Here is a 57,671-nt window from a genome sequence, read left to right on the forward strand (position 1 = left end):
ATCAGCGCGTTGACCCCGTCCAACGCCGACAATGGACCGTCGGAGTCGATGACAAGCGGCATGCTGACCGTGAGAGCGGGGTCTTGGCGCATGCGGTAGGCGTCGTCGAGCTTGGATTCCTGGTTGCTCAACGGTGTCTGCTCGTACCAGGAGTACGGCAGCACACGGTATCCCTGATAGATGAGTCCCTTGTCCCAGAGCCGCCTGAATGCCCACATCACCGACTCCATGAAGTCGATGTCGAGGGTCTTGTAGTCGTTGTCGAAGTCGACCCAGCGAGCCTGGCGGGTGACGTAGTCACGCCACTCTCCGGTGTAACGAAGCACAGAGTCGCGGCAGAAGTCGTTGAACTTCTCGACGCCCATCTTCTCGATCTCCGACTTGTCGGTGATTCCGAGTTGACGTTCGGCTTCGAGCTCTGCGGGCAGACCATGTGTGTCCCAGCCGAATCGACGCTCGACCTTCTTGCCGCGCATCGTCTGGTACCTCGGTACCAGATCCTTCACGTAACCGGTCAGCAGGTGACCGTAGTGGGGCAGGCCGTTGGCGAACGGCGGCCCGTCGTAGAAGACGAACTCGGGGGCGTCGGCTCTGTTGGCGATGGATGCGGCGAACGTGTCGTCGTTCTTCCAGTAGTCGAGCACGTTGAGCTCGACGTCGGGGAATGAAGGCGCACCACTACGTACGCCGCCGGTCATGTCGACGACCGGGTACACACGTGTTGCCGATTCTGACTGCTCGCTCACGCTGACTCCTCGTGCCTGGCTCGCACGTCCTCACCGGACGTGTGCATGTGCTCTTGGCACGGGGACGCACGACGTGTGCGCGGTACCACCCCGCTTGCACCGGATTACTCCGATGCCGCTCATGGCCATCTCGGATAGGCAGGCGAACAACGCCGGGATGTTCACACACCCAGAGTGCTCCAACACTGCCAACCGAATTGGCCTGCGGCTATGACGGGCCACTCCCGCCCGGTTCTACTGGGACGCTCACCGACTCACGCGATGCGTGACGAGAATCCGTTCTTCCGGGTGCTCCCCGGTGATGGCCGGATCAATGCGCTTTCAGTGTAGCGACCGAGGCAACCCGGCCACGAATCGACTGTTGACCGCCCGCAATCGACGCCGCAGGGGTCACTCGGGGTGGGTCGTTCCGGATCAGTCGAGCGGAGGACGCCAGTTGGGATCGAGCGGATCGAAACGCGCGGTTCCGCTCCCCTGCTCACGCTCGGGCTGTTCCCACGGCCGATCCGACGGCTTTCCGTCGTCGGACGGCGGTTGCTGTATCCCGCGCGGCTGCTCGCGATCTGACTGTCGAGGCGCCGTTCCGGAACGCTGGTCAGCGCCCGGCTGGCGCTGTGGTTCGTCGCCCTGCGGATACGGGCGCTGAGGATACGGACCCTGAGGATACGGGCGCTGCGAATACGGTTGCGGCGGGTAGCCCTGAGCGGATGGACCCTGAGGGGGCTGCTGCCTGTAGCCCTGCGCCGGCGGGCGCTGCTCCGAGCGAAACTGCGGCGGTCCTGCCTGCTCGCCGGACTGCGGCGGTGCCTGCTCGCCGGCCGCCGGTGGTCGGCGGAATCCGCCGGTTGCGGGATCGCCCCCGACGGCACGCAGATAGTCGTCGTAATTGCCCTCTCGCGAGGACGGCACAGACTTTGCCTCTGAGGGGGGTGCATCCGTGCCGCGCGTGTCTGCACTTGATGAACCGGCGCTTGGCGAATCAGCGCTGCGTGCATCGGCATCGGGGGCAACCGCACCAGATGCGTCGGGGCCTGATTCCGGATTCGATGTGACGTCGGAGCGTGGACCCGACCGCCCGCCGGGTTGAATCACGCCCTGCCACGACGACTGCGGAGGGGAATCGCGTCGGGCAGCGCCAGCGTCGAAGACGTCGCTTTCGGAGCGGTCGCTCTCAGCGACAGCGTCGCTGCGACGCCCCCGAGTGTCGGGTTCCTCGTCGACCTGATCATCGCCCGGGTCCCGATCATCTTTTCGGCCGGAGCCGATGATGTCGACGATCAGGAATCCCAGACCGATCAGACAGACAACGATGCATGCCACCGCGAGCCACACCGTTCCGGTGATCAACCCGACGATGAGCAGCACAAACCCCACCAGGGTGGCCGCGAGCGCCAGACTCAGCACGTCATCTGCCTAATGACTCCGCCGAAGGCCGATCAGCTCTGCGAGTAGCTGCTGAAGCCGCCGTTACCCGGGTCCGACGAGAAGGACTGATCGGGACGACCACTCTCGACCGGCGCCGCACTGCCGCGCTGCTGCAGCTCTTCGAGCTGGGATTCGAGGTAGGTCTTGAGGCGGGTCCGGTACTCGCGCTCGAACGTCTTGAGCTGTTCGATGCGACCCTCGAGAACGCCACGCTGCTGGTTGATGGTGCCCATGATTTCGCTGTGCTTGCGCTCGGCATCGCTCTGCAACGCCTCGGACCGCTCCTGTGCCTGGCGGAGCTGAGCTTCCGACCGGGTCTGCGAATCGGCGAGGATGGCCTCCGACCGCTGACGAGCGTCGGACAGCAGGGCGTCGGACTTCGTCTGGGCCTCGGAGACCATGGTGTCGGCACGCGAACGCGCATCCGCGAGAAGCGTATCGGCCTCTTGGCGTGCAGATCCGGTCAGACGGTCGGCGGTGTCCTGCGCGAGCGCGAGAACGCGAGCCGCGCGAACGTTGGAGTCGTCGTTGGCCAGCGGCGCAGGTGCGGCAGCAGCGACCGGCTGCTGCGGAGTCTGCACCTCGGTGGGCGCCGCGGCGAAAACCTGTGTGGAATCGTCGGCGGTCGACTGAGCGGTCGACGTGGAAGGCGTTGCGTCGCCGCTGCCTGCCTTTGCGTCGGCGAGCTCACCCTCGAGCTCTTCGACACGTTGTTTGAGGTCGCCGTTCTCCTCGATCAGACGAGCGAGCTCTGCTTCGACAAAGTCAAGGAACTGATCGACTTCGTCCTCGTTGTAGCCGCGCTTACCGATCGGCGGTTTGCTGAACGCGACGTTGTGCACATCAGCTGGTGTCAGCCGCATGTCGGTTCCCCTCATTGTCGTTAGAGCGTTGGGTCGTCTCGAGCTGGTGTCGTTCGAGCTTGGTCTTCAGTTGGGCGGGCAAGTCACAGCCTATGTGTACAGACTGTCACTCAATATTCATACCAGTCAAAATCCGTAACTGGCGTCTCATCCTGTCACATCTGAACCGCTTGTCGCATACGTTCGATGCCGTCCTGCAACTCAACAGTCACTCGATGATGACACTCAACGGTAGAACATTCGATCGTGTCGCGGCACCGAGACCACGCGCAACGGCCGATCAGACGACACGCCGGGAGCACCGTCACACCGGCCTGACGACGAGTGATCGCAGGTCACACGAGTGATCGGAAATCTCAGATGAGTCCGCTGGCGAGAGCATCCGATGCGGCACTGTTGGCGAGGCCTCGCATGACCGACATCAGGATGAGGACGACAATCATCACGATCATCAGCGACAGGTCGAGTCGGACGGGCCCGAGCGGGATCGGCGGCAGGACGCGTCGGAGCGCCTTGATCGGCGGGTCGGTGACCGTGAATACCGCCTCGATGATCACAACTGCGATACCCGTCGGCCGCCATTCACGCGCGAAGGTGCGCACCAATTCGATGACGAGGCGCGCAAGCAGCAGCAGCCAGTAGATGAACAGCACGTAGTAGAGGACTTCGAACAGAATCGCCACGAGTCAAGAGTGCCTGATATGTCGGGCACGCTGCACGCCAGGTACCGCTGACCTGGTGCGCGCGAGCAGAGGTGGAGGCCAACCGAGCTTCGGCGGGCGAACCGTGTTGCGATTCGCCCGCCGAATAAGCCGGTGTCAGCCGTGGTTGTAGAAGCCCGTCGCGGCGATCTTCTTGCGATCCTCCGCTGAGACGTCGATGTCAGCCGGTGAGAGGAGAAACACCTTCGTGGCGACTTTGTCGAACGAGCCACGCAGTGCGAACGCGAGGCCTGCTGCGAAGTCGACAAGGCGCTTCGCGTCGTCGTTGCTCATGTCGACGAGATCCATGATGACCGGATTTCCGTCACGGAACCGCTCGCCGATCGTGCGCGCTTCGCTGTAGTCGGCGGGGCGCAGCGTCGTGATCTTGTGGAGCGGACCGTCGGCGAATACCTGCTCGAGGTCAGGACTCGCAGAGGCCGCAACCGCGGCCGATCGGTGCGGTGCCGCACTCGACCGCTGGAGCGGCTCGAGGCGCGACACCGGGCGGGGCCGCTCGGCGGGCTCGGAGTGGCGCGGACCCGCGTAGGTGTAGTCGCCCTGGTACCCCTGCTCGTAGCCGGGTGCCGAATCGAAGCCCGGGCCGAAGCGTCGCTCGTCGTAGCCCGCGTCTACAGCGTCGCGATACCCGGGGTCGGCGTAGGAATCGCCGTAGCCGTCACGCAGCGGCGCCTCGCCGTAGTAGTCGTCGCGATACGCGCGCTCACGCGACGCCGACCGCACGGGACCCGGTCCGGGCTCGTCGAAGTAGTCGTCCTCGTACTCGCTCGGAGGCACCATGCCGAAATATGCCTTGAACTTCTGCATCGTGGTCATGTGAGGCCTCTCTGGTCATCCGACACCCGCGGCGGGTTCGCGAGTGTTGTCAGTGTGGAGTTTGTTCTCGTTGGTTCGCATGTGACCAATGTGACTAGTGAGAGATTAACGGGCGCGGACCCATGATTGCGGTACCGACACGCACGCATGTCGATCCATGTGCGACGGCACTTTCGAGATCGGACGACATACCCGCCGACAACCCGGTCGCCTGCGGGAATCTGGTCCGAAACCGTTCATGCGCCTGCGCGGTTCGCGCCATCCACTCGTCGACATCGCCGTCGAGCGGTGCAACGACCATCAGCCCGCGCAGTGCCAGCGAATCGCTTGCCTCGACCCTGTCAGCCAGCTCGGGAAGCTCGTCCTCGAGCGCACCACCCCTGGTCGGGTCAGCGTCGAGGCTCAGTTGCAGATAGATGCCGAGCGGCGTGCTCCGCTCACCGTCGTCGAGTGCGGACCGGCTCGCTGTCGCCAGGTGATCGATGAGCTTGTCGCGGTCGACCGAGTGCACCGCGCGCGCCCACCTGGCGACGGTGCGCGCCTTCTTGGTCTGGACCGAACCGATCATGTCGAATGCGACGTCGCCGAGGTCGCCGCCCGCTTCTGCGCGCAGTTCGTCGATCTTGCGACTCGCCTCGGGTTCCCGCGACTCGCCGAAACCCTTCTCGCCCAACGTGATCAATCGCGCGACATCAGCCGCAGGGAAGAACTTTGTGACGACGAGTAGCTCGACGTCACCTCGTCGTCGTCCAGCGGCGTCGACCGCGGCGTCGAGACGTGTACGCACAGCCGACAGCGACTGCGCCAGTTGAGCTGTGCGCTCTTCGGGTGCAGTCATCACGACGACTCCGGGCTCGGGTCGATCCAGATGACGGATGCGAGCCTGCCCGTGGGCGCACCGCGTCGGTGGCTGAAGAGGTGCGCGTCCTCGATCGTGCACCGCGGGTCCTCTGCCACCGCTGCCACACCCAGCGCGAGCAGTTGCCGACGCAGGCCGGCACGCAGATCCAGCCCGGGGGTGCGCTTGTCTGTCAGGCAGGCACTGCCCGGAAGATGCTCTTCGACGTCGCGCTGCATCGCAGCGGGGACCTCGTATTGGCGGCCACATGCGGCAGGGCCGAGAAATGCGCCGATCCGCTCGGGGCGCGCACCCAACGAGATCATGACGCGCAGCGTTTCCGGGACGATCCCGATGCGCGCTCCGACACGTCCGGCATGCACCCCGGCGATCACACCCGCCTCGTCGTCGCTCAGCAGTACCGGCACGCAGTCGGCGCTGAGTACCGCGAGCGCCAGGCCCGGCGTCGTCGTCACGAGCGCGTCGGTTGCCTCGACTGCGTGGCCGACCGGGGCGTCGACCACAGTCACGTTGCGACTGTGGATCTGTTCCATCCAGACAACGCGGTCGTCGGCGAGACCCAGCTGCGACGCGAGCCGAGTCCTGTTCGCGGCGACGGCATTCGGGTCGTCGCCGACGTGGTCGCCCAGATTGAACGTGTCGTACGGCGGTTGCGACACACCACCGTCCCGGGTGGTCACCACACGACGCACCCGGGGCGTGATCGGCACGCTCACGTTCGTCAGCGCTTCATGAACGACGGCACGTCGACGTCATCATCGTCGAGCGTGACGCTGTTGCGGCGGGGCGGCGAGGCCGGGCGATCGGCGAACGGGTCACCAGCGCCCTCCTGCGGCATCTGCCCGAAGAGCGGGTCGCTCTTCTCCGCGGGGTTCACGGTGCCTGCCTGGCCCGCTCCGACAGCCGTCTTGCCGACGGCCGAGGGGGCGTCGGTGCGCTTGCGCGGGGTACCGCCGTCGAATCCCGCGGCGATGACCGTGACGCGCACCTCGTCGCCGAGGTTGTCGTCGATGACCGTGCCGAAGATGATGTTGGCGTCCTCGTGTGCGGCCTCCTGGACCTGCGTCGCGGCGTTGTGGATCTCGAACAGACCCAGGTCGCTGCCACCGGCGATAGACATCAGCACACCGCGCGCACCCTCCATCGACGACTCGAGCAGCGGCGAGTTGATCGCTGCCTCGGCGGCCTTGCGCGCACGCTCCTCGCCGCGCGACGACCCGATGCCCATGAGCGCCGAACCCGCGTCACTCATGACGCCCTTGACGTCGGCGAAGTCGACGTTGATCAGGCCGGGCGTCGTGATCAGATCCGTGATGCCCTGCACGCCGTTGAGCAGCACCTCGTCGGCGCTACGGAACGCGTCCATGAGGCTGACCTGGGCGTCGCCCAACTGCAGGAGTCGGTCGTTGGGGATGACGATGAGCGTGTCGCAGGACTCACGCAGTGCGGTGATGCCGGCCTCGGCCTGTCCCCCGCGACGCTTGCCCTCGAAGCCGAACGGACGCGTCACGACGCCGACGGTCAGCGCACCCAGCTTGCGTGCGATCGACGCGACGACCGGCGCACCGCCGGTGCCGGTGCCGCCGCCCTCTCCCGCGGTCACGAACACCATGTCGGCGCCCTTGAGAAGCTCTTCGATCTCGTCGCGGGCGTCCTCGGCGGCGCGGCGGCCGACCTCGGGGTCGGCGCCTGCTCCGAGACCGCGCGTCGAATCACGGCCGACGTCGAGCTTGACGTCGGCATCGCTCATCAACAGCGCTTGCGCGTCGGTGTTGATGGCGATGAATTCAACGCCTTTGAGGCCCTGCTCGATCATTCGGTTGACGGCGTTCACGCCGCCGCCGCCGATGCCGACGACCTTGATCACGGCCAGGTAGTTGTGCGGTGGCGTCATGGCGCTCGCCTTCCTTATCGATCCAAAACCCTAAACCTGAACCATAGATTTAGAGTTATGTCAAGTGGTCTGTTGTCGAGAACGCTATGCACCCGTTGCCCCTGGAGCCAGCAGGCGGCGCGGCGTGTCGCTGTGTTTTTTGGCGCGGCTCGCTCGCGGGTGGGACTCGGTCGGGTGGGTGGGGTGATCTCGACAAGCTCGATCAGCGAGGGATGGGCTCGATCAGCGACGGATGGGCTCAAGCAGCGACGGATCGGCCCGATCGGCGAGAGACCGGCTCGATCAGCGAGGGGCCGGCTCGATCAGCGCGGGATCGGCTCGATCAGCGAGGGATGGGCTCGATCGGCGCGGAATCGGCTCGATCAACGCGGGATCGGCTCAAGCAGCGGAGGGGCCGCGGCGGCGAAGCCGACGCAGAAGGCTCGGCCTGCGCTACTTCACAGCCGGGAAGTCCGGGCTCGACACGTTGTACTCGGAGGCCTTGCGCGGCAGCAGGTATCCGAGGGTCCGCGCCTTCTCGTCGCCTCTGGCGGAATCGCCCCAGACGACCTTGCGGTTGCCCTTGAGCGTGAACTCGATGTCTACGGGTGAGGAGGCGTCGATCGCCGTCACCTGCTCCGAGATGTCGTCGGGTAGTCCCGCGGTTGCCTTCATGGCTGCGACGGTCGTCGGATCCGATGGTCCGGGGTTGGGCGTGGTGAACACCGGAAGCGCGGCGTACTCGCCGGGCAGTCCCCTGGTGGCGTAGGTCAGGTACGAGACGCCGGTGCGGTCGAGGATGTGCACCTTGTCGCCGTCGACGACCCTGGCGGTCGGCTGCCGCTCGACAACCGTTATCAGCAGCGACGACGGGTACTCACGCTGTACCCGCGCGGACTCGATCGACGGGATCGCCGCTATCCGCTGGGCGACGACACGGGTGTCGACCCGCAGCAGGGGCGTCCCCGACGCGACGTCGGCCGCATGGAGTATCTCGCCTGTCTGCACTCCCTTGGCACCCTCGACGGTGGTAGTGCGCACCGACATCAGCGGTGTGAAGAACGCGACGAGAACGAGTCCGACGACGACGATCACGACGGCCGCGACCCCGAGCAGCATGCGCGCTCCTCGACGTTCCGGCAGGAACCGGGTCACGACGCGCCCTCGCCTCCGTTGGTCGTGCGCGACGCTGCGCGGGCGTCGTCGAGTGCGGCGAGGATCTCGGGTCCCTGCATGGTGATGTCTCCGGCACCGAGGGTCAACACGATGTCGCCGGGCTGCGCGATCGTGGCGACCGCCCCGGCAAGCGTCGAGAGATCGGGGACGAACCGATGGCTCCCGGTGAGGCCGTCTGTGATGCTCCGACCACTCACACCCGGAATGGGCGCCTCACGTGCCCCGTAGACGTCCGCGACGATCACTTCGTCGGCCGCGTCGAGAGCGGAGGCGAACTCCTCCGCGAATTCTTCTGTGCGCGAATACAAGTGGGGTTGAAAGACGGCGATCACCCGACCCTGGTGACCACCTCGAGAGTGCTCGCCGGCACCTCGTGCCACCACACCGCGGGCTGCGGCGAGCACCGCGGCGACCTCGGTCGGGTGGTGCGCGTAGTCGTCGTATACCGCGACGCCTGCGGCACTCCCCTTGTATTCGAAGCGGCGTCGGACACCGCCGAATGCCTCGACCCCCACGACGACATCGGCCAGTTCACCGCCAGCGCACACCGCGCCGAGGATCGCGCCGAGGCTGTTGCGTGCCATGTGGATTCCCGGTGTCGTGAGAGTGATCGGGACCTCGATGGCGGTGTCGGCGACCGGCTGCGTGAACCTCACATCGGCCACCCCGCCACTCCCCTGCGGCGCCCACGAGAGCAGCGTGGCCGCCGGGATGACGTCCGGGATGGAGACCGTGTCGGCGTCGGTGCCGTACCCGAGCACCCGGACACCGCGCGCGGTCAGCTCGGAGGCGCGTCGCTGCGCGAGTGCCACGGTTCCCGGATCGTCGAGGCAGACGATGAGCGTGCCGCCCGGCCGGATCTTCTCGGTGAACTCGTCGAACACCGCGACATATGCTTCGACGCTGCCGAAGAAATCCAGATGGTCGACTTCGATGTTGGTGATCACCACGATGTCGGGGGTGTATTCGAGGAGCGACCCGTCGCTCTCGTCGGCCTCCGCGACGAATACGTCGCCGCTACCGTGATGGGCGTTGGTGCCCGACTCGTTGAGCTCGCCGCCGATCGCGAACGACGGATCGAGGCCAGCATGCTGCAGCGCGACGACGGCCATCGACGTCGTCGACGTCTTGCCGTGTGTTCCGGCGACGAGCAGCGTACGGTGGTCGGCCATAAGTCCTGCGAGGACGTGGGGCCGCAACAGAATCGGGATCCCACGCTCGCGTGCCGCGACGAGTTCCGGATTGGTCTTGGGTATTGCGGCGTGCGTCGTGACGACGACGGTCGGACCGCCGGGCAGCACATCCAGCGCGGCGGCGTCGTGACCGATCGTGATCTCGGCGCCGCGCGCACGCAGCGCGATGATTCCGCGACTGGTCTTGGCGTCCGATCCCGACACCTGACCACCTCGGGACAGCAGAATCCGCGCAAGCCCCGACATTCCTGCCCCGCCGATACCGACCATGTGGACTCGACGAAGCTCGTCCGGCAGCGGCGCGGCTCCCGGCTCGGGGTGTGAACGCTCGGGGTGTGGTGGGGTCACGTCGTCGATTGTCACCGCTCGCGGGCCGATTCCGCCGAACGAAACGCCGCCCCGTCATCGGGAGCGCCAGGTCCGCTCGTGCCCTCATCGCGAGCCGCTGGCTCGCGATCCTTGGTGGCGACCGGTGCGTCCGCAGCGACCTGCGGCTGCTCGCCGCGCTGCGCGGCCCGAGTCTTGCGCCCGAGCCGATGGGACGCAGCGAGGTCGAGGGCTGCTCGTGCCACAGCGTTCGCGGCGTCGCCGTGGCCGGTCCCCGATGCCGACGCCGACATTGCCCCGAGCCGATCGGGGTCACCGAGGAGTTCGGGGACCTTGGCCGCCACCCAGTCCGCGGTGACCTCGTCGTCGGCGACGAGCACCCCGCCGCCGGCTTCGACGACCGGCAGCGCGTTGAGTCGCTGCTCACCGTTGCCGTGCGGGAGGGGAACGTAGATGGCTGGGAGCCCGGTCGCCGACACCTCGGCAACCGTCATCGCACCAGACCGGCACATCACGAGATCGGCAGCCGCGTAGGCGAGGTCCATGCGCTTGAGGTAGCCGACGGCCCGATACGGCGGAGCGCCCTCGGGTGAGACCGGGTCGATCGTGTTCTTGGGTCCGTACGCGTGCAAGACTCCGATCCCGGCACGCCCCAGTGCATCAGCTGCGCCCGCGACCGCCTCGTTGAGTCGCTGCGCTCCCTGCGAACCGCCGAACACGAGCAGGGTCGGCGCATCCTCGTCGAGGCCGAAATAGTGGCGGGCCTTCGCACGCAGGCCCTTGCGGTCGAGGTCGGCGATCACGCCGCGCACCGGGATGCCGACCACCTCGGCGCCGTCGAGTCCCGAGCCGTCGACCGCGGCCATCACGACGTCGGCGAAGCGGGCGCCGACCTTGTTCGCGACACCGGCACTGGCGTTGGCCTCGTGGATCACGATCGGCAGCCGCCGACTCGGCCGCAGATGGGCCCTGGCCGCCAGGTAGGCGGGCATCGAGACGTAACCGCCGAATCCGACCACGACGTCGGCCTTCGCGTCGGCGAGGACTTTGCGTGTGGCCAGAACCGAGCGGAGCAGCCGCGTGGGTGTCTTCGCCAGCTCGATGCCGGGCTTACGCGGCAGCGGTACGGGCGGGATCAGCGCGAGGTCGTAGCCGCGTTCGGGAACGAGCGTCGTCTCGAGTCCTCGAGAGGTGCCCAAGGCGGTGATCCGAGCGGTCGGATCGAGTCTGTGCACGGCGTCCGCGACAGCGAGCGCCGGTTCGATGTGACCTGCGGTGCCACCACCGGCGACCACAACCGACAGCTTTCGGTCACTGCCTCCCGCAGCCCCCGGGTCGGTTGTCGTGACCCGTGTTTCGTCCGGACCCATTCGGTCTGCACTCCGTTCACATCTGTTCTGCTCGCAACGAGACGATCAGCGACCGCTGCCCGACCGCCGCGACCCACCCGACATCTTGTCAGTTCTCCCCGTGTGGCCCGAATAGCGCCCCGAGTCCGACCTCGATGTCCCGGCTGACCCGCTTCGTGCCGACCCCGGCACCGCCCTGGCTGTCGCACGACGGGCGGATTGGCTTGCACGGGCGGAGTCCGACGATCGTCGCGATGGGTTCCGGTGATCGTGTCCGCGGGCGTTGTCACGACGCTGATCGTGTGCGTCGTCACGACGCTGCCCACTGCCTGAATACCCGACACGGTAGTCGACGCGGACCGGACCCGACCGAGGCGCCCCGCGTCTGTCGACGGGTGGACTCGTCTCCGGTGCCACGCCGAAGAAGCGCTCGCCGATCGCCCGACGCCACCCAGGTACCCGAGTGCGAGGCACGGAACGTCGTGCCCCGGACGCGGCAGGTGCGCGACCATCGCGCGCGTCGAGGCGATTCCGCGCACTCTCGGCGCGACTCGGCTTGTAGGCCACGGGAGTCGGCAGTCGGAACCAGCGGCTGACGCGACTGCGCTGGCCGGTCGTCAAGGCCGCGACGGCCTCCGGCTCATGCCGCGCGGCATTGGCCAACAGGCCGAGCATCGCCAGCACCGTCAGAGTCGACGTGCCGCCTGCAGACAGCAACGGCAACTGGATTCCCGTCACGGGCAGCAGTCCGATGACGTATCCGATGTTGATGAAGGCCTGCGCGGTGATCAGAACCGTGATGGTCGAGGTCATCAACCGCAGGAACGGGTCAGTGCAGCGGTGCGCGATACGGAAGCCGGTGAACGCCAACACGACGAACAGGAAGACGACGAGCAGTCCACCGATCAACCCGAGTTCCTCGCCGATGATCGCGAAGATGAAGTCGTTGTGGGCGTTGGGCAGGTAGTTCCACTTGGCTCGGCTCTGACCGAGTCCGACGCCGAACACGCCTCCGTTGGCCAACGCGAACGTCGCCTGCCGCGCCTGATAGCCGGCACCTTGCGGATCGTCGATGCCGCCGAGGAAGCTCATCACGCGCTGCGACCGGTAGCTCTCGACGAGTGCCAGGACGACGGCGATGCCGATACCGGTGATGACGAAGGCCGCGAACACCTTGATCGGTAGGCCCGCGAACCAGAGCAGAGCACCGACGATGATCGCGATGGTGATCGTCGTCGAGAGGTTGGGCTCGAGGATGATCAACAGGCAGATCAGCAGGCCGACAGGCACGAGTGGCACGAGCAACTCGCGAAGTGACGCGTTGTCGCGTCGACGTGACGCGAGCAGATGCGCACCCCAGACACACAGCGCGACCTTGACCAGCTCCGACGGCTGCACCGATAGGCCGTTGATGTCGAACCAGCGCCGCGCGCCCTGGCTCAGGGTGCCGATACCCGGCACCAGGACGAGCGCCAACATGATCGTCGTGACCGCGATCATCGGGACCGCCATGCGGCGAAAGAACCGCACCGGCATGCGCAGCGTGAGGTAGAAGACGGCGGCACCGAGCACCACGAAGATGACCTGATTGGCAAACAAGCCGTACGCCGACCCGTCGGCGGAGTAGCCCTCCACCGACGACGCCGAGAGCACCATGATCAGACCGAACGACGTCATCAGCGCTGCCATCGTCAGGACCAGATGGTAAGACGCCAATGGGCGGCTCAGGAGATTGCGGACGCCCTCGACGAGCGTCGCGGGAATGGCGGCGGCATCGCTGCGTGAGCGGGGAGCTTTGGGCGCGGTACGTCGTTTCGACGCACGCGGGGAATCAGAGCCGGCGCTCTTCGCCTCGGTCGACGCGTCTTCTTGTGTCGCCGTCACGGCTGCGTCGCCCGGGGAGCACTCCCCGGCAACGAGCGCGCAGCGGCCGCGAAGGCATCACCGCGTCGTCCGTATCCGGGAAACATGTCCAGCGACGCCGCCGCAGGTGCCAGAAGCACTGCGTCGGGGCGCGGATCGTCGGCCGTGGCCAGCGTCCACGCCTCCGCGACGGCACGGTTCATCACCGCGGTCGCGAGGTCGTCGGAGTTCCCGGGGGCGTCGAATGGGGGTTGTCCCCCGCTCGACACCGGATCCGTTTCTGATCCGAGGGCGCGCTGTGCAATCACACCGCCATCGTCTCCTGTGAATACTGTGACTGTTGGGACTTTTGGGGCGTGTCGCGAAATCGCGTCGACAATGATCTCCCGGTCTCGCCCAATCGCGACAACTCCGGCCAGTCGATCCGCGGAGCCCGTGATCATGTCGTCGACCGACGCACCCTTCAACAGCCCGCCCGCGATGAGCACGACGCGACGGTGTGCACCGATCGCCGCCGCAGCAGCGTGCGGATTGGTGGCTTTCGAATCGTCGACGAAGTCGATGCCGTCGATCGTCACGACGACCTCGCCCCGATGTGCCGCGGGACGAAACGCGCTCAACGCCCGACCGATCGCCGACGGCGCGACGCCGATCGCCAGCGCCAACGCCGCGGCCGCCAGGGCGTCGGACACTCCCGACGGACCCGGGGGGTGAATCGCCGTCGCGGCGATCAGAGGTGTACCCCCGGACGCGCCGTCCTGTTCAGCTGTGAACGCCCGATCGACCAGCTCGCCATCGACGACGCCGAGCTCACCCGGTGCGGGTTCGCCGAGGGTGAACCCGACGCGCCGTCCCGGCACGGGGAGGCCCGCGGCGACGGCGTCGTCGAGGCCGACGACACCCACGTCGCCGTGCAGCGCGATCTGCTTGTCGGCCGCGTACGCGGCGAACGATCCGTGCCAGTCGAGGTGATCGTCGGCGATGTTGAGCACGACACCCGCATCGGGAGTGATCGACGGCGCCCAGTGAAGCTGGAACGACGACAACTCGGCGCACAGCACGTCGACCCTCGGTTGCGTCTGCATCGCGTCGAGCACCGGCAATCCGATGTTGCCGCACGCTGCGGCGTCGCGGCCGCTCTCGACGACGATGTCGGTCAGCATCGACGTCGTCGTGGTCTTTCCGTTGGTTCCGGTCACGACCAGCCAGGTGCGCGGAGCGCCGAGCAGCCCGGCACGGTCGACCCGCCACGCGAGCTCGACCTCGCCCCACACGGGGATCTCGTGCTCGGCTGCTGCGACCATCAGCGGATTGGTCGGCGCGAATCCGGGCGAAGCGATGACGAGGTCGGTCGTCGCCACCCAGGAGTCGTCGGCCAGGAGCTCGGCGATCGAGATGAGACGGGCTCCGGCGGTCCGCGCGGCATCGGCTCCGACGACACCGGTCGGCTCTACCTCACCGAATCTGTCGTCGGCGATCGTGACCTGAGCGTCGACACCGAGCAGGAATCGTGCCGCCGACATCCCGGCTGTGCCTGCGCCCGCGACGAGCACGCGCCTGCCGCGCAGATGCAGCTCCGACGATGAGGTCATCACGCTCAGCCGTTGACCGTGAGGAACTCGCCGTAGAACAGCGAGAGTCCCAGCGCACACGCAATGGCTGTGAGCAGCCAGAACCTGATGATCACCGTGGTCTCCGCCCAGCCACCGAGTTCGAAGTGGTGGTGGAAGGGCGCCATGCGGAACACACGACGACCCGTCGTCCGGAAGAACGCGATCTGGATGACGACCGACATGATCTCCGCGACGAACAGCGCGCCGATGACCACCGCGAGCAGTTCGGTGCGGGTGGTGATCGACAGTCCCGCGAGCAGACCGCCGAGAGCCAACGAACCCGTGTCGCCCATGAAGATCTTGGCCGGTGCCGCGTTCCACCAGAGGAACCCGAGGCACGCGCCGCCACCTGCGACGGCGATCAGCGCGAGGTCCAAGGGGTCGCGCACCTGGTAGCAGCCCCGAGGGATGTCGGCGGCAGGCTTGGCGCCTCCCGAGCAGGCGTTGACGAACTGGAAGAACGTCACCAACACGTAGGTTCCCAGCACCATGGCCATCGACCCGGCGGCGAGGCCGTCGAGACCGTCGGTGAAGTTGACGGCGTTCGACCACGCCGCGACGATCAGCCAGCAGAACACCACGAATGCGACCGAGACCATCGAGATCGCGTCGATGTCGCGGACGTAGGACAGGTGCGGACTCGCGGGTGTGTAACCCGAGTCGTTACGGAAGCCGAGGACGAGCACGCCGAACAGAATTGCCGCGAGGAACTGTCCGATCGACTTGGCGGTCTTGTTGAGCCCCAGATTCCGGTGCTTGCGGATCTTGATGAAGTCGTCGAGGAACCCGACGCCGCCGAGTGCGGTCGCGAGACCCAGAACGAGCAGCCCGGACGCCGTCGGCCCGTTGCCGTCGTGGGTGAACACTCCGACGATGTGCGCTCCGAAGTAGCCCGCCCACAGCGCGATCAGAATGGCCACTCCACCCATCGACGGGGTGCCGCGCTTGGTCTGGTGACTCTGCGGCCCCTCGACGCGAATCTCCTGTCCGAATCCCTGGCGGGAGAACACACGGATGAGCACCGGAGTGAGCAGGATCGACACCGCAACGGCGATCGCACCCGCAATGAGGATCTGGGTCACCGCAGCAGTCCTCCCTCAGTTCGCCCGACGGTCACTCGTCGCTCTCCTTGTTCCTGTCTCGTCATCTCCCCAGTCCCGCAGCTCATGTACCCGAACCCGCCAGATCGGCCAGCGCGGGATCGGTGCCCGCGACGAGCACCATGTCGTCGGGCGCCGGGCGCCAGTCGTCGGTGTCGAGCGTTGCTGCCGCGTCGTCGACCGTTGCGACCAACCGCGCCTCGTCGCCCCAGGAACCCTCCATCACGGCTCCCTGATGCAGCGCGCGGACCGCACGTGACTCTCCGACGCACAGGGTCTTGTCGACGGCGAGCCGAACGGCGAGTCGCCCCACCCTGTCATGCTCGACGACGCGCTCGTTCTCGGTCAGACCGTCGCGTGTACCCATGTCGCCGATGATCGCCCAGGTGCGCACACGTTCAGGTGAATCCCGTGCGCGCGACACCAGGTCGCGAATCGCGCGCGACACCGTCTCGACATCGGCAGGCACGATGACCATGTGTCGTTCCCCTTGGCCGCCATCGGGACTCACCGAGCTGCCCCAGACGTGTTCTCGACGACGCCCGCGAGGGCCTCGGCGACGACGTCCCTGTCGTCGAACGGATGCTTCACGCCGTCGATCTCCTGGCCTGCCTCGTGGCCCTTACCGGCCACCAAGACGATGTCGCCGGGCCGCGCCCACGCGATAGCGGCCTCGATCGCACCACGGCGGTCGCCGACCTCCCTGATCTCGACACCCGCTCGACGCTCCGCATCCGGCACGGCCTGTGCACCGGCGAGGACAGCGGCGCGGATCGCTGCCGGGTCCTCGGTCCGTGGGTTGTCGTCGGTGATCACGACGAGGTCTGCGCGGCGCGCGGCCACCTCGCCCATCAGCGGCCGCTTGGCCGTGTCTCTGTCGCCGCCTGCGCCGATGACGACGGCGACACGTCCGCGCGCCTGCTCGTCGAGAGTTGTCAGCACGGCTTCGAGCGCCCCCGGCTTGTGCGCGTAGTCGACGATGGCAAGGAAGTCCTGCCCCCGATCGATGCGCTGCAGCCGACCGGGAACCGACACGTCGGCGATCGCTGCGGTCGCCGTCGTGACGGGCACACCGGCCGCGACCACGACCGCGACCGCGAGTGTCGCGTTGGCGACGTTGTAGCGGCCGGGCAGCCTGAGCGTGAGATCGTGACCGATCCCGGCGGCGTCGGCGATCTCGACGCGCTGTGAGCCGTCGGACTCGATCGTCGACGGTCCGGCATGCCACTCGGCCGGGACGTCGGTCGTCGAGACAGTGATCGGCGCGATGCCCTTACCGCGGCGCGCGACGTCGAGCATGCGTCGACCCCATTCGTCGTCGACGCACACCACCGAACGCACCGCCCGCGTCGGTGATCCCGCCGCGAACAGGAGTGCCTTGGCCTCGAAGTAGTCGCGCATCGTCGGATGGAAGTCGAGGTGATCCTGCGACAGATTGGTGAACGCACCGATCGAGAAATGGGCTCCGTCGACGCGGCCGAGCGCCAGCGCGTGACTCGACACCTCCATGACCACGACGTCGACGCCGCGTTCGAGCATCGCGGCGAGCAATGCCTGCAGGGTCGGGGCCTCGGGTGTCGTCAGTGAACTCGCCTGAGCGACACCGTCGACGCGGGTTTCCACCGTGCCGATCAATCCGACGGTGTGACCGGCAGCCATCAACGCGGCCTCGACCATGTATGCCGTTGTCGTCTTGCCCGACGTGCCGGTGATGCCGATCAGCTTGAGGCGCTGCGACGGGTTGCCGTAGATCCGTGAGCTCACGCCGCCGAGAATCGACCGCGGGTCGGCGTGCACGAGTACCGCGCACGCGGCGTCGGGCGGGAGCACCCGTCCGAGCTCTGCGCGGCCCGCCGCGTCGGTGAGGATCGCCGTCGCGCCACGCTCGACGGCCTCGGCAGCAAACCTGGCGCCGTGCGTGCGGCCGCCCGGCAGCGCTGCGAACAGGTCGCCCGCGACGATGTCCTGCGCACGCAGCGACACCCCGGAGACGGCGGCATCGGCAGGCACCGTCCCGATCAGGTCGAGTCGTGCGCCGGTGGCGGTCGAGAGCACGGAGACGGCCGTGGGTTCGACGTGAGTTGGTCTGTTCAGTCCTGCGGACCGGCGATTCGACGCCATGATGCGATCGCCTCCCTCAGCAGTGGTATCGGTGTCGCGTGTTCGCGCCGGTGCGGCTCGAACCCGGGGATGTGCGGATGCGCGCTCTCCGGAACGCACTCACGATACCGTCAGGACAATTCGTGACGGCGCGCCCACCGGCAAATCAGCGCGCCTCGAGCTTGATCCACGGCGTAGGCGTGGGAGACAGCGGCACTTGCTGGCGCTGCAGAATCCACGAGGCGATCGTCCCGAACAGCGGCGCCGCCGACTGTCCGCCGCTGCCGTCGGAGCTTCGCTTGGGGTTGTCGAGCATGATGCCCACCACGAAGCGCGGGTTGTCGGCAGGAGCGATGCCTGCGAACGTGATGTTGTAGCTCGAGTTCGAGTAGCACCCGCACGCCGGGTCGACCTGCTGCGCTGTACCCGTCTTGCCCGACATCTGATAGCCCGAGACCGCACCCTTGTAGCCCGTTCCCGACTGCACGCCCATCGGGTCCTCCTGGAAGACCCCGCGGAACATGTCGCGAACCGTACGCGCGGTCTGCGGACTGACCACTCGGACACCAGCGGGCCGGTCAGCATCCTCGACGTTGCCGCCGTCGCGCTGCTCCGACTCGAGGATGCGCGGTGGCACACGGAGACCGTCGTTGGCGATCGCCTGATACATCGCGGTCATCTGCAGGAGCGACATCGAGAGGCCCTGCCCGATGGGCAGATTGGCAAACGAACCACCCGACCACTGACTCAGCGCGGGAACCGCTCCACCGCTCTCTGCCGGAAGGCCGACGCCGGTCCGCTGCCCGAGCCCGAAGCGCTTCACCATGTCGGCGAACCGTTGCTCACCGACACGCTTGGCCAGCATCAGCGTTCCGACGTTGGACGACTTACTGAAGATGCCCGCCGTCGTGTACGGCTCGACGCCGTGCGACCACGCGTCGTTGACGGTGACTCCGGCCATGTTGATACTGCCCGGCACCTGCAACACCTCGTCCGGCCTGGTCAGCCCGTATTCGACGGCGGCGGAGGCAGCGACGATCTTGTTCACCGACCCCGGTTCGAACGGCGAGGTGACCGCCGGGTTGCCCAGGTCGGATTTGGTCTGTTCCGACAGCGGCTTGGATGCGTTGAACGTTCCGTCGTTGGCCATCGCGAGCACCTCGCCGGTCTTCGCGTCGAGCACGACCGCCGACGCCGACTTCGCGCCGGACGCCTGCTTGGCCTTGTTGACCTCGCTCTGCACGAACCACTGGATGTCTGAGTCGAGCGTCAGTTTCACCGTGGCGCCATTGATGGCCGGGTGCACGTTGCGGGTGCTACCCGGGATCACCGCGCCGTCGGAGCCGCGGTCGTACGTCTTCGATCCGTCGGTCCCCGCGAGTACCGAATCCATCGACGCCTCGAGACCGATCAACCCGTTTCCGTCGTAGTTGACGTCGCCGACGACGTTGGCCGCCAGCGAGCCACCCGGATAGAGACGGATCGCCTGCGGGTCGGCGCCCACCTCGGGATAGTCGGCGACGATCCGTGCCGCGACCTCGGGACTGACCGATCGCGCGAGATACACGAACCCGTCGTCGCTCGTCAGCTTCTTGTGCAGATCGTCGGAACTGATCGATCCGCCGAGCGCCGACGACACACCGTCGGCGATCTCCTTGAGCCTCTTGTCCACATCGGGGTACTCGGGGTTCTTCTTGTGCTCGGCCTCGATCGACTTGCGAACTGCCTTGGGCAGGAACGTGAGTGAACGCGCCTCGTCGGTGTACGCGAGGGGGCGCCCGTTGCGGTCGAGGATGGCCCCACGCTTGGCCGTCAGCACCTGGGTGTACTCGCGTTGCTGCGCCGCCTCCGCCGAGATCGACGACGCCTCGATGGTGTGCACGACGATCATCCGGATCGCCACCGCCAACACCACGAGGAGAATCACGACTCCTACAGCGCGACTACGGAATTCAAAGGTGCGGGGACCTCGACCCCGTCCGCCTCCGCGGCCACCGGTACCCGACCCTCCGCCCGCAGGTGCTGGGCGTCGCCCTGACCGGGGCTGCGCAGTGGGCGGGTCGAAACGCTCACCGATCCGCTGAAAACTGGCGCGTGTCATGGTTGTCAATTGTCCACTGCCCTAACGGGCTCCCGCCGAATTTGCGCTCGGCGGGTTGCCATTCGTCTGAGCCGAGGGTGCAACATTCGGATTGGGTGCGGCAGCGGCCCCCGGCGCCGGAGCGTCAGCGCGCGCGGGAGCATCGGCGCGTGCCGGGGCGTCGCCGCCCTGGTTCTGGGTCGGCGTGGTGTTGGTTCCAGGAGCCGTATTGTTGTTCGGCGCTGGCGAATTGGATGAGCCGGCGCCGGACGAGTTGCTATCGCCGGACCTGGCCGCATCACCGGACGGGGCGGCACTCGAGTCCGATGCGTCCGCACCCCCGAGGCCCATCGAATCACTGACCTTGCTCTTGTCGATCTTGCTGGTGGGATCGGGCTTGTCGTCGGGGTTGATCGTCCCCATCGGCTTGCCGGATGCGGGCTCGGGATCGCCGAGCACCTTGGGCTTACCATTGGCGCCGACAACCATCCGGGCCGGATTCTGAACCGGGATCATCCCCAATTTCGCTGCCTTGTCGGACAATTCGGGCGCCGAGTCACCCGACTCGTAGCTGCGCTTGAGACTGTCGCGGCGGTCGACGAGCGACTGGTTGACCTTGCGCTCGATTCCGAGTCGGTAGGAATCCTGCGCGGCCTTCGTCGACAGCCAGAGACTCAACCCGAGACCCACGACGAGCAGCGCGAGAACGGGCACCACGAACGGAACCGACCGCGCACGAGTGAACAGCGAGACACGTCGGACGGCCGAATCGCGCTCACCGCGCGTCCGCGTAGAGCCCTGCGCCACAACGCGATTGCGACGGCGATCGAGCGCACGTTGGGCTGCTCGCGAGCGGTTGGCACGCTCGGATTCGAGATTCTCCCGACGCGGACGACGGGTTGGCGTTGTGGTGGCTGCACCTGCGCTGTCGGCGACGGTGCGGTCGTCGAGCACTGTCATGACCGATTCCTCTCGACACGTTCGATGGCGCGGACCCGTACCGGGGCAGACCGCGGATTCTCGGCGAGCTCGGCCTCGCCTGCCTGCTCGGCACCTCGGGTGACGAGTCTGAATTTGGGTGCGGTTCCCGGCAGTTCGACCGGAAGGCCGGGTGGCGACGTCGAAGTGGTACGAGACGCGAACTCGCGCTTGACAATTCGGTCTTCGAGCGACTGATAACTCATCACCACCACGCGTCCACCCACCGCGAGCGCATCGAGCGCTGCGGGCAACGCGAGACGTAGGGCGTCGAGTTCGTGATTGACCTCGATCCGCAGCGCCTGGAACGTGCGCTTCGCGGGATGCCCACCGGTCCGACGTGTGGCCGCAGGAATTGCGGCATAAAGCAATTCGACGAGCCGCCCACTCGTTGTGAAGGGTTCGGTCTCACGGGCCCGGAGAACGGCTGACGCGATCTTGCCTGCGAAGCGTTCTTCTCCGTATTCCGACAGCACCCGTGCGAGGTCGCCGTGCGAGTACGTGTTGAGCACGTCTGCCGCGGTCAGGTCGTCGTCCGGATTCATCCGCATGTCCAGCGGGGCGTCGACGGCGTAGGCGAATCCACGATCGGCGCGGTCGAGTTGCATCGACGACACACCGAGATCGAAGAGCGCGCCGTCGATGTGGTCGACGCCTGCCTCGGCGAGGACGTCGTCGATGCCGTCGAATCGAGACTGGTGAAACGAGATCCGGTCGCCGAAGCGGGCGAGGCGATCACGTGCGATGTTCAACGCCGACTCGTCACGGTCGATGCCGATCACACGCGCGTCGGGGAATTCGGTGAGTATGAGTTCGCTGTGGCCGCCGGCGCCCAACGTCGCGTCGACGAACACCGGACGGTCGGTTTCCGAGTGGTCGGCACCAGAGTGGGTCAAGTCCGGTGCGAGAAGTTCGGTGATCCGCCGTGCCATGACGGGCACGTGGCCGAATTCTCCGGAACGACGTTCGTCGTCGTGTGGCGCGTTCACCGAATCACCTCCCGACGCGTGCTGTCTGCACGCCCCGACCCGTTGCGGCCACGCACACTCATCTTGAATCCCTGGCACCGACACCGGTCCGTGCGAAGAGTCTCGCCGGGTGAAGCGGGGTCCCGGTCCGGTCGCGCACCTGGCGTTGGGGAAGTACGCCAGGGTCGTTCCGGACCGGGGCCTCGATCCACCCGAAGCCCTGTCCATCGTGTGCCATTCCTCGGCTACAAGACCGCGTTCAATGCGGCCGAGTTGGCTGCCGAGAAGTTCTCCTCGTGCTCGTTCTGGTACTCGCGCCACTTCTGCGCGTCCCAGATCTCCAGGTGATCGAAACTGCCGAACACCACGCACTCCTTGGTCAGCTCCGCGTACTCCCGATGGTCGGGAGACAAGCTGATCCGACCCTGCCCATCCGGGCGCTGCTCCTCGGTGCTGGCGAAGAAGTAGCGCTGAAAGGCTCGTGCCTGCGGATCGTTACGGGATGCCTCCACAATTCGGGCGGCGATCTCGTCGAACTCCTCGGCTCGAAACACCGACAGGCTGTGGTCTTGGCCTTTTGTGACCATCACGCCTCCTGCCAGTGCGTCGCGGAACTTGGCGGGCAATGTCAGTCGCCCTTTGTCGTCCAACTTGGGTGTGTAGGTGCCGACAAATCGAACTGACGACATGTCGACACCTCCTGCCCCCTGAGCGATCCGTTCCGGTTCGTCTCACCCAGTGCTGCCACAGTACCCCACTTTCCACCACTTTCCACCCCTTCCACCCCCTGAAGTCGCTATCAACAACTATTGCTGCAGGTCAACGCAGAGAAACGCGGTGGTGGATGACACCACGCGCCGCGTGTCCCAGCCCGCCATTCGTGTGTCCAGAAGGACGAAACAGCATCAAAGTGACTGATGGGAGCCAGTTTTGTGCCCGGGTGGGGAGATGTGGGGAAGGCGGTGGGGCGCTGTGGGGACCGCGGTGGGGCGGCGTGGGGAATCAGGGGCCGCACAGCTGGCGGCGGCGTCGCGGGAGCTCCGGAGTGGGAGGTTCGATCAGGCAGACCCGAGCGGATGGGTGCATTGCCCACCAGAAGGCAGGGTTAGAGGTGAGGTGGCCGGCGGGGGCCGGTGCGGACACGGCGTGCTCACCCGCATACGACAACAGGGCAACACATTGGTGCGATGTGTTGCCCTGCTGTTTGTGAGATCTGACTATCTCAAGGAGTGGTGGAGGCGTGAATGTGTGTCTTATCGAAGGCCGTGGGTGCTGCAGCACACACATCCTTCGATACGACACACAATGTGGCCGAAGGGAGACGCCTGATCAATCAGGCGCCTGGGTCACTCCTGGTCGAAGCGGCGGTTGAACCGTTCTTCCATGCGCTCGGTGAACTTGCGCTTGCCTGCCGGCCGCGCGGGGGCCTCGGCGGGTGCCGAATTCTCGGGACCCGAGCGGCCACCGCCCCACAGAGCGAGGAGGCCTGCGCCGAACATCACGAGAAATCCGATGAGGCTGACGACGGGAAGCCCGGCGACGCTGAGGCCCACCAATGGGCCGACGACGAGCAGCACAAGACCCACGACGAAGACCGCCGCCGCCTGAAGACGACGACGACCCGACGACCGGCCAAGCCGCCGACGCTTCACGCTGGACGCGAACTTCGGGTCCTCGGCGTAAAGAGCACTTTCGATCTGTTCGAGCATGCGCTGCTCGTGCTCCGAGAGTGGCACCGACCCTCCTTACTACGTTGCCGATTCACACATCAACGAGATTGTGGCGACCGCGGACGCCAGTCTCGTGACATGTGTTCGCGGCTCACTGCTTCCATGATACGAGGTGATTGCAAGCGCGACCACCATAACCACCCGACCGTCACATCGAAGCCGCCAATAGCGACAATTCGGGTCCTGTGATCACGTCGGGTGAAACGACCGCCGATCACAACCGCCGTACGGGCGCCTTCGGCCGCGAAGCGCGAACCGCAGGCGCGGACGAACCGATGAATCAGGCGATGTGGTCGTAGCCGTAGTCGGACCGGTCGACCGCTTGGTGCGCAAGCTTTCCCTGTTCGTAGGCGACGATGATGTCTTCGACGGCGTCGAGAAACGACAACACACGGGAGCGGAGCGCCACGACCGTCGCACCCTCGACGGAGCGACGCAGGCCTGACTCGATCTCCATGCGCACAGACGACATCCGGGCAAACGCTTCGGCGAACTCTGCCAGATCAGGAACGGCCGACGAGATCCGCGACCACGCATTTGGGGACACGCGTCGAGATGCGCGCTTCGCGGGTGGTTCGTACACCGCGAGTGCCGCTCCTGCCGCCCGCAGCGCCGCCAAGTAGTACTGGCGGAACCGTTCGGCGTCGTCTGGCACGCCGTCGGCATTCTCGACCAGGATCTCTGCGCGATCGAGGAGGTCGCGAGCACGCACGACGACCATCGGGTCGATCTCCGGACGCACCACTGCACCTCGCCGTGCGTGACGCACTGTGCCGCGCGTCGGCCTATGGACTGCCATCTCGCGCTCCCTTCGGTGTTGCGTCCGCTCGACACCCGAGCGGCTTTCACGTTCCTGTGTGACCAAGTCGTTCCTGTGTGACCAAGTCCCGGTACGGTCCGGCGATGCACGCTTCCCTCGTCCGTCGCCGGACCGCCCAGACTGTCGTGGGTGACGCAGAACGGCTTGCGGAGGCACGTTCATCGAACACCCGTTCGACATATTCAATATAGCTAGAACGGCGACACTCTTCAAGAGGAGATGTGGCCCCATTCCCGACAGCAGAAGCGTAGAACTCGGTACCGACATTCCCGATCGGCTGCGGCCTGCCAGGAACGCGACGCGCGCGGCGGACTGCGGGAGGAAGGACAACGAGCAGTTGGCGACCCGACTCGTTCGGTTGACCGGCCAGGACTCCCCGGCCTGGCTCGACGCTGCCCTGAATGTCTACGTGACCGCGATGGACTACCCGCGTGGCACCGAGCACCACCGGGTTCCGCTCTGGCGCGAACACATCGCACGACGCGGGTGGACCGCATACGCGGCGCTGACGGCCGTCTCCCCCGACATCCGGCTCGACCCCGACGCGGAGCGTCGACGAATCGGCCCTCCGGTGTCGCCGTCCGGGCACGAGATCATGGTCGGCATCGCCTACGGCTATCGCGGCGCCGACGACCAGTGGTGGAATCACCAGCTCAGAACCGGTCTCCGACTGTCCGGCTGCGACCGCGACACCATCGAACGCATCGCAACCAACTACTTCGAACTCACCGAACTCCACGTCCACCCGACCGCTCAGGGCCACGGCATCGGCGAATGGTTGCTGACCGCGCTGCTGAGCGACCGTCAAGAAGACCACGTCCTACTGTCCACCCCGGAGATTCCCGCCGAACGAAATCGGGCGTGGTCCCTCTACCGCAGGATGGGCTTCGACGATGTGCTGCGCCACTTCACCTTCACCGGCGACCCACGACCCTTCGCTTTCCTCGGTCGACGACTCCCGCTCGACGCGGCTACCGAACCTCTCACAGGTACGCCACCAGCGGCGGCGCGGTGAGCCGCCGAGGCGGCTCAGGCCATAAGCCCCGGCACGACGCCGTTGTCGTGGGTGCAGGTCACAACGGCCTCATCGCGGCCGCCTACCTCGCCCGCGCGGGACGTTCTGTGCTCGTCGTGGAACGCGACGACATCCCGGGCGGCGCCGTTTCGACCGTCGAACGCTTTCCGGGCTATCGAGTCGATCGCGGATCGTCGGCGCATCTGATGATCCGACACTCCCCGATCATCGACGAGCTCGAACTTTCCGCGCACGGTCTGCGCTATATCGACTGCGACCCTTGGGGTTTCGCACCCGCGACGCAGGACGGACCACCGTTGGTGTTCCGCACCGACCTCGACGCGACCTGCGCGTCGATCGCCGCCGCGTGCTCAGACGCCGACGCGGACGCCTACCGACGATTCGTCGACGTGTGGGGTCCGCGGTCGCGGGCTGTGCTCGACGCGTTCAACTCGCCGGCAACGCTCCCCCGGTTCGGACGGGCATTCACCGGTATCGGAAACACCGCCCACACCGCCCGTACCGGGTTCATCGGTAGACGTGCGGGGTCGCTCATGTCGGCGACCCAGGAACTGATGATGTCCGGCGACGCCCTCCTCGATCGCTGGTTCACCTCCGAACGACTCAAAGCGGCTCTCGCCTGGTTCGGCGCGCAATCGGGTCCGCCGATGAACGCGCCGGGTACCGCACCCATGGTCGGGTTCGCGGCACTCATGCATCGGATTCCCCCTGGCAGGGCGGTCGGCGGCAGCGGCGCGCTCACCGAATCCCTCCTGCATCGCCTCGACGCCGACGGCGCACAGGTACTCACCGGATCGCCCGCGACGTCGATCAGCCGCTGTGGCGATCATTGGTGCGTTCAGACCGGCGAGGACAGCCACTGCACCGACCAGGTGATCGCCGCCTGCCACATAATCGCGACACTCGACATGCTCGACGCCGGGCGAGCTGCCCCACCAGCGGAGATCGATCGGTGGCGGCGCGAGATCGACATCGGCTCCGGCATCGGGATGGCAGTCCGGCTCGGCACACGCGCACTCCCCGCCTACCGCGACCTGCCGTCGGACCTTCCACCGCACGGCGTGCATTCGGCGCTGGGACTCCTCGTCACCGATCGTGCACAGCTTCGTCGCGCGTACACCGCGGCCTCGGTCGGCGAATTACCACCGCGCCCACCGTGCGTTGTGATGAGTTTCTCGGCGATCGACCCGACACTTGCTCCCGCACAACGACATTCGATCACCGTATGGTCGCAGTGGCATCCCCGACAGTTGCGCGAAGGACAGTGGTCGACGGCCGGCTCGGTCGCCGTGGACGAGATCCTCACCGAAGTCGATCGCCACGCACCGGGGTTCAGTGCGTCGGTCGACCATCGTTATGTACAGACGCCGGCCGATCTGGAATCCGAACTCGGGCTGGTCGGCGGCAACATCATGCACGTCGAGATGACGATCGACCAGATGTTCGTCTATCGGCCGCACCCCGACCTGGCCGGGCACCGTGTGCCCGGGGCAGCAGGACTCTTCCTCGCCGGGGCGTCGACGCATCCCGGCGGTGGGGTGACCGGTGCCAGCGGGCGGATCGCAGGGCAGCTCGCGATCGCGGCGAGCCGACGGCGTCGCTGACGCTCCCATCCGGCACCCCGCATCCGACACTCCCCATCCGACACTCCCCGCCTGACACACGCCGCAGGGTGTGCGAGGCGACGGTGCCCTTCTGGCACGATGAGCACGTGCAACCGGCTACCACGCGACGCCCGACCGATCCGACGCGCAGACGTTCCGCGCGAACCGCGGTCGCGTCGGTGTTGATCCTGCTCACGGCCATTCCTCTGCTGTCGGGGTGTCTGACCCGCTCGACCACCGTCGGCGACCGGTATGCCGGCACGGTCATCGTCGCCACCTCGCCGGACAATCCCAGCGGCGCGCCACGACTCGACATTCCCGAATCGATGCGCAACAACGTGTCGACCTCCGACTACCGCGAAGGCCCCAACACGGGTGGGGGCGACTCGGCGAACCCGTCGGCTTCACCGTCTCCGGGCGCCCCGTCCGCAAGCGCCCCATCCGCAGGCGCACCGTCGACCGGGACACAGCCGGGAACCACAGGGCAGGGCGCCAGCCGGGTCGGTACCAGGGCGACGTTCTCCGATCTGACCGCCGGTCAGCTCAGTCAGCTCGGCGACATCGTCGCCAACGCGTTCGGCGACACGTCGATGACGATGGAGCTGAACGCCAAGCGCAGCGGCGACGTCGTGCGCTTCCGCGGCAGTGCAGATCTCAACGGACTCGAGGAACGCGACTACCTCAAGTTCACCCTGGCGTTCGCTGGTCCGATCACCGCGAGCAACGTGGCGAAGCAGGATTCGGAGACCTCGGTCACGTGGACACCCGAACCGGGCAAGGTCACCGAGTTCATCGCCGATGCGACATACCCCGACCCCGCGACCGCGGCGTTCACCGGATGGACGTGGCTCCTCGTGATCGTGTGCCTGCTCGTCGTCGCGCTCGTCATCTGGTTGGCGTACTCGCACCGCGACACGAGCCCTCGCCCCGGGCGGCCGCGGCCGGTGCGTCGAAGCGCACCCGTCCAAAAGGCAACGGCACCGAAGACGACAACTCCGAAGGCAAGCGCACAGCCTTCGACTACCGCACCTGCCGCGCACGCAGAATCCGCGACGACGACGTCGGGCGGCGAGAAGCCGGAGAGCACAGGCTCCGCCGGCTAGGCCTCCCAGCGGGGCAGTTGCGCCGGCCGGCGCTGGTTAGTTCGACGAGACGAGCGGCAGGGCGTCGGAGGTGTCGACGCCGAGCCGGTCGAGTACCTCGCAGGTGGCCTTGGCGAAGTTGAGGCTGATGAAGTGCAGCCCGGGGACGCCCTCGGCGATGAGATGCTGCGACATCTCGGTGGCGATGTCGATTCCGACCGCGCGCACCGCTGCCCTGTCTTCCTGTTCACCGGAACCCGCGGCGGCGATCAACCGTCGCTCGACGCTCTCGGGCAGGACCGAGCCTGACAGCTCGACCATCCGTCGGACCGAGGCAAGCGACGTGATCGGCATGATCTCGGGGATGATCGGCTTGGCACCCTGCTCGGCGTCGGCAGCAGCGACGCGGTCGCGCAGGCGGAGGTAAAAGTCGACGTCGAAGAACAGTTGGGTGACCGAGTACTCGGCGCCTGCGCGGAGCTTGCTCACCAGTACGCGGGTGTCGTGGTCGAGATCGGGAGCGCGGTGGTGGCCTTCGGGGAAGGAAGCCACACCGACGTGGAACTGGCCGAGTCCACCGATCAGGTCGACGAGTTCTTCGGCGTACGAGACGCCCTCGGGATGCTTGACCCACTCACCGAGCGGATCTCCTGGCGGATCACCGCGTAGCGCAAGGATATTGGTGATGCCCTTATCCGCGTACGCGCCGACCAGCGAGCGCAGTTCGGCGATCGAGTGGTTCACCGCGGTGAGATGAGCGACCGGCACCAGCGTCGTCTCGGTCGCGAGTTGCCCCGCGATGCGCACGGTGCGATCGCGGGTGCTGCCACCCGCGCCGTACGTCAGTGACACGAACGCGGGATTGAGCCGCTCGAAGACACGCACCGCACGCCACAGGCGTGCTTCGCCCTCGGCATCTTTCGGTGGAAGGAACTCGACGGAGAAGGGCACCTGTCCCGGATGCGGCGCAGACAGACGTTCGACGACGGACGGCACCGGGGCGGATGAATTCACCGGACCAGTGTACGGGCTAGCCTGTGACACGTGACCTCGACCGCTCCCGTCCCCACGCGCCTCGCCGAGGTTCCCGGCGCAGTCGAATCCGTGCTGCGCGACTTCCTCGGTACCGCTGTGTCAACAGCCGCCGCCATTTCGCCGGTCGTCGGGTCGTCGGCGCAGGTCGTCGCCGATTTCGTGCTGTCGGGCGGCAAGCGCATCCGGCCCGTCTTCGCGTACGCGGGGTGGCAGGCGGGCCGCAGCGACGCCAACGGTGTCCCGACCGGCCTCACCGACGCCGACGCACTGCGGATCAGTGCCGCCCTCGAACTCGTGCAGGGGTGCGCGCTCATTCACGACGACATCATCGACGCCTCCGACACGCGGCGCGGCAGACCAACGGTGCACCGGGTGTTCGAGCGCGGCCATCGCGACGCCGGATGGCGCGGCGACGCGGCTGAACACGGCGTCGCGTCGGCTGTTCTGGCAGGCGATTTCGCGCTCGCATGGGCCGACGACCTTGTCCACGGGTACGCCCCGGCGACCGTGTCGCCCGCGGGAAGGCCTCTGACGGGTCCGCAAGTCGCGCCCCTGCCACCGGGAGTGATCGCGACATGGGCGGCCATGCGTACCGAGGTCCTCGGCGGTCAGGTCCTCGACATCGTCAACGAGGTCAGTGGCGAGGAATCGACGGAGGCCGCCTATCGGGTGATGGAGTTCAAGACGGCTGCGTACACGGTCGCGCGTCCACTCGAGCTCGGTGCCCGCGCCGCGGGTGCCTCCGAGGAACTCGTCGACCAACTACGTTCGGTCGGCCACGATCTCGGCATCGCGTTCCAGTTGCAGGACGATCTTCTCGGCGTGTTCGGTGATCCGGTCCGAACCGGCAAGCCTTCGGGCGACGACCTCGTCGCAGGTAAGCGGACAGCACTTCTCGCGCTCGGACTGTCCCGCGCCGACGCGGACGATCCCGCACTCGGCGACACGTTGCGTTCGGTCATAGGGACCGAACTGTCGGCAGACGAATTGGCCACTGCGCGTGGCATTCTGACCGATGTGGGCGCCGTCGCCGACGTCGAGCGGACGATCGACACGCTGCTCGACTCCGCCGTCACCACCCTCGAGAGCACCGACATCGACGATGCCGTGTACACCGACCTCGTTGCCGTCGCGCGTCGTATGGCGCATCGCGACGCCTGAGCGTGGGCACCGACGTGACGGTGGCCGCAGACGCGCGTGTGGACCGCGGATCGTTGACGACGCGGCGTACCCTCATCGCCGGTCTGATCGGCTCGATCATGGTGTCGCTCGGCGGTTTCGGCATCGCAGACATCCCCCGCAACCACCCGATACTGACCGACACCGGACTGAGCTGGCTCACCTACGGACACGGTAAATCGCTGTGCAGCATCACATTCTGGGTCGGCGTGACGCTCATGGTGATCGCATGGATACGCCTTGGGCGCATCCTGTGCGACCGCACGCGTGATCACAGCGGGCTCCACCTGGGCAGGTGGGTGCTGGCGTGGGCCGCACCGTTGATGGTGACCGTGCCGCTCTACAGTCGCGACGTCTACGCCTACCTCGGCCAGGGCGCCCTGTTCGGGGCGGGCTTCTCGCCGTACGCCGACGGCCCGGCCCACAATCCGGGACCACTCGTCGACAGCATGGCGCAGGTCTGGGCGTCGACCACTGCGCCCTACGGTCCGCTCTTCGTGTGGGTGACACACCTTGTCGTCGCCGTGACCGGTGATCACGTCATCCTGGGTGTGCTCGCCATGCGACTGGTCCTGCTGCCGGGACTCCTGTTGTCGCTCTGGGCAATTCCGCGACTCGCCCGCCACTTCGGGGCGTCGGCCGCCGCCGGGCTGTGGCTCGTGCTGTTCAACCCGCTCGTCCTGATCCACCTGGTGGGCGGACCGCACGTCGAGCTGCTCATGATGGGTGTGTTGTCCGCGGGGATGGCGTTGGTCGTCACCGGGCGACACGTCGGCGGGCTCGTGCTGCTCGGCTGTGCGGTCTCGATCAAGATCACCGCCGGGATCGCGGTCCCCTTCGTGCTGTGGATCTGGTTGGCGCACATTCGACAACGGCGCCAGGTGGGCGCGCGCGACGTGGCTCTCGTGCTCGCCGCGATCGTGGGCATCACCGTTGCGGTGTTCGCGGCGTGGACCGCGCTCGTCGGGCTCGGCCTGGGTTGGCTCACTGGTTTGGGCTGGGCGGATCGGATCGTGAATTGGTTTACGCTGCCGACGGTTGTCGCCCACCTCGTGACGCTCGTCGCCGCGCCGTTCACTCCGCTCAACCTGCAGACCGTCCTGCCGATCACCCGGCTCATCGGCGAAGCGCTTCTCGCGGTCATCCTCGTCGTGTTGTGGTGGCGGCAGCGGCATTCCGAGCGAGACGCGATGGCGGGCATCGTGCTCGCCATGCTGGCCGTCGTGATCCTCGAACCGTCGACGCTCCCCTGGTACTACACCTGGGTGCTGTGTCTGGCCGTCGCGTTCACACTGCCGACGTGGGTGCGCGCACTCGTCGTCGGCATCTCGACGTTCATGCTGATCGTCTTTCAGCCCGACGACTCGATCTTGTTCTACAAACTGCCCGAGACACTGTTGGCGCTGGCGCTCGGTGGCCTCGCGGCCGCGTCGGTGATGCGGACCGATCCGCTGCGGATCGGCGCTCTCGGCCGTCGGATGTGGGGTGTCAGAACGCCTGTGCCTGCGCGCGACGGATGAATTCGCGGGCCGAGTGGGTGTGCAGCGCGTCTGCGGGTGTCAGGCCGAGGTCGTCCTGTTCGGTGAACAGCCACGCCATGATCTCGTCGCGCGTGTAACCGCCGTCGAACAATACGTCGACGAGTCCGGTGAAATGTTTCGCGATGCCTTCGTCGTCGAAGAACACGCGCGGCACCGCGGGCTGACCGTCACGCGAGATCGCCAGCAGGTGATGATCCCGGATGAGATTGCGCACCTTGTTCGTCGAGACATGCAGGCGTGCTGCGACGTCGTCGAGTGAATAGGTGGCGGTGTCGGCGGGGAGGGTGTCGGTCGAGAGGGGCAGAGAACTCACCCGCCTGAGATTACCGTTTCGCCGCGCATGCCGACAGGCGGTTGTCACGCTGTGCACAACTCGTCATTCGGGTACACGCCACGGCGTCCAGGTATGGGCCGGCGGTCGGTGGTGCCGGGTAGATTCGACGTCGTGAACAGCCCGGCCGACACCCTGCTCGGTGCGGTCCTCGAGGACCGCTATCGTCTCGATGCGCCCATCGCGCGCGGCGGGATGTCGGCGGTCTATCTCGGCGCCGATCTGCGGTTGGGTCGCGACGTCGCGGTCAAGGTGATGGATCGACGCTACTCGGGCGACCCACAATTCGTGCGCCGCTTCGAGTTCGAGGCGCGTGCGGTCGCAGGCCTCAAACATCCGGGCCTGGTCGCGGTCTACGACCAAGGCATCGACGAGGGCACCGCGTTTCTCGTGATGGAACTCGTCGAAGGCGGGAGCCTGCGCGAGTTGCTGCGCGAGCGGGGACCCATGCCGCCGCACGCGGTCGTCGCTGTCGCCGATCCCGTCCTCGGCGGTCTCGGCACCGCGCACCGAGCAGGACTCGTCCATCGCGACATCAAGCCCGAGAACGTCCTGATCTCCGATGCGGGCGAGGTCAAGGTCGCCGACTTCGGCCTGGTGCGCGCGGTCGCGGAAGCGGGTGTCACCTCGGCGAGCGTCATCCTGGGCACCGCGGCGTACCTGTCGCCCGAGCAGGTCGAATCCGCCGACGCCGACGCCAGGAGCGACGTCTACTCCATGGGCGTCATGATGTTCGAATTACTCACCGGCAGAACGCCTTTCCACGGCGACTCGCCACTTGCACTCGCCTACCAACGACTCTCCTACGACGTCCCGGCCCCCGGCGATGTCATCGACGGCGTGCCCGAGGAGATCGACGAGGTGATCCTGCGCGCCACCGAACGTCGGCCGCGCGACCGCTACGTCGACGCCTTCGAGATGCGCGACGCGCTGCTCGCCGCTGCCGACGATCTCGACCTGCCGCCGTTCACCGTTCCCGCACCGCGCCGCTCGGCCGAGCGGGAGACGATGGTCCGGATGCGCGCCGCACAGGCCGCCGCGGCGCGCCCACAGCCGCGTCCGGTGGCACCCCGCGCTGTCCCCGCAACGGCACAGCAACCGGTCGCGGCGTCGCTCGTCGCGCCTCCGCAGCCGACGACAGCACCACCCGCGACGACCAAGCGTCCCACGGTGATTCCCGATCGACCGGCCGACGACACGCCCACCCACGACCCGGGGCGCGGAAGGTTGCAGGCGCTGATCTGGCTGACCGTCGTCCTGCTGGTGGCAGCGGGCGTCGGCTCGGTCGGCTGGTGGCTCGGCGCCCTGATCGTCGGCTGAACTGATCGTCGGCTCAACCGATCGCCAGCTGACCGGCCCGGTGCCGAGATGCTCAGCCGCGCAGCATCTCCGCGACGAGGAATGCCAGTTCCAGCGACTGCTGGGTGTTCAGCCGCGGGTCGCATGCGGTCTCGTATCGGCCGGACAGGTCGAGATCGGAAATGTCTTGCGCGCCACCGAGACACTCGGTCACGTTCTCTCCGGTGAGCTCGACGTGGATACCACCCGGGTGCGTACCGAGCGCGTGATGCACCTCGAAGAAGCCCTGCACCTCGTCGACGACGCGGTCGAAGTGCCGTGTCTTGTACCCGGTCGGCGAGGTGTGGGTGTTCCCGTGCATCGGATCGGACTGCCAGATCACCTTGTGGCCGGTCGCCTCCACCGCGCTCACGATCGGCGGCAGCACCTCGCGCACCTTCGAGTTACCCATGCGGGCAACGAAGGTCAACCGTCCGGGACGGTTGTGCGGATCGAGCCGTTGGACGTACTCGACGGCCTGCTCGGGTGTCGTCGTCGGTCCGATCTTGACCCCGATGGGGTTACGGATGAGCTCGGCGAACGCGATGTGCGCACCGTCGAGTTGGCGTGTGCGCTCACCGATCCAGAGGAAGTGCGCGGAAAGGTCGTAGAGCACCTTCTCGTCGAGTTCGGACCCGTTGGCACCGGACTCGTCGAGATCGGGATTGTCGGCCAGGCGCAGCATCGCGCGTTCGTAGTCGAGCACGAGCGCTTCGTGCGAGGCGAAGATCGCGGCGGACTTCAGGCTCGAATCGGTGACGCCACAGGCGTCCATGAACTTCAGGCCGCGGTCGATCTCGCCTGCGAGGGCCTCGTACCGCGCACCGGCGGGTGACGTACGGACGAACTCGCGATTCCAGTCGTGCACGCGACGCAGGTCTGCTTCGGCACCGGTCAGTGCGCGCACCAGGTTCATCGCTGCCGACGCATTGGCGTACGCGCGGACCAGGCGAGACGGATCGTGCACTCGTGCCGCTTCGACGGGTGGGAATCCGTTGACCATGTCGCCGCGGTAGGACGTCAGGCCGAGCGCGTCGACGTCGGCAGAGCGCGGCTTGGCGTACTGCCCCGCGATGCGGGCCACCTTCACGACCGGAAGGCTGGCGCCGTAGGTCAGCACGACGGCCATCTGCAGCAGGGTGCGGATGTTGCCCTTGATGTGCGGTTCGGTGTTGTCGGCGAACGTCTCCGCGCAGTCGCCGCCCTGCAGCAGAAAGGCGCGTCCCTCGGCGACGTCGGCGAGCTGAGAGGACAGAGCCTCGACCTCTGCCGGCATGCAGATCGGCGGCACGCTCTCGAGCACCGTGCGCATCCGGTGGGCGTCCTCGGGATCCCAACTCGGCTGCTGGAGTGCCGGCCTGCTCATGGCGTCGGCAAAGCGTGCCTGCAGGTCGCCGGGAAGCGGGGGCAGTTCGGGAAGTTCGTCGATCGGAACGTCTACGGTCCAGTTCACCACCCCACCAGGGTAGTAGGCGTCTACGACGACCCCGCAGCTCGGCCCCGTACCGTCTCCGACGCCCACCCCGCCTCAGGCACGCGAACCGCCCGCGCGCTCGATGGCCTCCCACTTGCGCAGGTTGTGTCGAGCATCACTGAGGGCGTCGTGAGCATCGTCGGGCGCCGGCGGCAGAGGTGGGCGACCGGCGGCCTCCCAGTGCTGTTTGAGCTCGCGCGTGAAGCGCGGAACAGCGCGGGGCAGTTCGGTCATCGGACCCCACAACTGACAGAGAACAACGTGGTCATAGGCCCCTACCCACGCCCACAGCTCTATGTCGTTGCCCTTTTCCGTCAGGAACTCCAGCAGGCCGTCGCGGATCTGCGACCGCGACTTCCACAGCGGCGACGAGGGTGAGGGAAGCTTGGGCAGGACGTTGGCGCGCACCCAACTACCGGCGCGCCCGGGGTCGAACTCGGTCGACACCGCATAATATTCACGACCGTCCTCTGCGACGACACCGATCGATATGAGATCGATCGTGCGGCCGTCCTCGATAAACTCCGAGTCGTAGAAGAAACGCATACCGCCAAGTATTCGCCACCGAATGCGCACACCGACACCCGACCGACCCACATGCCCCCGCTGCGGGGCCTACACAAAGGCCATCGATGCCCACATTCTGCAGCGCCGCGGACACTCGGCTCCGTCGGTGGGTTCCGACGCGGTTGACGCGCGCGCTCATCGTCATCGTGTTCGCGACGTCGTCGCTGCTCCAGATGATCGGTGTGCCTTTCACCAGCAGTTTCGGTACCAGAACGCGCATCGACCTCGACGTCTATCGGCTGGGGGCGCAGATCTGGCAGCAGGGCCAGAGCCTCTACGCCGACGGCTCGATGCCGTTCACCAGCGACGGCATCTGGCTTCCGTTCACCTACCCGCCGTTCGCCGCGATGACGTTCGTGCCGCTGGGTGCGATGACACTCACCATCGCGGGCGTCGTGATGTCACTGCTCACGATCGGACTCCTCGTCGTCGTCGTGCACATCGTGTTGACGGTGCTTTCCGTCGGGCGCATCGGCAACCGGTGGTGGCTCGCTCTTCTGGTCTCCACTGCCGCGCTCTGGCTCAATCCGATGTGGATGACGCTCGGCTTCGGTCAGATCAACGTGATCCTCATGGCGATGATCGTCGTCGACGTCTTCCTCGTCGGGCGGGGGCGTCGCCGCGCGCTCGGGCCTCTGCAGGGTGTTCTGGTGGGACTCGCGGCGGCGATCAAGCTGACCCCGCTCGTCTTCATCGTGCTGTTCGCATCGGCTCGGCGCTGGCGGGCGGTCGTCACCGCTGCCGCGACTTTCGTCGCCGCAGCCGCCCTGGCATGGATCTGGATGCCGTCGGATTCGTGGGGGTACTGGACACACACCTTGTTCCACACCACGCGCATCGGTGATCCGTCGGGCCGGATCAACCAGAACCTCAACGCGATGTGGATTCGGCTCCTCCCCGAGGCGAGCGCCGCGCAGCTCGCGTGGGTGCTCAGTTCACTCGTGGCAACGGCACTGGCGGGCGCCGCGTTGTTCGCATGCAAGCCCGTCGCGGCATTCGGCCGGGGCGCGGGTCGGACCGGACGCGTCAATGCCCTCCTGGCGACCTGCGTCGTCGCGGTCTGGGGACTTCTCGTCTCGCCGACATCGTGGGCACACCACTGGGTGTGGTCGATTCCGCTGATCCTGACGAGCCTTGTGGTCGCCGCGCGCACCGACTCGCGGCGCGCGTACGTCGCCTACAACGCGATCGCCGTCAGCGGCATCCTGATCTTCGCCGTCGGCCCGTACCAGTTCCTGCCGATGGTTGCCCGACACTGGACCGTATTCGACCACATCGTCGGAAACGCGTTCTCGCTGTGGGGAATCGCCGCTTTGATCGTGATCTGGCTGCTTCCGTTCTCCCCCGCGCGTGCCGCCACACGAGCAGCCGATCAACCGCTCGCCGAGATCCGATCTGCCTGAGCGGTAATTCCCGCGCAGCGCCGGCGCCCGAACTGACAGCCGATATGAGTCAGGCGGCCGAGGCCTCGCCCGGCCGCGCGGGCTGCTGGGCGTCGGGCTTCTTCTCCTTGAGCGAGGCGGCGTAGATGTCGACGTACTGCTGACCCGAGAGCTGCATCAGCTCGTACATGATCTCGTCGGTCACGGCACGCTCGATGAAGCGGTTGCCCTGCATGCCTTCGTAGCGGGCGAAGTTCAGCGGCTTGCCGATCTTCACCTTGACCCTGGTCGGGCGCGGCAGCACGGTTCCGGGCGGGTTGAAGGTATTGGTGCCGATCATGGCGACGGGGATCACCGGCACCCCGGTGTCGAGCGCGACTCGGGCGAGTCCCGTCTTGCCCTTGTAGAGGTTGCCGTCGGGCGACCTGGTGCCCTCCGGGTACATGCCCATCAGGTTGCCTGTCTCGAGCTGGCGCCGCGCGGCCTTGAGCGCATCGGCGGCCGCCTCCGCACCGGTCCGGTCGATCGGGATCTGACCGACGGCGGTGTAGAACCACGCCTGGAAGCGACCCTTGATACCGGTGCCGTTGAAGTACTCCGCCTTGGCGAGGAAGTAGATCCGACGCGGCACCATCAGCGGCAGGAAGAAGCTGTCCATCACGGCAAGGTGGTTGCTGGCGAGAATCGCCGGTCCGCGTTCGGGGAGGTTCTCGAGGCCTTCGACCTCAGGACGGCCGAGCACCCGCAGGAGCGGTCCGAGGAGAACGTACTTGAACAGGTAGTACCACATTTGAGACTCACTCCATCATCGCCGCGTCGCCACTTGGTGAAGTCGTCGCCGGACAGAGCACCGAGAGAACTCGAAGAGGGGCGAGTTTCCCGGTGAGCCGACGGGACGTTGTGAGATGACTCTACTCAAGCGCCCAGACCCGCGTGGGCCATAGGGCGTGCTCTCAGTGTGCCGTCGACCACCCTGCGTCGCCGAGCGCCAGGCCTTCGGACCGTAGTGCCGCGCGCGCCACCTCTGCGGCGCCGATGACGCCCGCGCTCTCGCCGAGCTGCGTGCCTCGAATCCGCGCGAGCTGTCGGTGCCCCGAGCCGGTGATCAATCTTGCGTAGTGCTCACGCGCCTCGTCGAGGAACAGTCCCGACGCCGCGCCGACGCCGCCTGCGAGCACGATCAGGTCGGGGTCGAAGATGTCGGCGATCATCGCCAGCCCCTGACCGAGTGACGCCGCGAAAGCGGCGAACGCGGCGATCGCGACCGCGTCACCGTCGGCTGCGGCACCCGCGACACGACGCCCCGTCAGCGACCCGGGATCGGCTGCGACGTCGGCGGCGAGCTGGCTTCTCCCCCAATCGCCATCGGCAAGCAATTCGACGACGGTGTCGACCAAAGCCGTTCCGCTGCAATATCTTTCCCAGCATCCACGCTTGCCGCATGAGCACGGCCGACCGTCGGGGACGACCGTCAGATGTCCGAGTTCCGGGGCTACACCGAAACTGCCGCGATAGATCTCGCCCTCGATGAGCAATCCGGCACCGATACCGGTCCCGATGGCCAAGACCAGCGAGTTGTGTCCGCGCGCCGCAGCGCCGAATCGGAACTCGGCGACGGCCGCGGCGTTGGCGTCGTGCTCGGTGACCACGGGCAGACCGATGCGCGCACTCATCTCTTCTGCGACACGTGCCTCACGCCACGGCAGGTGCGGCGCGAACCGGACGACCTGCCGATCGGGGGTCAGAAAGCCCGCCACCGCGAGGCCGACGGCGCGCGCCGCCCACCGTGAGGTGAGTTCGCCGACGAGCCGATCGAGGCAGTGCTCGAGGGCCAGCGCCGTGCCCGGCGTCGCGGCCCGCAGGGTGTCGAGCATCCGTCCGCGTTCGTCGACCACGGAGGCGCGCACACTCGTGCCGCCGATGTCGATGCCGATCGTCAACTCGCCCATTACTTCTCAGTTCTCATCACGTCTGAGTGTCGCCATCGAGGTGCCTGCGGTCAACGAAGGGATCGGCGCGGTGCTCGCGCGTCGCCCGGTGTGGCGTCGACGTGCCGATTCGGACCGCGATCGGTTGGTACTGCGCGGTCGGCGGGGTGTGCGCGGCCGGAGTCGCGCGTAGCGCGTTCGCGACGGCCTCCAGCACCGCGATGAGTGCGGCTATCAGCCGGGGGATGAGGTCGCCGATCTCGGCGACGAGTGAACTGATCTCGCCCGCGACGTCGCCGAATGCCTGGTGGCGCGCGCCCGTTCCCCGGGCTGCCCCGGCCGACGCCGACTGCCCCCCTCCGCCGATGATGGCGGCGAGCTGGTCGATCTGCGCTGCGATGCCCAGGACGAAGTCGCGGACAGGGTCACCGACGGGGTCTCCGGTGAACGCGTCGTCGCGGTCTCCTGGCGTCTCCCGTCCCCCCGACGGATTGCCACGGTCGTCGCTGCTCATGTCGGGCGGCTGGTCCTTTGCTGGTGGCGGGCCCCGGTACTGGCCCGGGGACATGTGCACCGAAACGCTACCCGCAACCTCACCGTCGAGGCCATACCGCTGGGTCGGGACGGAACCGGATGCGCACCTGTTGGCCATCCCAGTCGGCGTCGTCGACGACGCATCGCCGCAACACCGAAGGCAACGGCAGGCAGTGGCGTAGACCGTCGACGGTGACGAGGAGGTCGTCGCCCGAGCGTCCGAGCATGAACCGACCAGGATCGGGAAGCGTTTGCGGCCAGGACAATTCGTACGTGGTGTCGAGGCCGTCCGCCTCGTCGCCGACAACCGACAGCGCCGACGAGCCGTGCGCGCGACCCGACGGCGCGAGCAGCGTCACCCCGAGCTTCTTCAGTCGTGCCGGCCGTTCCAGCGGCGTGTCGAGCGCCGCGACACCACGAATGTCGACGCCGGGCGCGATGTCGATCTCGTCGGGCACGAGCTCCCGACGGCCCGATTCGGCGGTGGCGTCGTCGAGGTAGATGGTGCGCAGCGGGAGTCCGAGCAGGTCGATGGACGCGAGCTGATGCGGCAACAATCGGGCTCCGCGATACCCGCTGCCGACCACGAGGTGCGCCGCTGTGGTGTCCGCGTCACGCAGTAGCTCGGCGACGTCGGCACAGTCCCGGTCGATGGTGTCGACCGCGGTGGTCAGTTGTGCGACCGCCGGACGGTCGGCCGCGGCTGCGAGCCTGCGATGCCTCGGCCATAGCCGGTCAAGAGAGTGCCGAAGCGTCGACGGCGCGTCGAGCAATTGGTACGGATCTCCCATTCCGGACAGGTCGACGACGATGCGCTGCCACTGACCGCTGACCGCCTCGTCGCGAATCCGCCGCAGCAACAAGGCATCCTCGACGCCGGGCAGCGATGTCACCTCCGCCTGGTCGATCCCTGCGAGGGTGTCGACGAAGGGCAGTGTGATCTTGGAGCGTCGCACGGTATCGGCGAGGAGTTCGGCGAACAGCGCCCACGACGTCGTGGCCGACGTGAGCCGCTCGAGGCAGAGCAGGTGCAGATGCGACGACACCGCGACGGCGTCGTTGGGCGAGCGGAACACACCGAGAATGTCGGGGACCGGCGAGCAGCGGTCGACCGTGACCAGGAGGGTGTGCCGATCGGCGGCGAGCGGTGAGCGCACCTCGGGCCTGCGTGCGCGGGGTCGGCTGACCGCGCCCGCGGCCGCGACCGCGGTCACCCCGGATCCCCCCGGACCGAAGACGATGTGAATAGGCGTCAGGTCGATCAGCCTTCGACCCTCTTCTTCAGATCGTTGAGCGCGGCGTCGGTGATCGCTTTCTCGGCACGTCGCTTGAGCTGTCCGATCATCGGAACCTGCAGGTCGACCATCAACTCGTAGGTGACCTTGGTCGAGCCGGGGACCTGTCTACTGAGCACGTACCGGCCACGCTGATCCTTCTGCAGATCACTCGACACCAGAACCCACGAGACCTCGTCGCCGCCTGCACCCCACGTGTAGCGCAGCACGTAGGTGTCCTGGAGCACGCCGGCGTCGAGGAGGAAACGCACCTCCGACGCCCTGCCCGCCGAGTCGCGCTCGGTGACCTCGACCTCCCGCGCTGCGGTGACCCACTCCGGGTAGTGCTCGAAGTCGGAAATGACAGCCATCACCTCTGCGGCGTCGGCGTTGATGACGATCGAACGCTCGGTATGGTCGGCCATCAGCTCGCCACGCTTTCACTGATCGCGGGATCGCCTGGGGCGCGGCCCGATTCGAGAAGATCCTTGATCTCGAACGTCACCCGTTTCCCGATCACGCGGTAACGATGGTTGAGGCCGGCCACGTCGGCTCCTGCCGAATCACCGGTGGGTTCTGCATGAAGGAAATAGTGCAGTACGAACCCGTCGAGCACCGGCTCGCACCAGAATTCCATCGTTCCTCTCACCGGACCGTCGACCCGCCAGCGCATACCCGCGGCACCGCGATCCTCAGCCACCTCTGTGCGCAGATCGGGCCACCAGGATCGCCATCGTCCGCGATCACCCACCACGGCAGCCACCAACTCGGGTGCCGCAGCGACGAATGTCTCATCCGCCACCTGAATGCTCGTCACGCCTCTTAGCTTCACATACTCGCGACGGGAGCGGATAGACCCCTCATACGTGACACAACTCCGGCGCGGTTGTGGGTGGCCAAAAGTCCGGGGATACGATTGACCGCGAGTGTCTGATGCCAACGATGGCGAAAGGTCGTCGATTAACAAATGAGTGCCGCGATGAATGAGTACAGCGTCCCCGCCGATTTCACGATCGAGGAGGACGAGAACTGTACTGACATCTTGTTCGGTCTCGCCGAGCGCACTCCCGCCTCGACGGTGTTTCGGCGCGAGGAAGGCGGCGAGTGGCTTCCGGTGCGGGCAGACGACGCCGTCAAGCAGATCACGGCCATCGCCAAGGGCTTGATCGCCTCCGGTGTGGCTCCCGGCGACCGCGTCGCGGTCCTGTCCCGCACGCGCCTCGAGTGGATCCTGGTGGATTTCGCAATCTGGTGCGCAGGCGCGACGACCGTTCCGATCTATGACTCGTCGTCGTCGGGTCAGATCGACTGGATCATGCGGGATTCCGGCGCCTCCGCCATCATCGTCGAAGACGACGGACATCGCTCGGAGTTCGAGGCGGTCGGCGATCTGCCCACAGCCGTCCAGGTGTTCCAGATCGATCCGAAGGCCGGCCCCGGTGCCGTCGAACTCCTCATCGAGGCGGGCAAGGACGTCTCCGACGACGAGATCGCCAAGCGGCGTGCATCTCTCAAGTCGAGCGACCCGGCGACGCTCATCTACACCTCGGGAACCACCGGCCGCCCCAAGGGGTGCGAGCTGACGCACTCCAACATGCTCTCGGAGATTCGCGGCGTTCTGCAGGGCAACCTGAGCACCCTGCTCGCGCCGGGCAAGCGACTGCTGATGTTCCTGCCTCTCGCGCACGTCCTTGCGCACGCGATCACCCTCGTCGCTATCGAGGCGCGGGTCGAGGTCGGTTTCACCGGCGACACCAAGAACATCGTCGCCACTTTCGGGCAGTTCAAGCCGTCGCTGATTCTCTCGGTCCCCCGTGTCTTCGAGAAGGTGTACAACTCGGCCCGCCAATCGGCCGCCGACGGCGGCAAGGGCAAGATCTTCGACGCCGCGAGCGCCACCGCGATCGAGTACTCGGAGAAGTCGGAGCAGGGCAGTGTCCCGCTACTGCTCAAGGTGAAGCACGCCGTCTTCGACCGCCTCGTGTACAGCAAGCTGCGCACGGCGCTCGGTGGGCAGTGCGAGCTCGCCATCTCCGGCGGCGCGCCGCTCGGTGCAATGCTCGGGCACTTCTTCAACGGAGTCGGTATCCCCGTCTACGAGGGATACGGACTGACCGAGACCACCGCGGCCTTCAGCGTGAACACCCCGGGTGAGATCAAGATCGGGACCGTCGGAAAGCCCGTGGCGGGCAACACCGTTCGCATCGGCGAGGACGGCGAGGTGCTGCTGAGCGGCGGCGTGGTCTTCCACGGTTACTGGAACAACCCGGAAGCCACGGCACAGGCGCTCGAAGACGGCTGGTTCCACACCGGCGACCTCGGCAACATCGATTCCGAGGGCTTCATCACCATCACCGGCCGTAAGAAGGAACTGATCGTGACCGCCGGCGGCAAGAACGTCTCGCCGTCAGGTCTCGAGGATGTACTGCGCTCCGCCCCGCTGGTGTCGCAGGCAGTCGTCGTCGGCGATCAGAAGCCGTTCATCTCGGCGCTCATCACCATCGACCCCGAAGCCTTCCCCGGTTGGAAGGAGCGGATGGGCCTGCCATCCGACGCCGACGTCTCATCCCTCATCAACGACCCCAAGCTGCGCGCCGAAGTTCAAGCCGCCGTCGACGAGGCGAACAAGACGGTCTCGCACGCAGAGGCGATCAAGAAGTTCCGCATCCTGCCGTCCGACTTTTCCGAGGAGACCGGCGAGATGACTCCGACCCTGAAGGTCAAGCGCAACGTGGTCGTCGACAAATTCGCCGACGACATCGACGCGCTCTACACCAAGTAGAAGCGCACCCGGCTCGAGATCACGCAGACCGACATCGCGCAGGCGCGCCTACAGCAGTTGCTGTAGGCGCGCTGCCATATGTCGCCACTGCCATCTGCCTTCGGCGACAACGCGCCCGTTGGCGCCCATCGCGGCAGACGCCGAACGATCGGCGAGCATCGCCAGTGCGGCCAACGCGATCGCCGGGACATCGCGGCCGTCGACAACGGTGCCCGTCTCCCCCTCGACGACGGTTTCGGGCGCGCCGCCGGAACGTCCCGCGATGACGGGCACACCCGTTGCCGACGCCTCGAGGTAGACGATTCCGAATCCCTCGACGTCGAGGCCGCCGCCGCGTGTGCGCGCAGGCATGGCGAAGACGTCGGCGATGTTGTGGTAAGCCGGAAGATCTTCTGCCGGAACAGAACCGGTGAAGATCACGTGATCGGCCACCCCCTCCTCGCGGGCGAGGCGGTGCAGTGTGTCGGCGTACGGTCCACCACCGACGATGACCAGCACCACGTCGGGCATCTCTTTGCGGATCAACGGCAGGGCACGAATGAGCATGTCCTGCCCCTTGCGTGGCACCAATCGCGACAGGCACAGGATGGTCGGGGCGTCGCCGAGCCCCAATCGTGCGCGAAACTCTTCGCGGGCAACAGGATTCGGAGCGAAACGATCAGTGTCGACGCCGGGCGGGAGGTACTCGAGCGCGGCAGCGCGTCCGAAGGCCGAAGCGAAGCGATTCCGGGTGTACCTACTCACGTAGGTGATCGCGTCGGTGTGATTTCCGATGTGGCGCAGCACTTGTCGGGCGCCCGGCAGCATCGACCACCCCACCTCGTGGCCGTGAGTGCAGGCGATGACGCGCTGCGCGCCCGCCCTTCGCATCGCGGGTGCCATCACCGCGAGCGGCGCGGCGGCACCGAACCACACGGTCTCGATACCCTCGCTACGGATGATCTCGGCGGCGCGACGCGCAACGAATGGCGTGGGCAACATCAATGTCGTCCGATGCCGATGGACGCGATACGGTTGTCGCGCATCGAATTCCACGCTGCCCTTCCATCGGGGCGCGTAGACAACGATGTCCTCGGGCGGCAACCTGTCGACAAGATTCTGCAGATACGACTGAATCCCACCAGCCCGCGGCGGAAAGTCGTTGGTCACCAACAGGGTTCGACGCACGGACCGTACTCCTTATCCCGGAACCTGTTCCGCGAGCCATCTGCGCCAGTCGGCAATCAGACGGTTGCGATCGACACCGAGAGCAGTTGCGATCGCGTTGTCCTGCCTGCCGACATCTCCCGACGCCGCCACCCCGCGATAGAGGGCCTTCAGACGTGTTTCACCGTAGCGGTCGGCGACGTAGGCCGCGAGCGCCCACGCGGACTGGTATGCGAGAGCCGACTTCTCTGTCGCCACACCGAAATCCTGATCCGACGGCAGCGCGTCGGGACTCTGCCCGGCGCGCACCTGCGCGGCGAGATCCGGTGCGGCGTCGTCGAGGCGCACGTAGGTTCCCTTGCGGCCGACATACTCGGCAACACCCTCGGTGATCCACAGCGGCGCATCCTTCGCGGTCACCGAGCGCGCCGCGACGTGGGTGAGTTCGTGCCGCAGGACCACCGCAAGCGCAGGCGCGGGTAGGTCGTTGGCAGACGGAGCAAGGACGACGCGCTGACCGATCACCGTGTCACCCTCGACGCGATCGAACACGGTCGCTGCAGCGGCGGCAGAGGTATCGGTCGCAGAACTGTGCGCTATCGCGGAAAACTCGTCCGGTGTCGCCGTTGCGACCACGACGGCGCGTCGCGGCCACTCCGAACCCCAGAAGGCGGTGACGGCCGATACCGCCTGACGCAGCGAGCTTCGCGTCCGATCCACGGTGACGTCGGTACCCGGATACGACACCACCGTCGACGGCCCTCCCCCGGTGAGTACGTCCGTGGCCTCGAGACCCGGCAGGTCCCAGAGCTGGGTTGCCGGGGCGTCGTCACCGAGAAGCGTTGCGTCGCCGACCAATTTCCACCCATCGCCGTATCGCGCCACCACAAGTTCGCGATCAAGCGCGACCGTCGGCTCGTCGACTCCCGGCGTATTGGCGCCGCCGAGCGCATACCGCAGCTGCACCGGCGCGACCCACGAGTCGGTGCTGCCCTGCGATTCGAGTCGAGCAGCAACCTCTTCGGGCACCTGGGTCTCGGCGCCCTGCGTCGACGCGAGTTGGTAGCCGAACTCCTTGAGCTTCAGTGTGGTTCCGCGCGCGGGCACAGTCGTGCTCGGTGAGGACGGCGACGGCGAGGATGGCGACTGCGAGTTCGCCGACGGCGAGTTCGCCGACGGCGGCGACCCTGCGGCCGAGGACGCGGTGGAGGTGCCCGTTCCGGAGAGATCCCGTCCGGACAGATTCTGGGCCGCGACGGTCAGGGAGTCGCGGAACGTCGGGGGCGTCGACGCGTCGAGGAGCGAGTCGAGGCGAGCGCGATCGCCATCCGTCACGGCGCGGGTGAGGTCGTCGAGGAGTTGCGCGACGCCCTCCGACCGCTCCTGCAGATAGACGTTGGGATTCGTGGTCGTCGTCGTGACAGACGACGAGGGTGCCTGCCGCGGTTGATTATCCGACGAGCAGGCCGACGCACCCACTGCGAGTGTCGCGGCAGCGAGAAGCACACATGCGACGCGCGCGGCCGAGGCCTCAGCGTGCACGCTGTCCGCGCATCAGGCGTATCGCCGCGCGGCCGCGAACGGCCCGGCCTGGTCGATCGGTACCACCTTGACGGGCACACCGAATGTCGACGCGTGGATCACGTAACCGTCGCCGACGTACATGCCGACGTGGTGGGCGTCCGGGTAGTAGATGATCAGGTCGCCGGGCTGCAGATTGCCGCGGTCGACAGCCGTTCCCGAACCCATCTGCGCCTCGCTCGAGCGCGGAAGCGTCTTGCCCGCCTGTTGGTAGGCCCACACCATCAGCCCGGAGCAGTCGAATGAGTCGGGTCCGGTGGCACCCCAGACGTAGGGATCTCCGATGCGGGTCAGCGCAGCCTGCACGGCCGCGAGAGCGGCGGACGTACCCTTCGGCACGGCTCGGGGGTCGAAATCGAATTTGGGGCCGCGAAGTGCGCCGAGTTGCTTGCCGGTCATCGACTCGTACACGGCACGCACCTGAACCGCCTGGAGCTGCAGGTTGGCCTGCTTGGCCTGGAGGTCGCCGCGTACGCGCTCGGCGGCCGACACGGCGGTCGTCGCCTCCGCGGCGGTGCGATCGGCCTTCGCCTTCGCTGCGGCCATCTGGGCACGAGCCTTCTTGAGACCCTTGAGATCTGCCGACGCCTGGCGCGAGATCACCTCGAGGCCCGACATCTGGTCGAGCAACGACTGCGGTGAGTCGCTGACGAGCACCGCGTAGAGACGGTTGACCCGGGCACCCTTGTAGCTGGCGCGGACAATCGTGTCGACGCGCTTCTGGTACGAGCCCAGCGTCTTCCGCGAGGTCTCGAGGCCCTTCTGGGCCTCGGTCGAGTCTTTACGGGCAGCGGTCACGATGCCGCGCTGCTTGTCGTACTCGATCTGGGCGTTGTGCATCGCTTCCGACGACTTCTCGGCGTCGGTGCTCAGCTTCTTGTACTGAGTGAGGAGTTGGTCGGGTGTGCGCGTCGGTTCGGCGCTCGACGGACCCGCTATCGCCATCGAGAAGACTTGTGCGACAGCGACGATCATCGCCGTCACGACAACGACGAATGCCGCTCGCGATCGATGCGCCATTGCCTGCGATCCCGCAACCACTTCTGTGTTCACTCCCCTCACCACATGCAGCGACCGGCCTCCACGTGGCAGACCGGTGCACCGCGCTCCACCCTAACGTGAGCGTTGCGGCGGCTACTGCCGGTCGGGCGGATCACGCGTCAACGCGTGATCCGCCCGCCGTCACGAACTCTGTCGATCTCGTCGCTCAGTAGCGACGGATACCGACCAAGCTCCAATTCTTCACGACGTCCTTCTTCACGGGGACGCCGTAGGTCGATGCGTGGATGAACTGTCCGTTGCCGATGTAGAGGCCAACGTGTCCGCCACCGTTGAACACCAGGATGTCGCCGGGCTTCGCGTTCGCCAGCGAGGCGACCGCGGTGCCACCGCCGAGCTGTCCGTAGCTGTCGCGCGGAATCGTCAGACCTGCCTGACGGAAGGCCCAACTGGTGAGGCCGGAGCAATCGAAGGCGTTGGGTCCGGAAGCACCGTACGAGTAGGGGGCGCCGATCTTGGTCTCAGCGGCGCGCACGGCCTTCTCGCCTGCGGTCTGCGTCGGGGCGAGCAGCGGAGCTCCGCCACGCGGCCGAAGTTGCTGTGGGATCTGGTTGTCGCTGATACCCGGAAGCGTGAACTTGCCGACGTTGGGGATCTCGACTGTGGCGTCGGGCGACTTCGCGACATCCTGCTTCTTGACGACCGGCGCCTTCTGCTGCTGGAACTGTGCCGGAATCTGCTTGGTGTCGACGCCGGGAAGTTCGAACGTGCCGACGTTGGGCACGGTGACCGGCGCGGCCAGAGCGGGACCAGCGACAGCGGCAAGCGAGCCGAACGTGATCGACCCGGCGATTACCGCCTTCTTTGCGACCTTGCCGCGGTCGGGCTGTTCCAAACGATGTTTGGCCACGAAGGGTGTTCTCCTTTGTTCTCCCTCTACCGCCGACCGGGTTAGCTGTCGGATTCGGGCCGGAAGAAATGGCCCTACGCGCATGCGATTCGAGTGCGAACACCCGGATCGAGAGCGCGATTCACCCCCATTCGGAAAGCTCCGAAAAAATGAGTGGTTCCCCGGTACGCCGAGACTCGTAGCCTCGGCGATTGAGCGGTGACCCCTGCGAACCTCTCCTGTTGGAGCGGGACGCTTCGCAAAGGTCTCGGAAAGGTTACGAAACCGGATGCGTGTCTGTCCACTAACCGACAAACAGCGTGTTCGACCTCCGCACCCTAACCAGCACGCAATGTCGGTGATTCGGACGACGAACCGGCCGCTTGAACTGCGCAGATGCTTGCTCTTGCAGATCGTGCATCGGCGTTGGAGGCCATTGCAGCACCCGTGAATGTATCTATGGCGGCGTGGATCTCGGCGTCGTTATCTCGGGTACCGGTGGGCCACCCTCGTCGCCACCCGGCGCTGGCATCCTGGCTGTTCAGCGGGCCGAAAAGCACTGTCATCACACAGCCGTCGCAGGCGTGTTCACGACCGGGGCAGGTGCTGCAATCGATGTCCATGATGTGATCTCCGTCTCAGTGGTGTGAAATCCTCGGGATGCGCATGTCGTCGGGAGGCTTCCCCTCCTCCCGGCGGCGACGCGCACCACTGCCTCCTTCTCACCGCGAGACTAGGCACCCCCACCGACAAGTCCGGCCGACCGAGTCCCGGAGGCCCGGCACCCGAAAGCAGCTGGCGGCGAATCGCCACATCCGGAACACGCGCCTCACCAGCAACGAATCAGCGGTGTCGGTGGTTCGAACTATTGTTCGCGACGTGACATCCAGTGGCGATCAGCTCTCGTTCTCAGACCTCGCGAGCGCCGACCTCGAGAGCACTCTCGACAACGAGTTCTCTGATCGGTCCCTGTTCGACACCACGCTCGTCGTCGTCGACCTCGAGACAACCGGCGGCAGTGCCACCAACGACCGCATCACCGAGATCGGCGCGGTGAAGATTCGTGGCGGCGAGGTACTCGGCGAGTTCGCGACACTCGTCGATCCGGGACTTCCGATTCCACCGCAGATCGTCGCGCTCACCGGGATCACCGAGGCGATGGTCTACGACGCGCCACGCATCGACGAGGTCTTGCCGTCGTTCATCGAGTTCGCGCGCGGATCGATTCTCGTCGCCCACAACGCCCGGTTCGACATGTCGTTCCTGCGGCAGAACGCGCTGCGCCTGCACCTGCAGTGGCCGTTCAGTGCAACGCTGTGCACGGTCACCATGGCAAGACGCATCCTCGGACGCGACGAGGCGCCGACGGTCCGCCTGTCGGCACTGGCCGATCTGTTCGACGTCACCGTCCGCCCGACGCACCGCGCTCTCGACGATGCCCGCGCGACCGTCGAGGTCTTTCACCACCTTCTCGAACGCGTCGGGAATCAGGGCGTACAGAGCTATCGCGAACTCACCCGCTACCTGCCACGCACCGATCCGCGGCTGCGCGCAAAGCGGCACCTGGCCGACCGCATCCCCGCGCGTCCCGGCGTCTACCTGTTCCGCGGCCCCAGCGACGAGGTCCTCTACGTCGGCACGGCATCGGATCTGCGTCGACGCGTGAGGTCCTATTTCTCCGGAGCCGATCCCCGACGCAGGATCGGCGAGATGGTGATGCTCGCCGAACGCGTCGACCACGTCGAATGCGCGCACGCACTCGAGGCGGGAGTTCGGGAGCTCCGATTGCTCGCCGCGCACGCCCCGGCGTACAACCGACGCTCGACGCAACCCCACCGCGGCTGGTGGGTGACCCTGAGCAACGAACGTTTCGCCCGTCTGCGTGTGGCCCGCACGCCGGGAGAGATAAGCATCGGGCCGATCGGTAAGCGCACCACGGCGACCGCGATCGCCGACCTCATCGCACACGCCGCAGGACTGCGAACCTGCACGACCCGCCTCGGCGCGACCGCCACCCATCATTGGTGTCGCCTCCCAGACGACGGCGGTCGGGTCGTCGGAGGCTGTGCTGCCGCCTCGACACGCCCTCAGACACTCCCCGACTACCTGCCATCGGTCACGTCCGTCGTCGATCTGATACTCGGACGATCCGACACCATCCTGGAGCGGCTCTCGCAGCGACTCGACGTCGTCTCCGACGCCCAGATGTACGAGACCGCCGCGCGCCACCGCGACCGGATGGCCGCGACCATCGATCAGCTCGCGCGGTGTCAGCGTCTGAGTTCCCTCTGCGCGATAGCCGAGCTGGTGGTCGCACGCTCGGACGGGGCCGGCGGGTGGGAGTTGGCGGTCATTCGGCACGGACGGCTCGCTGCGGCGGGAACAGCGCCACGCGGACACGCGCCGATGCCGGTGGTCGCAGAGCTGGTCGCGGCGGCCGAGACAGTGCTGCCCGACGACACCCCACTCCGGGGCGCCTCCCCGGAAGAGGCAGGTCTGCTCTACCGCTGGGTGTCCGACCCCGGCTCCCGCATCGTCGACTCCAGCGACGCGCTGGCCACACCCGTCGGTTCGGCGCAGCGCTGGCTGGAGTGGTCACAGACCGCCCACGATGCGCGTGACATCCGCACGCCGCGTCACCGGTCACGCCCGCGCGCCGATGGTGGCCGACTACGCTTGCCCGCATGATCACCGCCATCGTCCTGATCGACGCCGACGTCCACCAGATCCCCGAGACGGCACAGGCCGTTGCCGATATCCCGGGCGTCGAAGAGGTCTACTCGTGTGCGGGCGATGTCGATCTGATCGCGAAGATCCGCGTACGCGACCACGAGCAGATCGCCGAGGTGGTCACCGGCAAGATCAATCGGCTGCCGGGAGTACGGCACAGCGCGACCCACATCGCGTTCCGCAGCTATTCGTCGAGCGCCGTCGAGGGTGGTTTCTCCATCGGCGAGGAGTGATCCTCGCCCGGCAACCGGCCTACTTGTTGGCGAGCTCTCCGCTGACCTGGGCCCACCGGTCGAGCAGCCGCGCGGCTGCGCCCGAATCGATCGACTCCGCGGCGCGCTCGGTCGCCGCCGCGAACGCCGCGGTGAGTCCCGCGTTGTCGGTCGCGGACGTCTGCTCGTTGGCGACGAGTGCACCCGCAGCGTTGAGGAGCACAGCGTCGCGCACCGGGCCGGACTTTCCCGACAGCAGTTCCCGCGCGATGGCGGCGTTCACCGTCGCATCTCCGCCCTGCAGCGCCGAGAGGTCGACGTAGTCGATTCCCAGATCACGCGGATCGATCGTCAATTCGGTGACGGTGCCGTCGACCACCTGCCACACAGACGACGTCGTGGTCGTCGTGAGTTCGTCCAGACCGTCATCGCCGCGCACCACAAGGACAGAACTGCCCCGCTCGGCGAACGCACGCGCGAGAACAGGCGCGAGATCGCCGAACGCGCACCCGATCAATCCCGCGCGCGGGTTCGCCGGGTTCGTCAGCGGGCCGAGCACATTGAACACAGTCGGGATGCCGATCTGCTGTCGTGCGGGAGCGGTGAACCGGAACGCAGGGTGAAACACCGGGGCGAAGCAGAATCCGATGCCGATCTTATCGATACACGCGGCGACTTCCGCGGCACCGAGCGAGATCGTCACGCCCAGGGCCTCCAACACGTCGGCACCGCCACTCTTCGACGACGCAGCCCGATTGCCATGCTTGACCACGGGCACGCCAGCCGCGGCGACGACGATCGACGTCATCGTCGAGATGTTCACGGTGTGCGAGCGGTCGCCTCCCGTTCCGACGATGTCGATCGCCGCACGGTCGGTGTCGACGAGGGTGGCGTGGTCGAGCATCGCCTGCGACAGGCCTGCGAGTTCGGCAGGCGCTGCGCCCTTCATCTTCACGCCGACGCCGAATGCGGCGATCTGCGCCGACGTCGCGCTGTCGGTCATGACCTCGTCCATCGCCCATCGCGCCTGGTCGACGGTCAGGTCGATTCCGTCGGTGACGGATCCGAGGATCTGCGGCCAGGTGTAGCTCTGCTCGCTGCTCACCCCATGCACCTTAGTTGACCTGCGCACACGATCTGCTCGCGGTCGTACCGCACGATGTGCCACGCGCGCGCGACGCGGTGATCTCTGCGCGCGCGGCGCGGCGATTCATCGCGGCCGCTGGACGATCTGCCACCCCACCGCGACACCTGAGTGCCTCGACGCCAGGCTCGCCATTCGTGAGCGCTCCTGCGACAAGTGCAGTGCGTCGACGAGCTGCACGCGCGCCAGAACCACAGGTGCCAGCCCCTCCGGGATCGCGAACCGATCGGCCACGACATCGACGGGTATCGCCTCGTACTCGTCGAGCGCGGCCAGGCCAACCGCGGCCTCGACACCATCGTCCGGAAGCGCCAGCACGTGCCGCACGACTGCCTGATCGGCCGGACGCAACGTCGAGGCGTCGAGGATCGACGAGCTCGACGCCGCCTCGTCGTCGGACTCACCGACCACGACGACGTCGCGGTCGGTCACCGTCAGCACGTCGCGAGGCGCGGCTCGACCGCCGATCATCGCTCGCCGCAACGTTTCCCAGCGGCGCGGCACCATCGGCCTGCCGTTGAGGTCGAACTGTCGGCCGTCGTGCCGCGACCCTGGATCGTCGTGGTCGGAGGTACCCATGGAGTTGAGCAAAGCACGGCGCTCACCGCTCGGTCCACCGGTACCCTGACACGCCGAAAGGCACCTCCGACCGGCGCCTACCAGCGGGAAGAGAAATAGTTCCCACGAATATCCGACCCGAGTGGTCAGGGCGTACTACGAACCGTCATACTTCAATCTGTGACTAGCGCTGTAGGTACCTCGGGAACAGCCATCACCTCGCGCGTGCACTCGCTCAACCGCCCCAACATGGTGAGTGTCGGCACGATTGTGTGGCTGTCCAGTGAGCTGATGTTCTTCGCTGGACTTTTTGCGATGTATTTCGTCGCACGCGCCAATGCCGGCCCTGCCGGCTGGCCGCCGGAGCCCACCGAACTGAACCTGAAATTGGCCATCCCGGTCACCACCGTCCTCATCTTGTCGTCGGTGACCTGCCAGATGGGCGTGTTCGCCGCCGAGCGAGGCGACGTCTTCGGGTTGCGTCGCTGGTACATCCTCACGTTCGTGATGGGCGCCTTCTTCGTCTGCGGCCAGGCCTACGAGTACTACCACCTGGTCGCGGAGGGCACGACCCTCTCGTCGAGCGCCTACGGCTCGGTCTTCTACATGGCGACCGGCTTCCACGGCCTGCACGTGATCGGTGGTCTCGTCGCCTTCATCTTCCTGTTGGTCCGCACCAAGCTCGCCAAGTTCACTCCGAACCAGGCGACTGCTGCGATCGTCGTGTCCTACTACTGGCACTTCGTCGACATCGTGTGGATCGCCCTGTTCGTCACCATCTACTTCATCCGATGACTGCCCTTCATCCGATGACACCGATCGCAACGAATAACTGAGACATGAGGCGAGAGTGGCTCCTCGGAACCGCGTTCCCGCCAACAGCTGAGAAGTCCGTCCGCTAGTAGAGAGACCACGATGAGTTCATCTCCACCGCGACCGTCGGATAGCCCTTCCGACGTCGGTCAGGTCGACACAGTCACCTCGAGCACAAAGCCGAGCGCCGCGAAGAAGTCCCGCTCGCGTCGTAAGCTGCGCCGCCGCGCCAGTGGCGCTTTGCTACTGCTCGCCGGCCTGATGATGGCAGGCGTGCTCGCGTCGTTGCTGTCCCCCAAGCCTCAGGTCGCCGTCGCGGACACCAGCGACGCCGCGCTGATCCAGGACGGCAAGAAGCTCTACGAGAGCTCGTGCATCACCTGCCACGGTGCCAATCTGCAGGGTGTGGCCGACCGCGGCCCATCCCTGATCGGTGTCGGCGACGCGGCTGTCTACTTCCAGGTTTCGACCGGCCGCATGCCCGCCGCGCGCGGTGAGGCTCAGGCCCAGCGCAAGCCACCGAAGTTCGACACCGCACAGATCGATCAGCTCGGCGCCTACATCCAGTCGCAGGGTGGCGGCCCTCGCCCGCTGTTCGAGAAGAACCCGGACGGCACCCGCAAGACCGAGAAGGTCATGCAGCGCCAGGCCGACGGTTCGATGAAGGAAGTCGTCCTGCCGGTCGTCGCCCAGGAGTCGCTGCGTGGCGAGAACCTCGGTCGCGGTAGCGAACTGTTCCGTCTGAACTGCGCGTCATGCCACAACTTCACCGGACGTGGCGGTGCGCTGTCGTCGGGTAAGTACGCGCCGACGCTCGACCACGTCAAGGAACAGCAGATCTACACGGCGATGCTCACCGGACCGCAGAACATGCCGAAGTTCTCCAATCGCCAGCTGTCGCTGGACGAGAAGAAGGACATCATCGGCTTCATCAAGTACGTCACCGAATCCAAGCCCCAGGGCGGTCTGAGCCTCGGCGGCTTCGGCCCGGTCAGTGAGGGCATGGTGATGTGGTTTGTCGGAGTTGTGGCGGTCGTCGCCGCCGCGATGTGGATGGGATCACGAACATGAGCACCACGGACAAGGACACGCCGTCCGCCGATGAGCTTGACCAGATGACCAACGATGACCTGGTCAAGCTCGGTACCAACCTCGACGGCGTCGAGATCATCCATCGGGGTGAGCGATTTCCCGAGCCCGGCACGAAGGCCGAGAAGCGCGCAGAACGACAGATCGCCATCTGGCTGGTCATCGCGGGCATCTCCGCGCTGGCCTGCTTCGTGATCTTCCTGTGGAACCACTGGGAGTTCGCGCTGCCGGGGACCTCCGACTACTGGCGCTACACCCTCAACACACCGTTGCTGGGTGTGACGTTCGGTCTGTCGATCCTGTCGATCGGTGTGGCCCTCGTCCTGATCACGAAGAAGTTCATCCCGTCCGAGATCGCGGTTCAGGACCGTCACGACGGTCCGGGATCGACCGAGGTCGACAAGAAGACCATCGTCGCCGAACTCGTCGACTCGGGAACGAAGTCGACACTCGGCCGTCGCAAGATGCTGATCGGCTCCGGGCTGTTCGCTTTCGGTGCGCTCGCACTCACCGGCGTCGTCGCAGGCCTGGGTGGATTCATCAAGAATCCGTGGGCCAAGCGCGAGGACGCACCGCTGTGGCACACCGGTTGGTCACCGATCTACAACCCCAAATCGCAGCCCAACGAGACCGTCTTCCTTCGTCGCGACACCGGTAACCCGCACCAGGTCGCCCTGGTGCGGCCCGAGGACCTCGACGCCGGCGGCATGGAGACCGTGTTCCCGTGGCGCGTCTCCGACGGCTACGGCGAGACCGAGGAGTCGCGCGAGAAGCTGATCTGGGGTCTGCGCTACGTCTCCAACCCCGTCATGCTGATCCGCCTGCGCCCCGAGGACGCAGCCCGGTCGATCAAGCGCAAGGGCCAGGAGAGCTTCAACTACGGCGACTACTTCGCCTACACCAAGGTCTGCAGCCACCTCGGTTGCCCGACCTCGCTGTACGAGCAGCGGACCAACCGCATCCTCTGCCCGTGCCATCAGTCGCAGTTCGACGCGCTCGAGTACGCCAAGCCGGTATTCGGTCCGGCCGCGCGTGCTCTGGCGCAGCTGCCGCTGACGGTCAATGATCAGGGGTACATGGTTGCCGCAGGCGACTTCATCGAACCCGTCGGACCCGCATTCTGGGAGCGCAAGTCATGAGCAATCGTCTCGCGAAGCAGGCCGAAGAGGTCGATTCCCGGTACCACCTCGCCGCAGGAATGCGGCGCCAGATCAACAAGGTGTTCCCGACACACTGGTCGTTCATGCTCGGTGAGGTCGCGCTCTACAGCTTCGTCATCCTGCTGATCTCCGGTGTGTACCTGACCTTCTTCTTCGACCCGTCGATGGCCGAGGTCACCTACCACGGCGCATATCAGCCGCTCAACGGCGTGATGATGACGCGCGCATACGAGACCACCCTGAACATCTCCTTCGAGGTGCGCGGCGGTCTGTTCGTCCGTCAGATCCACCACTGGGCAGCACTGCTGTTCGCGGCGTCGATCATCATCCACATGGCCCGCATCTTCTTCACCGGCGCGTTCCGTCGCCCGCGTGAGGCCAACTGGATCATCGGCTGCCTGCTGCTGGTCCTGGCCATGTTCGAGGGCTTCTTCGGCTACTCACTGCCCGACGACCTGCTCTCGGGCACGGGCGTCCGCGCCGCGATGAGCGGCATCGTGCTGGGAATCCCGCTGGTCGGTACCTGGATCCACTGGGCGCTCTTCGGTGGGCAGTTCCCCGGCGACATCATCATCCCGCGCCTCTACGTGCTGCACATCCTGCTGTTCCCGGGCATCATCCTCGCGCTGATCGGTGCCCACCTGGCGCTGGTGTGGTACCAGAAGCACACCCAGTTCCCCGGCCCGGGACGCACCGAGAAGAACGTCGTCGGTGTCCGAATCCTGCCGGTGTTCGCCGCCAAGGGTGGAGCGATGTTCGCTTTCACCGCGGGCATCCTCGCGATCATGGCCGGCATCTTCCAGATCAACCCGGTGTGGGTGATCGGTCCGTACAACCCCGCACACGTGTCGGCCGGTTCTCAGCCCGACATCTACATGATGTGGACCGACGGCTTGGCCCGTCTGATGCCTGCGTGGGAGCTGTACCTCGGTAACTACACGATTCCCGCGATCTTCTGGGTCGTCGTGATCATCACGATCATGTTCGCTGTGATGTTCGCCTACCCGTGGATCGAGAAGAAGTTCACCGGCGACGACGCCCATCACAACCTGCTGCAGCGTCCGCGTGACACCCCCGTGCGCACGGGCATCGGCGCGATGGCGTTCTCGTTCTACATCATCCTGACGTTGAGCTGTATGAACGACATCATCGCTTTGAAGTTCCACATCTCGCTCAACGCGACGACGTGGATGGGTCGCATCGGTCTGATCATCGTGCCGCCGATCGCCTACTTCATCGCCTACCGCTGGGCCATCGGCCTGCAGCGCAGCGACCGCGCGGTCCTCGAGCACGGCATCGAGACAGGCATCATCAAGCGTCTGCCTCAGGGCGAGTACATCGAGATCCACCAGCCGCTCGGCCCGGTCGACGATCACGGTCACGCGATCCCGCTGCCGTACGAGGGTGCCGCGGTCCCGAAACGGATGAACAAACTCGGGTCGTCGGGTGCACCCGGCACCGGTTCGATCATGGTGGCCGACCCGCCCGAGCAGCAGAAGCGCAACGTCGAGTTCGAGCACGAGCAGGAACGCGAAGAAATCGATGCCCTGCGCGAGCTGCAGGCCAAGGGCGGCAACCCGCTCGACTGACCGGCTCTCGAATCAGCAGTCACACACGGCTGCCGTCGCACTCCGCGACGGCAGCCGTGTGTTGTTGTGGGCC

General features: G+C 66.6%; 52 protein-coding genes and 1 riboswitch (1 of these 53 running past the window's edge). Of the genes, 14 read left to right on the plus strand and 38 right to left on the minus strand.

What is annotated here, in order from left to right:
• The 22 genes from ileS to ABW18_RS06815 form a co-directional block, all read right to left on the minus strand.
• Positions 1-698, minus strand: the start of a protein-coding gene (gene ileS, locus ABW18_RS06710) for an isoleucine--tRNA ligase (RefSeq protein ID WP_049698574.1). Its footprint begins 2,491 nt before the window's first position; the window shows 698 of its 3,189 coding nt (coding positions 1-698); its start codon is at positions 696-698; its stop codon lies beyond the left edge, outside the window.
• Between the two features lie 462 nt (positions 699-1,160).
• Positions 1,161-2,150 (minus strand): hypothetical protein, encoded by a 990-nt coding sequence (locus tag ABW18_RS06715; RefSeq protein ID WP_049698228.1) that lies wholly within the window; start codon positions 2,148-2,150, stop codon positions 1,161-1,163.
• A 32-nt stretch (positions 2,151-2,182) separates the two neighbouring features.
• Positions 2,183-3,034, minus strand: coding sequence for a DivIVA-like cell division protein Wag31 (wag31, locus tag ABW18_RS06720; RefSeq protein ID WP_049698575.1), 852 nt, complete (start codon positions 3,032-3,034; stop codon positions 2,183-2,185).
• Positions 3,035-3,390: 356 nt separating this feature from the next.
• Positions 3,391-3,717, minus strand: coding sequence for a YggT family protein (locus tag ABW18_RS06725; RefSeq protein ID WP_049698229.1), 327 nt, complete (start codon positions 3,715-3,717; stop codon positions 3,391-3,393).
• Positions 3,718-3,852: 135 nt separating this feature from the next.
• The gene (locus ABW18_RS06730) at positions 3,853-4,572 is read right to left on the minus strand and encodes a cell division protein SepF (protein WP_049698230.1); all 720 of its coding nucleotides are present in this window, start codon (positions 4,570-4,572) and stop codon (positions 3,853-3,855) included.
• A 94-nt stretch (positions 4,573-4,666) separates the two neighbouring features.
• Entirely contained in the window at positions 4,667-5,410 is a 744-nt protein-coding gene (locus tag ABW18_RS06735) for a YggS family pyridoxal phosphate-dependent enzyme (RefSeq protein WP_049698231.1), read from the minus strand.
• Positions 5,410-6,147, minus strand: a complete 738-nt coding sequence (pgeF, locus tag ABW18_RS06740) for a peptidoglycan editing factor PgeF (protein WP_235434301.1) — start codon at positions 6,145-6,147, stop codon at positions 5,410-5,412. Before pgeF ends, ABW18_RS06735 begins: the two co-directional genes overlap by 1 nt.
• A gap of 5 nt (positions 6,148-6,152) precedes the next feature.
• Positions 6,153-7,325, minus strand: coding sequence for a cell division protein FtsZ (gene ftsZ / locus ABW18_RS06745; protein ID WP_049698232.1), 1,173 nt, complete (start codon positions 7,323-7,325; stop codon positions 6,153-6,155).
• Positions 7,326-7,757: 432 nt separating this feature from the next.
• Positions 7,758-8,423 carry a cell division protein FtsQ/DivIB gene (locus ABW18_RS06750; protein WP_200903222.1) on the minus strand — a complete coding sequence of 222 codons (666 nt, stop codon included), beginning with the start codon at positions 8,421-8,423 and terminating at the stop codon, positions 7,758-7,760.
• A 32-nt stretch (positions 8,424-8,455) separates the two neighbouring features.
• The gene (gene murC, locus ABW18_RS06755) at positions 8,456-9,943 is read right to left on the minus strand and encodes a UDP-N-acetylmuramate--L-alanine ligase (RefSeq protein ID WP_049698577.1); all 1,488 of its coding nucleotides are present in this window, start codon (positions 9,941-9,943) and stop codon (positions 8,456-8,458) included.
• 89 nt (positions 9,944-10,032) lie between these two features.
• Positions 10,033-11,370, minus strand: coding sequence for an undecaprenyldiphospho-muramoylpentapeptide beta-N-acetylglucosaminyltransferase (gene murG, locus ABW18_RS06760; RefSeq protein WP_049698234.1), 1,338 nt, complete (start codon positions 11,368-11,370; stop codon positions 10,033-10,035).
• A gap of 45 nt (positions 11,371-11,415) precedes the next feature.
• Positions 11,416-13,233, minus strand: a complete 1,818-nt coding sequence (gene ftsW / locus ABW18_RS06765) for a putative lipid II flippase FtsW (protein ID WP_049698235.1) — start codon at positions 13,231-13,233, stop codon at positions 11,416-11,418.
• Positions 13,230-14,804 (minus strand): UDP-N-acetylmuramoyl-L-alanine--D-glutamate ligase, encoded by a 1,575-nt coding sequence (murD, locus tag ABW18_RS06770; protein ID WP_049698578.1) that lies wholly within the window; start codon positions 14,802-14,804, stop codon positions 13,230-13,232. Before murD ends, ftsW begins: the two co-directional genes overlap by 4 nt.
• 5 nt (positions 14,805-14,809) lie before the next feature.
• Positions 14,810-15,907 (minus strand): phospho-N-acetylmuramoyl-pentapeptide-transferase, encoded by a 1,098-nt coding sequence (gene mraY / locus ABW18_RS06775; RefSeq protein ID WP_049698236.1) that lies wholly within the window; start codon positions 15,905-15,907, stop codon positions 14,810-14,812.
• Positions 15,908-15,989: 82 nt separating this feature from the next.
• The gene (locus ABW18_RS06780; RefSeq protein WP_049698237.1) at positions 15,990-16,403 is read right to left on the minus strand and encodes a UDP-N-acetylmuramoyl-tripeptide--D-alanyl-D-alanine ligase; all 414 of its coding nucleotides are present in this window, start codon (positions 16,401-16,403) and stop codon (positions 15,990-15,992) included.
• A gap of 29 nt (positions 16,404-16,432) precedes the next feature.
• Positions 16,433-18,046, minus strand: coding sequence for a UDP-N-acetylmuramoyl-L-alanyl-D-glutamate--2,6-diaminopimelate ligase (locus tag ABW18_RS06785; RefSeq protein ID WP_049698579.1), 1,614 nt, complete (start codon positions 18,044-18,046; stop codon positions 16,433-16,435).
• Positions 18,047-18,191: 145 nt separating this feature from the next.
• Complete coding sequence (locus tag ABW18_RS06790; protein ID WP_049698238.1) at positions 18,192-20,126, minus strand: peptidoglycan D,D-transpeptidase FtsI family protein; 1,935 nt, start codon at positions 20,124-20,126, stop codon at positions 18,192-18,194.
• Between the two features lie 21 nt (positions 20,127-20,147).
• Entirely contained in the window at positions 20,148-21,065 is a 918-nt protein-coding gene (ftsL, locus tag ABW18_RS06795) for a cell division protein FtsL (protein ID WP_049698239.1), read from the minus strand.
• Positions 21,062-22,072, minus strand: coding sequence for a 16S rRNA (cytosine(1402)-N(4))-methyltransferase RsmH (gene rsmH / locus ABW18_RS06800; RefSeq protein WP_049698240.1), 1,011 nt, complete (start codon positions 22,070-22,072; stop codon positions 21,062-21,064). Before rsmH ends, ftsL begins: the two co-directional genes overlap by 4 nt.
• 224 nt (positions 22,073-22,296) lie before the next feature.
• The gene (mraZ, locus tag ABW18_RS06805; RefSeq protein ID WP_005176306.1) at positions 22,297-22,740 is read right to left on the minus strand and encodes a division/cell wall cluster transcriptional repressor MraZ; all 444 of its coding nucleotides are present in this window, start codon (positions 22,738-22,740) and stop codon (positions 22,297-22,299) included.
• 657 nt (positions 22,741-23,397) lie between these two features.
• A complete protein-coding gene (locus tag ABW18_RS06810; RefSeq protein ID WP_049698241.1) occupies positions 23,398-23,787 on the minus strand; it encodes a DUF3040 domain-containing protein in 390 nt (129 codons plus the stop codon).
• 274 nt (positions 23,788-24,061) lie between these two features.
• Positions 24,062-24,523, minus strand: coding sequence for an SAV_6107 family HEPN domain-containing protein (locus tag ABW18_RS06815; RefSeq protein WP_338043836.1), 462 nt, complete (start codon positions 24,521-24,523; stop codon positions 24,062-24,064).
• Between the two features lie 415 nt (positions 24,524-24,938).
• Between ABW18_RS06815 and ABW18_RS06820 the strand changes: the two genes are divergently transcribed.
• The 3 genes from ABW18_RS06820 to ABW18_RS06830 all read left to right on the plus strand — a co-directional run bounded on the left by ABW18_RS06820 (position 24,939) and on the right by ABW18_RS06830 (position 28,344).
• Entirely contained in the window at positions 24,939-25,616 is a 678-nt protein-coding gene (locus ABW18_RS06820; protein ID WP_049698243.1) for a GNAT family N-acetyltransferase, read from the plus strand.
• A gap of 47 nt (positions 25,617-25,663) precedes the next feature.
• Positions 25,664-27,241, plus strand: coding sequence for a phytoene desaturase family protein (locus ABW18_RS06825; RefSeq protein WP_235434303.1), 1,578 nt, complete (start codon positions 25,664-25,666; stop codon positions 27,239-27,241).
• A gap of 107 nt (positions 27,242-27,348) precedes the next feature.
• On the plus strand, positions 27,349-28,344 hold the full coding sequence (locus ABW18_RS06830) for an LppM family (lipo)protein (protein ID WP_049698580.1): 996 nt from the start codon (positions 27,349-27,351) through the stop codon (positions 28,342-28,344).
• Between the two features lie 36 nt (positions 28,345-28,380).
• On the opposite strand, the gene ABW18_RS06835 is transcribed toward ABW18_RS06830, so the two are convergent.
• Positions 28,381-29,367: a methylenetetrahydrofolate reductase gene (locus ABW18_RS06835; RefSeq protein ID WP_083444324.1), complete on the minus strand. Its 987-nt coding sequence runs from the start codon at positions 29,365-29,367 to the stop codon at positions 28,381-28,383.
• Here ABW18_RS06835 and ABW18_RS06840 point away from each other — a divergent pair, their 5' ends adjacent.
• Together ABW18_RS06840 and ABW18_RS06845 are read left to right on the plus strand one after the other, a co-directional pair.
• The gene (locus ABW18_RS06840) at positions 29,368-30,519 is read left to right on the plus strand and encodes a polyprenyl synthetase family protein (protein WP_049698246.1); all 1,152 of its coding nucleotides are present in this window, start codon (positions 29,368-29,370) and stop codon (positions 30,517-30,519) included.
• A 2-nt stretch (positions 30,520-30,521) separates the two neighbouring features.
• Positions 30,522-32,057 carry an alpha-(1->6)-mannopyranosyltransferase A gene (locus tag ABW18_RS06845; protein WP_152930029.1) on the plus strand — a complete coding sequence of 512 codons (1,536 nt, stop codon included), beginning with the start codon at positions 30,522-30,524 and terminating at the stop codon, positions 32,055-32,057.
• Here the strand turns inward: ABW18_RS06845 and ABW18_RS06850 are convergent.
• Positions 32,026-32,391: an Rv2175c family DNA-binding protein gene (locus ABW18_RS06850; RefSeq protein ID WP_049698247.1), complete on the minus strand. Its 366-nt coding sequence runs from the start codon at positions 32,389-32,391 to the stop codon at positions 32,026-32,028. The genes ABW18_RS06845 and ABW18_RS06850 overlap by 32 nt on opposite strands.
• Positions 32,392-32,523: 132 nt before the next feature.
• On the opposite strand from ABW18_RS06850, the gene ABW18_RS06855 reads away from it, so the two are divergent.
• On the plus strand, positions 32,524-33,729 hold the full coding sequence (locus tag ABW18_RS06855; RefSeq protein WP_049698582.1) for a protein kinase domain-containing protein: 1,206 nt from the start codon (positions 32,524-32,526) through the stop codon (positions 33,727-33,729).
• Positions 33,730-33,781: 52 nt separating this feature from the next.
• Here the strand turns inward: ABW18_RS06855 and ABW18_RS06860 are convergent, their stop codons facing one another.
• Positions 33,782-35,203, minus strand: coding sequence for a class II 3-deoxy-7-phosphoheptulonate synthase (locus ABW18_RS06860; protein ID WP_049698248.1), 1,422 nt, complete (start codon positions 35,201-35,203; stop codon positions 33,782-33,784).
• A gap of 72 nt (positions 35,204-35,275) precedes the next feature.
• A complete protein-coding gene (locus ABW18_RS06865; RefSeq protein WP_049698583.1) occupies positions 35,276-35,767 on the minus strand; it encodes a polyadenylate-specific 3'-exoribonuclease AS in 492 nt (163 codons plus the stop codon).
• Between the two features lie 86 nt (positions 35,768-35,853).
• Between ABW18_RS06865 and ABW18_RS06870 the strand changes: the two genes are divergently transcribed.
• On the plus strand, positions 35,854-37,191 hold the full coding sequence (locus ABW18_RS06870) for a glycosyltransferase 87 family protein (RefSeq protein ID WP_049698249.1): 1,338 nt from the start codon (positions 35,854-35,856) through the stop codon (positions 37,189-37,191).
• Positions 37,192-37,240: 49 nt separating this feature from the next.
• Here ABW18_RS06870 and ABW18_RS06875 read toward each other — a convergent pair whose 3' ends face one another.
• The 6 genes from ABW18_RS06875 to ABW18_RS06900 all read right to left on the minus strand — a co-directional run bounded on the left by ABW18_RS06875 (position 37,241) and on the right by ABW18_RS06900 (position 41,738).
• Positions 37,241-37,960: a lysophospholipid acyltransferase family protein gene (locus tag ABW18_RS06875; RefSeq protein WP_049698250.1), complete on the minus strand. Its 720-nt coding sequence runs from the start codon at positions 37,958-37,960 to the stop codon at positions 37,241-37,243.
• Between the two features lie 163 nt (positions 37,961-38,123).
• On the minus strand, positions 38,124-39,119 hold the full coding sequence (locus tag ABW18_RS06880; protein WP_049698251.1) for an ROK family protein: 996 nt from the start codon (positions 39,117-39,119) through the stop codon (positions 38,124-38,126).
• 16 nt (positions 39,120-39,135) lie between these two features.
• Complete coding sequence (locus ABW18_RS06885) at positions 39,136-39,612, minus strand: hypothetical protein (protein ID WP_083444345.1); 477 nt, start codon at positions 39,610-39,612, stop codon at positions 39,136-39,138.
• A 79-nt stretch (positions 39,613-39,691) separates the two neighbouring features.
• Positions 39,692-40,873 (minus strand): ArsA-related P-loop ATPase, encoded by a 1,182-nt coding sequence (locus ABW18_RS06890; protein ID WP_049698252.1) that lies wholly within the window; start codon positions 40,871-40,873, stop codon positions 39,692-39,694.
• 20 nt (positions 40,874-40,893) lie between these two features.
• Positions 40,894-41,331, minus strand: coding sequence for an SRPBCC family protein (locus tag ABW18_RS06895; protein ID WP_049698253.1), 438 nt, complete (start codon positions 41,329-41,331; stop codon positions 40,894-40,896).
• Positions 41,331-41,738 carry a hypothetical protein gene (locus ABW18_RS06900; protein ID WP_200903223.1) on the minus strand — a complete coding sequence of 136 codons (408 nt, stop codon included), beginning with the start codon at positions 41,736-41,738 and terminating at the stop codon, positions 41,331-41,333. The genes ABW18_RS06895 and ABW18_RS06900 overlap by 1 nt, the downstream gene beginning before the upstream one ends.
• Before the next feature lie 147 nt (positions 41,739-41,885).
• Here ABW18_RS06900 and ABW18_RS06905 point away from each other — a divergent pair, with 147 nt between their 5' ends.
• Positions 41,886-43,688: an AMP-dependent synthetase/ligase gene (locus tag ABW18_RS06905; RefSeq protein ID WP_049698585.1), complete on the plus strand. Its 1,803-nt coding sequence runs from the start codon at positions 41,886-41,888 to the stop codon at positions 43,686-43,688.
• Between the two features lie 48 nt (positions 43,689-43,736).
• On the opposite strand, the gene ABW18_RS06910 is transcribed toward ABW18_RS06905, so the two are convergent.
• From ABW18_RS06910 to ABW18_RS06925, 4 genes are all read right to left on the minus strand, one after another.
• On the minus strand, positions 43,737-44,855 hold the full coding sequence (locus ABW18_RS06910; RefSeq protein ID WP_049698255.1) for a glycosyltransferase family 4 protein: 1,119 nt from the start codon (positions 44,853-44,855) through the stop codon (positions 43,737-43,739).
• Between the two features lie 12 nt (positions 44,856-44,867).
• Positions 44,868-46,376, minus strand: coding sequence for a peptidase MA family metallohydrolase (locus tag ABW18_RS06915; protein WP_049698256.1), 1,509 nt, complete (start codon positions 46,374-46,376; stop codon positions 44,868-44,870).
• 12 nt (positions 46,377-46,388) lie between these two features.
• Positions 46,389-47,468, minus strand: coding sequence for a C40 family peptidase (locus ABW18_RS06920; protein ID WP_414652002.1), 1,080 nt, complete (start codon positions 47,466-47,468; stop codon positions 46,389-46,391).
• Between the two features lie 154 nt (positions 47,469-47,622).
• Positions 47,623-48,324, minus strand: a complete 702-nt coding sequence (locus ABW18_RS06925) for a C40 family peptidase (protein ID WP_049698257.1) — start codon at positions 48,322-48,324, stop codon at positions 47,623-47,625.
• Between the two features lie 15 nt (positions 48,325-48,339).
• A riboswitch (cyclic di-AMP (ydaO/yuaA leader) is annotated at positions 48,340-48,524 on the minus strand.
• A 658-nt stretch (positions 48,525-49,182) separates the two neighbouring features.
• Here ABW18_RS06925 and ABW18_RS06930 point away from each other — a divergent pair.
• Together ABW18_RS06930 and ABW18_RS06935 are read left to right on the plus strand one after the other, a co-directional pair.
• On the plus strand, positions 49,183-50,991 hold the full coding sequence (locus ABW18_RS06930) for a DEDD exonuclease domain-containing protein (RefSeq protein ID WP_200903224.1): 1,809 nt from the start codon (positions 49,183-49,185) through the stop codon (positions 50,989-50,991).
• Positions 50,988-51,266 carry an Lrp/AsnC family transcriptional regulator gene (locus ABW18_RS06935; RefSeq protein WP_005176218.1) on the plus strand — a complete coding sequence of 93 codons (279 nt, stop codon included), beginning with the start codon at positions 50,988-50,990 and terminating at the stop codon, positions 51,264-51,266. Before ABW18_RS06930 ends, ABW18_RS06935 begins: the two co-directional genes overlap by 4 nt.
• 19 nt (positions 51,267-51,285) lie before the next feature.
• On the opposite strand, the gene trpD is transcribed toward ABW18_RS06935, so the two are convergent.
• Both trpD and ABW18_RS06945 read right to left on the minus strand, forming a co-directional pair.
• Positions 51,286-52,350, minus strand: a complete 1,065-nt coding sequence (trpD, locus tag ABW18_RS06940; protein WP_049698588.1) for an anthranilate phosphoribosyltransferase — start codon at positions 52,348-52,350, stop codon at positions 51,286-51,288.
• A gap of 105 nt (positions 52,351-52,455) precedes the next feature.
• Positions 52,456-52,968, minus strand: a complete 513-nt coding sequence (locus ABW18_RS06945) for a hypothetical protein (RefSeq protein ID WP_049698258.1) — start codon at positions 52,966-52,968, stop codon at positions 52,456-52,458.
• A 159-nt stretch (positions 52,969-53,127) separates the two neighbouring features.
• On the opposite strand from ABW18_RS06945, the gene ctaE reads away from it, so the two are divergent.
• From ctaE to qcrB, 4 genes are all read left to right on the plus strand, one after another.
• Positions 53,128-53,742, plus strand: a complete 615-nt coding sequence (ctaE, locus tag ABW18_RS06950) for an aa3-type cytochrome oxidase subunit III (protein WP_174273044.1) — start codon at positions 53,128-53,130, stop codon at positions 53,740-53,742.
• Between the two features lie 120 nt (positions 53,743-53,862).
• Positions 53,863-54,831, plus strand: coding sequence for a cytochrome bc1 complex diheme cytochrome c subunit (qcrC, locus tag ABW18_RS06955; protein ID WP_049698259.1), 969 nt, complete (start codon positions 53,863-53,865; stop codon positions 54,829-54,831).
• Positions 54,828-55,988, plus strand: a complete 1,161-nt coding sequence (gene qcrA, locus ABW18_RS06960) for a cytochrome bc1 complex Rieske iron-sulfur subunit (RefSeq protein WP_049698260.1) — start codon at positions 54,828-54,830, stop codon at positions 55,986-55,988. The genes qcrC and qcrA overlap by 4 nt, the downstream gene beginning before the upstream one ends.
• On the plus strand, positions 55,985-57,598 hold the full coding sequence (qcrB, locus tag ABW18_RS06965; RefSeq protein ID WP_049698261.1) for a cytochrome bc1 complex cytochrome b subunit: 1,614 nt from the start codon (positions 55,985-55,987) through the stop codon (positions 57,596-57,598). Before qcrA ends, qcrB begins: the two co-directional genes overlap by 4 nt.
• The last annotated feature ends 73 nt before the right edge of the window (positions 57,599-57,671 follow it).

Source organism: Gordonia jacobaea (assembly GCF_001186365.1).
Classification (GTDB): Bacteria; Actinomycetota; Actinomycetes; order Mycobacteriales; family Mycobacteriaceae; genus Gordonia; species Gordonia jacobaea.

What these genes read in the sequence shown, in the direction of transcription:
- wag31 (WP_049698575.1), bottom strand. Translation starts at nt 3,034, where the DNA reads ATGCGGCTGACACCAGCTGATGTGCACAACGTCGCGTTCAGCAAACCG.
- ABW18_RS06730 (WP_049698230.1), bottom strand. Translation starts at nt 4,572, where the DNA reads ATGACCACGATGCAGAAGTTCAAGGCATATTTCGGCATGGTGCCTCCG.
- ABW18_RS06735 (WP_049698231.1), bottom strand. Translation starts at nt 5,410, where the DNA reads ATGACTGCACCCGAAGAGCGCACAGCTCAACTGGCGCAGTCGCTGTCG.
- ftsZ (WP_049698232.1), bottom strand. Translation starts at nt 7,325, where the DNA reads ATGACGCCACCGCACAACTACCTGGCCGTGATCAAGGTCGTCGGCATC.
- ABW18_RS06750 (WP_200903222.1), bottom strand. Translation starts at nt 8,423, where the DNA reads ATGCTGCTCGGGGTCGCGGCCGTCGTGATCGTCGTCGTCGGACTCGTT.
- murC (WP_049698577.1), bottom strand. Translation starts at nt 9,943, where the DNA reads ATGGTCGGTATCGGCGGGGCAGGAATGTCGGGGCTTGCGCGGATTCTG.
- murG (WP_049698234.1), bottom strand. Translation starts at nt 11,370, where the DNA reads ATGGGTCCGGACGAAACACGGGTCACGACAACCGACCCGGGGGCTGCG.
- murD (WP_049698578.1), bottom strand. Translation starts at nt 14,804, where the DNA reads ATGACCTCATCGTCGGAGCTGCATCTGCGCGGCAGGCGCGTGCTCGTC.
- ABW18_RS06780 (WP_049698237.1), bottom strand. Translation starts at nt 16,403, where the DNA reads ATGGTCATCGTGCCTGCCGATGTCGAGACGGTGTCGCGCGCGATTCGC.
- ABW18_RS06785 (WP_049698579.1), bottom strand. Translation starts at nt 18,046, where the DNA reads ATGGCGTCGAATCGCCGGTCCGCAGGACTGAACAGACCAACTCACGTC.
- ABW18_RS06790 (WP_049698238.1), bottom strand. Translation starts at nt 20,126, where the DNA reads ATGACACGCGCCAGTTTTCAGCGGATCGGTGAGCGTTTCGACCCGCCC.
- ftsL (WP_049698239.1), bottom strand. Translation starts at nt 21,065, where the DNA reads ATGACAGTGCTCGACGACCGCACCGTCGCCGACAGCGCAGGTGCAGCC.
- mraZ (WP_005176306.1), bottom strand. Translation starts at nt 22,740, where the DNA reads ATGTCGTCAGTTCGATTTGTCGGCACCTACACACCCAAGTTGGACGAC.
- ABW18_RS06865 (WP_049698583.1), bottom strand. Translation starts at nt 35,767, where the DNA reads ATGCGTTTCTTCTACGACTCGGAGTTTATCGAGGACGGCCGCACGATC.
- ABW18_RS06870 (WP_049698249.1), top strand. Translation starts at nt 35,854, where the DNA reads ATGCCCACATTCTGCAGCGCCGCGGACACTCGGCTCCGTCGGTGGGTT.
- ABW18_RS06875 (WP_049698250.1), bottom strand. Translation starts at nt 37,960, where the DNA reads ATGTGGTACTACCTGTTCAAGTACGTTCTCCTCGGACCGCTCCTGCGG.
- ABW18_RS06880 (WP_049698251.1), bottom strand. Translation starts at nt 39,119, where the DNA reads ATGGGCGAGTTGACGATCGGCATCGACATCGGCGGCACGAGTGTGCGC.
- ABW18_RS06885 (WP_083444345.1), bottom strand. Translation starts at nt 39,612, where the DNA reads ATGAGCAGCGACGACCGTGGCAATCCGTCGGGGGGACGGGAGACGCCA.
- ABW18_RS06895 (WP_049698253.1), bottom strand. Translation starts at nt 41,331, where the DNA reads ATGGCCGACCATACCGAGCGTTCGATCGTCATCAACGCCGACGCCGCA.
- ABW18_RS06905 (WP_049698585.1), top strand. Translation starts at nt 41,886, where the DNA reads ATGAATGAGTACAGCGTCCCCGCCGATTTCACGATCGAGGAGGACGAG.
- ABW18_RS06935 (WP_005176218.1), top strand. Translation starts at nt 50,988, where the DNA reads ATGATCACCGCCATCGTCCTGATCGACGCCGACGTCCACCAGATCCCC.
- ABW18_RS06945 (WP_049698258.1), bottom strand. Translation starts at nt 52,968, where the DNA reads ATGGGTACCTCCGACCACGACGATCCAGGGTCGCGGCACGACGGCCGA.
- qcrC (WP_049698259.1), top strand. Translation starts at nt 53,863, where the DNA reads ATGAGTTCATCTCCACCGCGACCGTCGGATAGCCCTTCCGACGTCGGT.
- qcrA (WP_049698260.1), top strand. Translation starts at nt 54,828, where the DNA reads ATGAGCACCACGGACAAGGACACGCCGTCCGCCGATGAGCTTGACCAG.
- qcrB (WP_049698261.1), top strand. Translation starts at nt 55,985, where the DNA reads ATGAGCAATCGTCTCGCGAAGCAGGCCGAAGAGGTCGATTCCCGGTAC.